Below are 57,671 nucleotides of genomic sequence, written 5' to 3' on the forward strand. Positions count from 1 at the left end.
CGTTTACTAGCAATATAGCCCTATTTATACCATTTAAAAAGCGCCTTATTCAATTTTTCTAAATATTATTCCCATAGCATTACCTGATAATCTTAAAATACTGCTATCATGTACATCTAAAGAAATTCTACCCTCTGAAATAAAGTCAATCATAACTCAGAATGAAACGGCTGTTGCCAAGCCTATTAATTTAGGTCAGTGTGAAGCCTTTATATTAAAAGAGGTTGGAAAGGAAGTTATTAGCATTGAAAATATTCAGGAAATAGCTGCAAAATCTGAAGGGCACCCTTTGTATTTGAGGTATTTGGTAAATTATATTAAAACCCTTAGCAAGGGTGAAACAGATGATATTGATAATTGGATAAAGCAGATACCTACAATAGGCGGGGACATAAGTAGATATTACGATTCAATCTGGGATAAAATATATGAAGTGCCTGACAAACTTTGGATAATCCTAATTCTTTCATGGTTAAGACAATCCTTAGAACAGGATGAATTAATAAAAATACTACCTGAACCATATAAATTAGGTTTTTTATCAAACATCAAAGTCCTAAAATATTTGCTAAAAGGCGAAAATGATTTTGAAATATACCATAATTCGTTTAAGGATTATGTAATTGTTAATACGGAGCCTTATTCTACTCAAGTCAATGATTATATTACTCAGTTTTGTTCTCTAAATGCAGACCATTATTATTCAATAAACAACCTTCTATATCATCAGTCACAAGGCAATAATAAAGAAGATGCTGTTAGTTACTGTAACCAAGAATGGGCAGATAAGTGTGCATTAAATAGTGTCTCTCCAGAATTGGTAATTGGTGATTTAAAAGAAATAATTAATATATCAATTGATTTAAAGCAAACAGTTGAAACTATAAGACTACTTCTTTTATTACAAAGAATTGAATTTAGGTATGATAGTGTATTTGCTGAAAATGCAAATCTTATTGCAAGTGCCTTAATTTCACTTGAAGAATATGACGCTGCATTGAAGTATTTGGTTCGAGAAAATACTTTATTAGTTGATAACTACGATGCATTAATGTTTCTCCAATTATTGTATGAAAGTGAAGCAAATGCTGAAGCTAAAATTTTGTTTGAAGCAATAAGTCAAAAATATAGAAGGCAGATTAATGAAGGAATAAATTCAAAAGAAGGAATTGGCTACGATACCTTTATGTTACAATTAAACTCTTTAACATTATCTATGAATGATAATTTTAAAGAAGCTTTTCATGACTTTTCAGGCTTAATGGGAGTTTTAAAAAGACAACAAAACTATGCAGCTGAACATAATCATAAAGAAATGTATAATTCTTTTTATACAATACGTGAGTATGCTGCATCATGGCAAAATGCTTATGCTTTAAGACGGTTTGATATTTTCATGGAATCTGAGGCAACAGCAAAAGCCACAGGTGTCAAGTTAGATAGAAAATGGGCTAAAATGAGAGCCACATCAATTGTTTTATTTGATGAGATAGCAACTTATAGTACAGGTGTTTTTGAAAAAACAGATAATTATTTTTCTGCTATTAAAGATATAGAAAACTTAATTGAAAAATATGGATACAGTGAAGATAAATCAGAAATTCAGGTTCTGATTAATTCATTAATTGATAATAGTAAAAAAAGTGGGTTAGTTAAATCGTTAATTTTAAAATACTTTAAATTTGACGATGATTTCAACTTCAGAAAAGACAATGGTGTCGACTTGAATTATCAAGATATACATCAGTTATATTTTAAGTTTAAGTTTAAAGGATATATCAACGACACGAAAGAATTACCAGTAATTCAAAATTCTTATGACAGATATAAAAAATGGGAAGAGTTTACACTAGCAATCTTGAAAAACATTGCTTTTTTGGACGGTAAATCTCAGTTTTATAATGCTGAGGAGTTAAAAGAAGAAATAGAATCAACAATCAAGGAATATTCAAAAGTTCTTTCAAAAATTGATTTCACTTTTGATGAGAGAAGTTTTTGGGATAGAAGTTATAGTTTACCAGAAGCAATTTATCCATTAATTTATTCTAAAGTTACAGGGTATTTAGCACAGTTCAGTCATTTAGAATTGCGTAACTTTTTACAATCATTTCAAAAGAAGTCGCAAAATCAAGCGGGCTTGTATTCAGAAGGCTTTAGAAAAAGCCTATTCGAAGTTATTTCAGGTTTAATCAAAGCAAACTATGAAACAGATGATATTAAGCAGTTGCTTGAGATATGGAGTAAATATGTTATTGACAATGTAGAAAACAGGTGGGAAAGAACATCTGACTTATTAAAGATTATTGAACAGTATGGCTTAATATCAGATAAAGAAAAAGGTATTGAGATGTTCAAAGCCATGCTTAAAACATCAATGGGACCAAGTTGGTATAAAGAAGCCCAATTTGATTTATTAAATACGACCATAGATTTATCAAATGGAGAAAAGGAACTCAATAAACATCTAAAGGAATTTGCTTCAATTTTAGATTATGCTTCTGGCGAGATGACATTCCAAAGGTATGTAAGAGTTGAAAAAGAAGTCTTTATTGCGAGTTTGATTAAAAGTGATAAAACTAATGTTGCTCTTGATTATTTTAAGTCAGAAGTTATTCCATCTCCCCAAGTAATAATAAGAAATGCAGAAAAAAGCACTTTTGATGCTCCACGTATTGGTGATGGTTATTGCCTAGGTGCAAGAAATATCAAAGAACAAAGTGGTGTTTTAAAAATCTTGAAAGTAATTAAAGTAAAATCATCCTATTTGAAATGGGCATTAGCTGAAATATTTACAATTAATGATGATGTTTTTAGATTTGTCCTTGATTTTGGCGAGATACAGGCACAACTTTTAGAACATTATGAATCAATAAATGAACCTTATATTGATGATTTATATAAGGTTATAGTTGAAATTGCTAGTGCTGAAGAATTAAAAGAAGAAAGGATTAATTATTTAAACTGTTTTAAAGGTCAAATTTCAGAAAAAGGAATTAAAACAATTCAAGGGTATCTATTGAAAAACGAAATATCGTGGGATATCGTTCCAATAGAAAAGAAATCAAAAACAACGAGTAAAGTAACAAAAGAAGATTCTTTTGTTATATTCAATAATTCCTTTCAAAACAACGATAAAGCAAGGGAAGCAATTATAAAGGAAGGTGCTCAAGCTTTTATTAAGGAGAGAGTAAACATCTGGTTGGGTAATTGGTCAACGAATAGCAACATTGCAAAAAGAAATTTAAAACAACTTTTTTCCGATGAATTTGAGGTTTTTAAATATCTAAAAGAATTTATAAATCAATATTCTAATGATACGTGGAGTATTACTTCAAAACTAATATGGTTTTTAGAGGGGAAACTTTCGTTGCAAAAAACAGAGGAAATTTATAAAACAATTGCCGAGCATTTTACTTTACTTGTTAGACCAGATGATGAATCTATTACAAAATATAAATGGATTGAGGATGAGGCTGAAAGTGCCACAAACGATGAACTATTAGCAGCATTTCTAATATGGTTATTAAACCATCCACATGAAGGGTTCTCAAAACGAGCATTTAATTCAATACAAAAGCTTGTTCTTTATGAACCAGAACTTATCATTCCTATTTTAATTAAAGAAGTTAGTTCAAATGAGCCTAAAATTTCATCAATTAAGTGTTCTTTAATTCTCAAAAATATCTCAATTGAAAAGCCTGAAGTAATTCGCAATATCTTAGAAAATGAAAATAGTTATTACCAAGCTCTCGTGAATATTGAACATTTTACGATTAAAAAGAACTTACTGGATGGTGCTATTGGTTTAAATAAGATAGGTTACAATAAGCTTTATAATGAAATATATAATAGTTTTCCAGAAACTATTGTAATAGTTGGCGATGTTGCACTGGAAGAAGATTACTTGGAAGGTATTTCGTATGAAATTGATGAGTTAAATGAAATGCAGATTTTAAATAGAAAGTTTTGCGAATCACTACTTGGGTCAATAATCGAAAAATGCAAACCTCTTTCAATTGACGATTATAGAAAATCAGACAAATACTTAACAAGAAGTTTTCCAAATGATAATTATTACAGAGGTCGATTTGACGATGTTTTAAATTATGCTCTTAATATTTCTATTACTAGTAGAGTTGATAAAAGTAATTTAAACGAAGTTTATAATATTCTAAATTACTAACTTATGTATGAACCAAGATGGAGTTTTAACGATTCAAGATATGAATTTGAAAATAAGTTTAATATTCTTCAAGTACTAATAAATGAAGGGAGAATGAACTTTTCATTTCAATCACGAAAGACTATTGAAAGTCTGACTAAAATCAGGAGACTGCCTAATGGAAGAATAGACTTGAATACAATTGATGAGCTTGCTAGAACGACAGCTAACATGGCAGGCAATTTTGAACATATGATGAAACAAAATAACGATACAAAACATGAGGAATGATAAATATGGTATGCCGCCTCCTACCAATAGGCAGGAGTTTGAGCAAAATATATTTTTATCCATTGAAGCTGCCCTCTTTAGGATAAATAATCAAATTGAAGACCCTGGTTTTATGTATAGTATTTTGCCCAAATTAGCAGAATTAAAACCTTTACCTAATGGTCGTATTAATTTTAATCAAGTGGATGAGTCTTTGAGGCTAGATGCTAACTCACGTCGCTGGATGGAGCTTATGCCTCCACCTGAACTAATAAAGAAAGATGATAAAGAAAATAAATAATATCCAGCCCACTCAGCCAAGCACATTTGCAATTCACACAAGCCAACAAACAATCAAAAATTGCAAAAGAGCTTATCTGTTTGCCAACGCTTTTTTGCCGACCCTAAAAACTAATTTTTTCGGTAACAGCAGTACTTCTATTGGGCGGTTTTTGGATTGCGATAAATTGATACCTAACTGGTAATGAATAAAGCCCAGCATACAACACGCGGTATAAAACATTGGGGTTTAAGTTGTTATTCAAACATTCTACCACGCATCAAGTTCAGTGTAACTGGACAGGAAAGTAGCCCGCAATCCCCAACGATTTCATACCGCCACCGTTGTGTGCCACGAGGTGGCATTTATCCAATTTATGTAAATCCTACCAGGGCAATTGACTGTTCACCCTGAAGAAAAACGGACCGTGATATTTGGGTGAAATTCGCTGAAGCTTCGTTTTTTTTAAATATTGAAGCCGAAATGGGTAAATGTGAATCCGTTTAGCTTCCGTAGGTGTATTTATAGGACGTGGCTTTTCCTGTATTTAACAGGATACGGTTTGATGAAGGGGGCCCTGATTCTTTGCTTTTTATTCTTATCTTTATAGGTATAAATAAGGTAGGCTATCAGGCCCTACTTAAAGAGTGCATTTAGGAACTAGCTAAATACATTAATAATGAAAAAAAATAAATGGATTACTGTATTAGTAATTTTATCAATTTTTATACTAACAAAATGCGGAGAAAAACGATCTGGAGTAGTTGACGTAAAATTCACGACGGAACTAACTCAAGTCGATCTTGACAAGATTCAGATCGATTTGAAGTCCCAAAACATAGCATTGACTTATGATCTTCTTGAATTTGATGAACGAGGTTTCTTGAAAAAGATTGACGCCTCCATAGATTATAACGATGGGCAAAAGGGAAGTTTTAAATCTAGTGAACTCCAATCAACTGATGGTCCCGGATTCTATCGAGACTTTTCAAATGAATAAGTATACTTGATTAAAATTACCTTCTACTTATTTTTCCCTACAAAATCTACTCCCATATTATAAAGCGTAAAGGCGAAAATATCGGCTTGCTCCTCAATTACCTTGCTGGTAGGCTTACCAGCACCATGGCCTGCATTGGTTTCTATGCGGATCAAAACGGGCAATTGTCCTTTATGGGCTTCCTGAAGTGCTGCAGCAAATTTAAAGGAATGAGCAGGAACCACACGGTCATCATGGTCAGCCGTAGTGACCAAAGTTGCGGGGTAGGCTGTTCCTTGCTTTAGTGCATGAACAGGTGAATAATTTTTCAGGTATCGGTACATCTCTTCACTCTCATCTGCAGTTCCATAATCATAAGCCCAGCCTGCTCCTGCAGTAAATTGATGGTACCTTAGCATGTCCATCACGCCCACAGCAGGCAAAGCCACTCTGGCAAGATCAGGTCTTTGGATCATCGTAGCGCCCACGAGTAATCCACCATTGCTACCGCCTTTGATGGCCAGGTAGTCACTTGAAGTGTATCCTTCATGAATTAAATACGCTCCTGCTGCTATGAAATCATCAAATACATTTTGCTTTTGAAGCTTGGTACCGGCCTTGTGCCAGTTTTCACCATATTCTCCACCTCCTCTGATATTAGGGACAGCATAAATGCCACCATTTTCTAACCATACGGTATTCGCTATGCTGAAAGCAGGTGTGAGGCTAATGTTAAAACCGCCATATCCGTACAATATCGTCGGGTTCTTACCATTTAAGACCAAGCCTTTTTTATGGGTGATGAGCATAGGAACCTTCGTCCCATCCTTGGAAGTGTAAAAAACCTGGTGGCTTTCATAGGCCTCCGGGTCCAAATCCAGTTGGGGTTCCCGGTAAAGTTTGCTCTTCCCTTCTCTAATTGAATAACGATAAATACTTCCGGGTTGCACATAGGAAGTGAAAGAATAATAAATGCTGTCTTGTGTTTTTTTGGAGGAGAAACCACTAACAGTTCCTGCTCCGGGTAGCTCGATTCTGCTTTCTTCATTCCCCTCATAATCAAACTGGCGAATTTCACTGATGGCGTCTTTTAAGTAAGTAGCAAATAGCTTCCCACCTCCCTTTGATACCTGCATGACTTGTGCTTTCTCAGGAATAAGGACCTGCCATTTTTCCTGTTCGGGATTGTCCAGGTCAATTTTCACCAGTTGATTGTTAGGTGCATCTCTGTTGGTTTGGACTAACAGCCAGCCTTCCTGATGATCCAATACGCCATGGTTGTTGTCCATGTTTACTACGATTGGCTTAATGGTACTGCCTGCTTTGTTTAAATCTTTGTAGTACAGTTCATTTCCAGTGGTGCTGTTAGCTGCACTAATGACAAGGACTTGACCATCCTCCGTAACAGTACCTGAAACATACCTTTTAGGTGTTTCATCATTTCCAAATACCAGTACATCTTCAGCTTGAGTAGTACCCAATTGGTGGAAATAAAGCCTGTGATCATTGGTCAATGCAGAAAGTTTGGATCCGTCAGGTTGGGCATAGGTACTGTAGTAAAAGCCTTTTTTACCTTCCCAGGATATGCCTGTAAATTTGGCATCTTTGATCTGGTCCTTTAATAGCATTTTGCTATCGGTGTCCATGACGTAGATGTCTCTCCAATCCGATCCTGCGACTGAAACAGCATAGGCAAATAGGCTTCCATCTTTAGTAAAGGCAATACTAGACAGAGAGGTACTGCCGTCTTCAGACAGCTTATTGGGATCCAAGAAAACTTCTTCATTCCCTTCATCCCGGGACCTGTAAAGTACAGACTGATTTTGCAGTCCATCATTTTTAAAGAAATAAGTCCATTCTCCGTAAAAAAATGGTGCCCCTACTTTCTCATAATTCCATACTTTTTCAAGCCTTTCTCTTATGGCCTCTCTAAAAGGGATTTTATCTAGGTAATCAAAAGTGACTTTATTTTGGGCGATCACCCATTCTTTGGTGTTTTCAGCATAATCGTCCTCTAGCCATCGGTAAGGATCCGCTACTTCTTCACCCCAATACAAGTCAACGTGATCAGTTTTTTCGGTAATTGGGTATTCCACAGGTATAGGTTTGAAATGGTTTTCATTAGTACAGGCCAAGGTCAGAATTGTCAGACACAAAAGACTGTTTTTTTTCAATTTTGGTAGTAATATAAAGCCGTTTTGCATCATTTTCCTTTTTATAGCATTGACATAAACAATGGCGATTTTAAATACATCATTCTTTAACCCGGATTATGAAATAGCATTCGTGATGAGTGTTGCAATCGCAAGAAAATCAGGCTGTTTGGAGATTTTAGCATAGCACCGCTATGGTGAAATTGAAAACAGCAACGAAGTGGCTAATTTTAAAGCGATTTCAGCACGTAATAGATTGTCTATTGCATGTTTCGGGTTTAAATTTAGGCATTTATTTTTTTGTGTTCAGGTAATTTTAGAAAAAGCAGAAACCGTAATATATAGGCTATAAATTATTAGAAAAGTAGTGAACAATAAGCTGTAAACGATATGGATAAAATCTTCACCCTATATAAGACCTCATGATTTATCATTTGGAAGGTCAAGGGATAGGAGAGGAGACAATAAAGTGCATACATTTTCTTACACATTGCCATAAAAGTATCTGCCCAATTCCAAAACAACCCACGGACGAATCTGTTATTACCTTAGAAATGACAGGAACTGAAACAGATAGAATCATCGAAATGGCATGGGAAGACAAAACCCCATTTGAAGCCATACAGGCACAATTTGGACTTTCGGAAGCCGAAGTAATTGTATGCATGCGAAGGGAGTTAAAACCAAGTTCATTCAGGAACTGGAGAAAGCGGGTAAATAGTGGGACAAGCAGAAAACATCTACACAAGAGAAATAGCGCCATAAATCGTTTTAAATCTTCTAGACAAAGGGATATTTCCAATAATAAAATTTCAAAAAGATAACTTTTCCTACAAATATAGAGGCCATCAGAGCGCGAATTACAGCCATAGACCCTGTGCGCTATGCCCAGTCCCGAAATTATGGAGATGGTGCAGTAACGCGCTTGAGTCCCTACATTTCCAGGGGAGTGATCAGTACAAGGCAGGTTTATGATCATATCCTTACCTTAGCTATACCTAGTGGAGAGGCAGAAAAATTAATTCAGGAGCTTGCCTGGAGAGATTATTGGCAGCAGGTATGGATCGCCAAAGGAGATGCAGTTCACACAGACCTGAAGCAAGCCCAAAAGCCTGTGTCAAATTACCAGGTACCTAAAGCCATCGTAGAGGCATCCACAGGGATTGAAGTGGTAGATGCAGGAATTAGGGAATTGTATGACACAGGCTATATGCACAATCACATGCGCATGTATGTGGCGGCCATTTGTTGTAACATGGGACATTCTCATTGGCTGGCTCCTGCAAGATGGATGTATGCACACCTTTTGGATGGGGATATAGCAAGTAACCAGCTGAGTTGGCAATGGGTGGCAGGAGCTTTTTCCAATAAGAAGTATTATGCCAACCAGGAAAACATCAATAGATTTTTCCACAGTGCGCAGCAGCATACTTTTCTGGATGTTTCCTACGAGCATTTTGAGAGCATGGACATCCCCAATGTATTGAAGGACAATGTTGCTTTAAATGTAGACCTTCATTTACCGAAAGTGGAAAAACCTCCTGTATTGGCAGACCAAGTTACCCTTATCTATAATTATTATAACCTGGACCCTGATTGGTATAGAGGTGAAAACTTTCAGCGGGTGCTTCTTCTGGAACCCTCCCTATTCGAGAAATTCCCAGTCCATCAAAAATGTATCGATTTTGTGATTGGCTTGTCTGAAAATATTCCGGACATCAAATTATTTGTGGGGGAATTTGATGCGCTTCTGGCTCAAATAAGCCCAGAGAAAATAACTTATAAAGAACATCCGCTCAATAGACATTATCAAGGGATTCAGGAACCCAGAGAATGGCTAAGCAACGTGACAGGATACTATCCTTCCTTTTTTTCTTTTTGGAAAAAGTGTAAGAAAGAACTTATGAAATGAAGAAAAAAGACCTTCCAAGCAAAATTTGCCTTACCTGTAAACGTCCTTATAGCTGGCGTAAAAAATGGGAAAGAGATTGGGAGCAGGTAAAATATTGCAGTGAAAAGTGCAAACGAAATAAAAGCCATGAAAGCCATTAATATTATTTTTCCGCATCAACTTTTTGAAAATAGTGAACTTCTAAAAAGTGGCAATGAGACTTACCTGATAGAAGAGCATCTTTTCTTCCGACAGTACAAATTTCACAAGCAGAAAATAACTTTTCACCGGGCTTCAATGAAGGCCTATGAAAAATACCTTGACGGTTTTAACTTTAAAATTCACTATATAGCTTCCGATAATGAACTATCGGATATTAGAAAATTTCATAAGGAAATTGAAGACAAAGGAATTGAAGCAATTCAAGTAATAGACCCTGCTGATGATTGGTTGATGCAGCGCATCCAATCCCTTTCCTCTGTCTGTGAAGTCAAGGTTTTTCCCAGTCCACAATTTTTGAACAGTGAGGAAGAGTTGGAGCATTTCTTCAGAAAGGACAAAAAATCATTTTTGCAGGCCACCTTTTACAAACAGCAACGCAAAAGACTTGGGATCCTTGTCGATGAAGAGCAAAATCCCGTGGGAGGCAAATGGTCTTACGATGCGGAAAACAGAAAGAAATTTCCCAAAGGGAAAACTCCACCGGCAATAAGTTTTCCTAAAAAATCAAAGGATTGGGAAGAGGCATGTGAATACACACTAAAATATTTCAGTGATAATCCAGGTGATGTTTCAAAGGATAGGTTTTATCCCATTAATCACTCGGAAGCAGGTGACTGGCTAGAGCAGTTTTTGACTTATCGTTTTCATGATTTCGGAAAGTACGAAGATGCCATATTAAAAGAGCCTTCTTTTATCAACCACAGCCTGCTTTCACCTTTATTGAATAGCGGCTTGATTTTACCCTCGGAAGTAGTGAAACGTGCCCTTTCCTTTGCGGAAGAAGAGGGGATACCGATTAATTCTACAGAGGGATTTATTCGCCAAATTGTTGGCTGGCGAGAATTTATTCGTGGGATGTATCTCTGTAAAGGTAGGTATTCCCGTACCCGCAACTTCTGGCAGTTTAAGCGTAAAATACCCCAGTCCTTTTATGAGGGAACAACTGGAATTGTACCTATTGACCAAACCATAAAAAAGGTGCTTCAGACCGGTTATTGCCACCATATAGAAAGGCTGATGGTGCTTGGGAATTTTATGCTCTTGTGCGAATTTGATCCCGACGCCGTTTATCGTTGGTTTATGGAACTGTTTATTGATGCGTATGACTGGGTGATGGTGCCCAATGTGTATGGCATGTGTCTCTTTGCTGATGGAGGCACTTTTGCAACCAAACCCTATATAGGAGGGTCAAACTACATTAGAAAGATGAGCAATTATTCCCGTGGAGAATGGGAAGAAATATGGGATGGTATGTTTTGGCGATTCGTCATGAAACACGAGGATTTTTTTCGTAAGAATCACCGTACCAATATGCTGGTTTATTCCCTTGATAAAATGGATAAAGACAAACAACAGACACATCTTGATAATGCCGAATCTTTTATCAAGAACAAGTTGGGAGGAGATGCTGAATAATTGATTATTAGAGAAATACAATTATAGCCAGTAGGATTTAAGGCTGTCATTTGAATGATGGAATTTTGGCATTTGATTTTTAAGGAAAATTACCGAAATTTAACACATAGAATCTTTAGACAATTTAAAAAATAGATTGATTGACAGGATCAAAGTTTCTGAAAACGAGAAATTGTTGGAAGCCTTAGAAGGTATACTGAACTCCACAGAAAACGATGGGCGATTGGCACTTAATGCCTATCCTATCGAAGTGCTTCAAATGAGCGTGAAGGATATTGAAAACGGGGATTTGATTTCGGAGACCGATCTTAGAAAAGAAGATTCCGAATGGATGGACTGATCCTACTTTGGACCTAAACTGCCAAGGAGCAACGAAATCATATTTTCGAATATTGGAACGAAAAAAACAAGAGCAATCAATATTCAAAAAAATTAAACCTGAGGATAAGAGGACACACTGATTTACTGAAACAATTTCCCGAAATGGGAAAACTTACTGATTTCAGAAAAAAGAGCAATAATAAAGGGACATTACAGTATTCTATATCAGGTTCAACTGCCTACCAGTAATTAATCACTCCATTTGTAGATAGCCTCCTGCATTTGTCGGGTGAATTTAAGGATTTAGCCAAATCAAAAAAATAAAATGGAAAAGTCACTTTCAAAAATTCGTGCGGTATTATTAATTGCTGCTTCCATAAGTTTTTTTATGGTATCAAGTGCTTTTACAGAAAGGCAATCGTCGAATAGTAAAGAAGATAAAAAAGAGCGGTACCTGAATGAGGTATTTGAGCATGTCTCTATTCAAAAAGAGGTGGTATATGGCGAGGCGGTTAATGAAAAAGGAACCAAAGAATCGCTTGCGCTTGATATTTATACGCCAGAAAACGACAATGTTAAAAATCGACCAGTGATTGTATGGATGCACGGAGGTGGTTTTAGGCATGGAAACGATAAAACACAATCTTATATCGTTGAGATGGCCAAAAGGTTTGCTAAGAAAGGGTATGTATGTATATCTATTGATTACAGATTGAGAGAAAATCCCTTTGAAGACATCACAGGAACCCTCTCAGATGCGGTTTCAGATGCTACAAAAGCACTTGAATGGGTTAGAAAGAACAAGAAATCTTTAAATATAGACACCTCAAAAATCATCGTTGGGGGCGGTTCCGCGGGAGGCATTCTTGGCTCTGATCTATTCTTCAGCGGTAATACTAGTAATAAGGACAAAGCAGGAATTATTGGATTTGTTAATTTGTGGGGAAGTCCAAGTGAGAAATGGAGTAAACTGAATATTGGCAAAAATGTTCCACCAACCATTATTGTACATGGGACAGCAGATAAGCTAGTTCCTTACAGTAATTCAGTTGAATTGGTGGATAGGTTAAATGCTAATAATGTCAAAAACGAATTGGTTACTTTTAAAGATGCTGGTCACACGCCTGTTAAACACATGGATGAATTTGAAATAAAAATAGCTACATTTCTTTATGATTTGATTTAAAGATTTTTTAAGAGCCTAATGAAGATGATTAAATCCAAAGGTATAGTATCCTGACTGTTGGTTAGCCAATAATCTAAGTTGCGCAGTGCTTTCCCCTCTTTAATTGCCTGTTACACCATGCTAGCTAATCCACTTCCAGAATCAAAAGAAAACCACCTAAAAGCCCGCTTTTCCTTAATGAATAGCCCTAGAATAAAATGAAAATTCATGGATAATTCAGTATCTTGTACTTTCAGGAAAAGGTAAAATCCTATCAATTATGAAATACAAGCAATCGCAGTTTGGGTGGGTTATAATTATACTGTTTACACTTCTGGTTGCTTTTCTCTGGCTGGCTTATGCCCTTCAGTGGGGCGACAATCCACTTCCATTTACTCCTTTTCTGGTACTGAGCTCATTCCTTGTTGTTTTGGGATTTATGCTCCACAAACTGACGGTTGAAGTTAATGGAGCTACGCTCAAATTGTCCTATGGGATAGGTCTAATAAGTTTCAAATATGATATAGATGAATTGGAAGAATTGGAGATTATCAGGGTGCCATGGTATTATGGTATAGGAATCCGGATCACGCCAAAAGGCATGCTTTACAGCATACATGGCTGGAAAGCGTTGCGGATAAAATATAAAAGCGAAGGAAAAAGTAAAAGGGTGATGGTGGGGACAGCAGAGCCGGAACAACTTAAAAAAGTTCTCGAGTACAATTGTAAAAAGCCATAGGAACCTCAGGTTTAAACCTATAAAGTAGCACAACTCAAGATTCTGTGTCTAAGCGAACCCAATTAGGGCAAATACTTATGGAATTGTCGCTGAATTAATCAGTTAATCAGAAAGTTATGTGGTTTTTGGCTAAGCAAATTCACGATTTTTTTATTAACTTAACAGGGATAAAAGTTTTTTCATTTTAGAACCAAACCCTTTAACCACTACATATTATGGATCCCTATATCAACAACCAGGCAGCTTCGGGAAACAAACCTAAGTTTACCGGTAAAAAATTGGTATTGCTTCATCCTGAGGCCAGTTTTAAAAACATCAATGAGGAAGCCAATGGGGCCTCACTTAGATTGGCGCCATCGGGAAATTACAAGAACAAAGAGGAAGACTATGAAAAAGCTTTTTCAGAAGGCGACGGGATTGTCTTTGAAAAATTCAATGTCGCAGTGATCAATGCAGACCATGATGATCAGGTAAACAGTCTGATGGCAGCGAAACAATCTTTTCAATACATGGAACCAGAGCGCTTCGTTTATGCCTTAGATAGCGCTCCCCAAACGAATATAGGAATATTACTCTGGAATTTTATTTGCCAGATTTTTGGTATAAAAAAACCTGGGACTGTACCCAAAGATCCTCCCCCGGTCGTACCTCCTGTTTTTGAGAGTGATGCGACTGCTTACTGGGCCATTCATGCCTTAGGTGCATTGCAAAGTAATAAAACGGGTAGAGGAGTTAATTTGGCCATATTGGATACAGGTATGACACTTGACCATCCTGATTTTCTAAACCGAGAGGTGTTCTCCAAATCCTTTATTTCTGGAGAGACAGTTGACGATTTTAATGGACATGGAACACATTGTGCCGGCATAGCCACTGGAGGAGTAAGTGCCAGCACCGGCATACGCTATGGTACAGCCAGTGAGGCTACCCTTTATGCTGGTAAAGTCTTGTCTAATAAAGGTGTGGGTAGCGATAGTGGAATATTGGCAGGTATGGAGTGGGCAGTGAACAACGGATGCAAAGTAATATCTATGTCGCTAGGAGCCTCCGTTGGTGAGAATGCACGGTATTCAAATATTTACAATGACCTGGCCAAAAGATCTATGGATTTGGGTACCTTGATCATTGCTGCAGCAGGAAATGACAGTCAGCGGAGCCATGACTCCATAAAACCTGTTAATCATCCTGGAAATTGTCCCAATATCATGGCGGTGGGAGCCTTAGACAAGAACTCTGCCATAGCCAATTTCTCCTGTGGAGGCCTGAATCCTGATGGTGGAAGTGTGGACATAGCTGGTCCTGGTGTGGAGATTTACAGTTCATGGAAAAAACCCCAGGACTATGCCATCATTAGTGGTACAAGCATGGCGACCCCTTATGTGGCCGGTGTGGCAGCCTTGCTCTGTGAAGCCTATCCAGATGCCAGTCCCATGGAAATTTGGGATAAGCTAACTACTGGCGCGCGAAACGTAGGTTTACCTGCCAGAGATGCCGGAACAGGTCTTGTGCAAGCACCGCAATAAATCGAGAAATCATGAAAAGAAACTTTATTGCATCGGTTGAAGAAAATGCTACTGGTAAAATTGAACAGATTGCGGGCGAATTGAGACAAAAAGGCTGTACCATCAAGCAGATTTTGAAGCTATCCGGAATCATCACTGGCTGTAGTTCTGGAAATGAAAGCAAATTGGAAGAATTGAAAATCTCAGGCATTAAATACATAGAGGAAGACAGGCAAGTGGGAGCATTGGGAGGGGATTAATTTCTGAAATCGAAATTAATCACTTCGTTGCTGTTTTCGATTTTGCCTGACTTACAGACAGGTTGATTATATTGGTGCTATGCTATGGCTCCAAACAGTCCGATTTTCTTGTGATTGCAATACTTCTTGATGGAGTCGCCAAATCTATTTTTTAAATCCATCTAATTCTTCCTTAGAGTTCAACTTTTCTAAAATGATATTGAATGATGAATAAAACGAAAACTGAGAACCCCAGAGGGGTGATAGATTTGTAGCCCACGGGTGTGAACCCGTGGGCCAGTGATAGAACGATAAATGATTTTGGCGGCATTGTTGCTTTTTTTTGCAACAATGCTGACAAAATCTCTTACATTTTTCCATGCCTTTGAGTCGGGGTTCAATCCTGTTTCGAAGCCTGGTCAGGCTGTTATAGGTGCCAATTATTATCGGTTTTTAACTTCTACGATATTTCCGGGTAAATTAAAGCCTTTCTGTTCCAAACCTGTGAGCACTTTCAGTACGGCATTGGAATGTATTTTAGCATCCGTTTGATCATAATTGTAGGTGTTTACCCAATAGGTGACTCTCACATTCAGGGTGGAAGTAGCCAACTCTTTAACCAAAACTGTAGGTTTTTTGTCTCCGCCCAGTATTCCTGGGACAGATTGAATGAGTTCGGAAATCAATTGCATTGCGGCGATATAATTGGATCCGTAATCAAGTCCTACAGTGAAACTATAACTCAGGTAGCCATCAATGGTATAATTGATCATTGGGTTTTTTATGATGGAGGCATTGGGAATAAAGACGTCCTTGCCATCTACGGTTTTTACCTGCGTATCCCGAAGGTTCAAGGCAAGCACTTTTCCGTTAATACCATTGATTTCCACCATGTCCCCAATCTTAAAAGGTCTTTTGAAGGCAAGGAGAATCCCTGCAAGAAAATTTTCACCGATGTCCTTCAGCGCAAAACCTATAATAAAGGCCGTAATACCAGCTCCTGCAAGAAGACTATTGACGACCCCAGAAAGCCCTAAAAAACGCAGTAAAAGGGCCAATCCAAAAATCATGACCAGACTCCTAATGGCCGCACTGATGAAATCAGTAAGCAAACGATCATCAGTTTTCCTACTTAGCCTGTTGCTGACCAAATTTCTAATCCATCGGGATAAATAAATAAAGAAAATAAATATTAAAGTGCCGATTATGAGTGAAACAGCCAATTGTTCCGCACTTTCAAGGTCTCCCATAAGGATTCCTTTTAATTTTTGAAAAGCTTCCTGCAAAATCATGTCATTATGGTTGGGAGTAAATTAAATAAAAAAGCTGCAAATTGATAATACTTACTCTTTTTTGGTACATAAAATTAAAAAACCATAAAAAAAGGCTTCAATTCAACCCAATTGAAGCCTTTCCTAAGTGGGGGGATTAATGTAAATTCAAGATTAATTGACCCTTAAGATGGTCCGCTTATAGCGCGTTAGCGCAGGGGATCCAGTGTCTGTAACTTCTAATATGATATGGATTGTCCCAAGCCTTTCAGCTTTTGGAATGGTTAGTTGGGCATTCACGTTGTCTGCATTTATTATTTCAATGGGTTTAGGCGCACTTCCTCCAGATTGGGTAAAACTTCCTGGCTCACGATAATGATACCAATTGTAGGTAAGGCCGTCTCCATCTGGATCGTTGCTTCCTTCAGCACTAAGTTCAATAGTATCCCCAACCTTTGCATTGATATATTCGGCTGATTTGAGGTGGGCAACAGGAGGGTGGTTGGCCTCAGCATAAGGCTTGATCGTCCAATCCATTCTGGCCTCAAAATCATTCTGAAAAGCCTCTCTCCAGCGATAAATTGTAGCTTTGTTGCTGGTGTGATACTCCCCATCGAAGCCTAGCACCTCATCTTGAGCATTTGTCCATAAAGCACGAGTCTCTGGTTCAGCAAACCATTTTTCTGTTCTCGGTAGATAGTATTCATATCGCCCTCCCCAATTGCCAAAATCAGGTCGCTCAGGATTTTCCATCCCGGTAGGAATCAAATGCATAAAACTTGGAGAATCACCTTCCATGAGGTAGTCCATATGTGGGTATTCAGCCCCCAACGGTCCCTTGCTCCGAATGTGTTCATCCAGCCAGGGATTGTCCACAATTTCAAAGTTTCCTCCTGAAAAACGCCCATGAAACTTGTCTCCGCTAATGCCTGTCCAAGTAGCGTGGTGGTACCCCCCAAGAGGATGAATTCCCGGACTGGCAATGTAAAAGAGGTTTGGAAATGTTTTTCTAATCCATGGGCCACTGTCGTCCTGGTCAGAAATGGTATATACCCTCAATTTCGACACAAACTTATCCACTTCTGTAGGCGTGCGGGTTAGGTTAACTTTCCAGAGGGCTTGGGCGAGACAATTGGGTCCACCCCAGACCAATACCCAAACGGGCCTAAGGTCGTCTGCATCAACGGACTGGATTATTAATTCTGAACCTTCAGAATCCATGCCTTCCCCAACTGCCTCCATTCCAAATTTAGGAATACCTTCCTTAAGTATAGACAAAAGATAATTCGCGGTTGTATAGCCTTTTTCATGTTTGTTTAAATTTTCTCTGACCTTATCGTAGCCAGTTAGAATTTCACGAATTCTCCAGGCTGCAATTTGATCTCTTTGGTGTCTGGAGGTGGTGGCAATTAGGCCTTCCACATCCCACTGATTGGAGTAAGTAAGGAACCTAATGAGTGACATGGCATCATCAGGTTCATTTTCTATGTCAGTGAGTACAATGATTCGCTCCTTTTCCATTGATTTCTGAGCATTTAGCTCAATGCTCCCCAAAAGCATTAAGCCCATGAGGAAAAATCTGAATAGTATGTTTTTCATTGAATGAGCCGTTTGTATTGGAAATGGTTTATGCATGATTTGTCTATTTCCTATGATAATGCCTAAAGTGATGTTCTGATTTTTCATTGTGCTCTAAGAAATGGTACTTTTTACTTTTTGCTTTTTTTAATTTTTGTCTTCAGCGATGATTAATTGGATTTCGTTTTCTTTGAAGACTTCTTTGTGTTTATTTTCGACCCCTTCGTCGGTGATAATGTAATCGATAAGGGATAAAGCTCCGAGACTGGCAAAAGCACTTTTTCCAATTTTTGAAGAATCAGCTACCAGGTAGGTAATGTCTGCGGAATCAATCATGGCTTTCTTCACTACAAGATCGCTAAGGCTTGGATAAGTAAGACCTGATTTTAAAGAAATGCCTGCAGTAGCCAGAAAGAGTTTTTGTACATTTAGTCCCTTGAAGAAATCAGCTGCCTTTTGGCCAGTAAGGGATAAGGTGGGCGCCTTGAATTCTCCACCTGTCATGATGATATCTATGTTGGGATTTGCTCCTAGCATTAATGCAATATTTAGGGCATTGGTTATAACGGTTAGCCCTTTGATGTTTATTATTTTTTTAGCGATCTCTGTAGTTGTAGAGCCAGAATCAAGAATGATGGTATCTCCAGGGTGAATGAATTCCAGACATTTTTCTGCAATAATCTCTTTTTCCTTTAGATTGTCCTGGTGTACTAAAGAGAAATTACGCACCTGATCTTCAACGTTTTTTAAATGTACACCACCATGCTCCCTTAGGACCAAGCCATTTTTCTCCAATTTCTCAAGGTCCTGACGAATGGTTACCTCTGTGACTTTAAAGATTCTGGCCAGATCGATAACTTTGGCAGATCCATCTTCTTTTAGTAAGTCAAGTATCTTTTCTTTTCTTTGTTTTGGTAACATATTATTTATTTAAAAATCGAAAATATCTTTCGAAATATAGTTCTTTTCTGATAATTTATCTGATAAAGCTGTTAAATCGGTAGTTTTGATATATAAATGAGTGTTTATCGGGTATGTAAGTTAAATGAAAATTAAAATATAAATAAATATTATTACGAAAAAAAATTTTGTTTTTATTTATTTTAGTTTCGTTTACTTTCGTTTTAAACACATTCTGCTTTGTTTTCAACTTGGTCATGGTTTTAATATACTCTAGGATAAGTGTTACCTGTTTTAAAATTGGAAAATAGAAAAAAGGATAAATGAAATTAATGTTAAGAATAAGTTTGGTTGGTATATTCGCTTTTGTGGCTATGTCTAGTTGTAAGACGGAATACAATGAAAGTGTTAAACCCAGGATTTTAATTAATTCTGATATAGGGGGTACCGACCCTGATGACTTTCAGTCAATGATACATTTATTAATGTATGCGGATAAATTTCAAATTGAAGGTTTGGTTTCTTCCCCATTCGGGGACGGTCGAAAAAGTAATTTTTTGGATATAATTGACCTATATGAAAAAGATTACCTTCAATTAAAAAAGCATGCGGCTGATTTGCCTGCTCCAAAGGTTTTAAGAGCGGTTGCTAAGCAAGGAGCTATTGCGGCAGCTCCATTCAAAGGTTATACTACTTCCACAGAGGGCTCAGAATGGATCATCAAATGCGCCAAAAGGGAAAGTGAACAGCCTCTTTGGGTACTGGTTTGGGGAGGGATAGAAGACCTCGCTCAGGCATTGCATGATGCACCTGAAATCAAAGAAAATATTAGGGTGTATTGGATCGGAGGACCCAATAAGAAATGGAGCATCAATGCCTATTTTTATCTAGCTGCTGAGCATGGAGACCTTTGGATGATAGAAGCCAATTCTACCTATCGGGGTTGGTTTATGGATGAAGATTCGCCTAAGTCCTATACTGGAGAGGCTTACTACGATAATTTTATCCAAGGCCGGGGAGCCTTAGGAAAGGATTTTATCAACTATTATCAAGGGAGGATAAAAATGGGTGATACACCATCACTGGCCTATCTTATGAAAGGTGATCCAAATGATCCTACCGGAGAAAGTTGGGGTGGCAGTTTTGAGAAAATCAGTAGAAGTCCCAGAAAAATTTTTGAAGGGGGCAGTACCACTGCAGATTCGTTAGCTGCCTATGCCACGATTGAATGGAAGTTCAAAGGGCCGGACATTATGGTTCCTGATGATTCTGTAGTCTTTAAATTTGAAGTTCAGGGTCAGGTCTGGCCAGGTTATTATTTGGGAGAGGGTATGTATGGAGTGAAATATTCCTCAAAAAAAGCAGAAAACGGTAGCTACAAAACAAGTAGTGAAATTTACGAATTGGACGGCTTAACTGGCGAATATGTCAGTATTACCCCGTGGCCTGGAAAATCCTCTTCTGATGATTACAAATTAGGAAACAATTGGTATACTGATAAACTAGGGGCCGCGCTTTTTATTAAAGACCAGCAAGGGGCAAAAACGATTTCCAGGTACAGAGAAGCATTTTTAGGTGACTGGGGAGAAAGATGGAAATGGTTAGAGAAATAAGGCTAAATTGAAAATTACCACAATAAGGAAAAACAAATCATAATGAAAAATACAACTGCAGTTTCAAAAATAATGGGATGGATTTGGGCAATGGCAATTTTAGCAATTAGTCCAGTAATGGCTCAGAATGATTCCAAAGAATTTCAGGATATGCGTTGGAAGGCTGTTGCCGTAAAAATGCCTGATGCATGGTACGCTTCCAATGAGGCAAAACACGTGGCAGAAAATGTCCTTTTGACCCAAAAGGCAATTGGTGGTTGGGAAAAAAACAAACCTTACCATCATCCAATGGATGCGGGTGAAAAAGCAAAATACTTAAAAACAAGGGAAGATATTGGTGCTACTTTCGACAATGATGCAACCATCACTGAGTTGAGATTTCTTGCTAATATTTATTCCCAATCTAGAGATCAGCGCTACAAGCAGGCTTTTGAAAAAGGAATAAATTACATCCTAAAGGCACAATACAACAATGGGGGTTGGCCTCAGTTTTATCCGGTGCGCAAAGGAAGTGTGGCCTATTCCGGACACATCACCTTCAATGACGATGCGATGGTTAACATTATGCGTTTTTTAAAAGAAATGCTCTCCAATGACCCTGCCTTTCAGTCTATTCAATTGACTGACAACAAAAAAGGAAAAATTCAAGAAGCCTATGACAAAGGAATAGCGTGTTTCCTAAATACTCAGATTGTAGTAAAAGGAGAACCTACCGCATGGTGTGCGCAACATGACTCAGTGAGCCTGGCACCGGCAAAAGCCAGGAGCTATGAATTGCCCTCATTTAGTGGTTCTGAATCTGTGGGAATAGTGCTTATGCTTATGGAAATAGAAAACCCATCCGATAAAGTAAAGGCTTCAATAAATGACGCTGTAAAATGGTTTGAAGACCATCATGTAGGACGGTTAAGAGTAGATACCCAGACGATGCCAGACGGAAGCAAGGACAGAATTGTTGTAGAAGACGAAACCGCACCTTTACATTGGGGGCGATTTTATGACCTGGAAACCGAGAAAATATTTTTCTGCGATAGAGATGGTATCAAAAAGAACGCCATAACAGAAATAGGGCACGAGCGTAGAAATGGCTATAGCTGGTATACCCGTGCTCCGAAACAACTGCTGGAAAAATATCCGGAATGGAAAAAAAGAAATGGTATTATCTAAGACGCTTGCAGATAAATCCAAAAAATCCGGATGCTAGAAAAATATTTGAACAGTATTAATTAAACGTTGACCCAGAATACTAATATATGCTTGATTTTAAATGGAATAGGAACTATTTTCTTCTCATTACAGCAATCGTTTTTGCACCACTATTGGCAGTAAATGCTCAGGAAAAAGCTTTGGTGAACACTTCCAAAAGTCCTTTTGCCAAACAAGTCTCAGTAGATATGGATGCGGTGAAATGGACCGGAGGTTTTTGGGGACATTGGGCGGATGTAAGTAAGGATACCATGGCCATGAACATGTTACACATTTATGAAAACGATACACTTAGCCATGGTTTTCTCAATTTTGAAATTGCAGCAGGCTACAAAGAAGGCAGGCATCGGGGGGCTCCTTTCCACGACGGCGATTTTTATAAAACCCTTGAAGCCTTAGTCTCTGTCTATGCAAGCACTAAAGATCAAAGGTATTATGATGAGCTGGAGCGGATCATAAAAGTGATCGCAGACGCGCAGAGAGCAGATGGTTATATTCATACCGCTACAATTATTAAGCAGCGCAATAATCCTGGAGATGCGGTAGAGTTTGAGGACCGAATGAACTTTGAGACCTATAACATGGGGCATTTGATGACTGCTGCCAGTTTGCATTATCGGATTACAGGGCAAACCAACTTTTTGGACATTGCGATCAAGGCAACCGACTTTCTTATTGCCTACCATGAAAACGCAACTGCCGAACAAGCTCAAAACGCAATTTGTCCTTCCCATTACATGGGAGTAATTGAAATGTACAGGACCACCAGAAACAAGGTTTACCTTGATCTTGCTGGTAAAATGATTGATATACGTGGAATGATAGCTGATGGAACAGATCACAATCAAGACCGTATTCCATTCCGACAACAGCGGGAGGCAGTAGGACATGCTGTTCGTGCCAATTACCTCTATGCAGGAGTGGCTGATCTTTATGCGGAGACCGGAGAAGATTCCCTGATGTTGGCATTGGAAAGTATCTGGAAAGATGTGGTCACTAAAAAACTTTACATCACTGGAGCCACCGGGGCTTTGTATGACGATGTATCCCCGAACGGGACCACCTACAAGCAGCCAACTATTCAGCAAGTCCACCAGGCTTATGGACAGGCTTTCCAGCTTCCCAATATTTCAGCTTACAATGAAACCTGTGCTAATATTGGCAATGTCTTGTGGAATCATCGCATGCTTTTGGTAACGGGCGACAGCCGTTTTGCGGATATACTAGAGCTTAGCTTATTGAATAGTGTATTGTCTGGTACAGATTTAAGAGGGACTAATTTTAATTATACCAATCCTTTGAGAGTAGATGAGGATTTGCCTTTTACATTTCGATGGAATAAGGTGAGGGAACCCTATATTTCTAAATCGAACTGCTGTCCTCCCAATGTCGTCAGAACGGTTGCGGAAACCCATAATTATGCCTATGCACTATCTGATAGTGGTTTGGTAATCAATTTGTACGGTAGTAATGAATTGAAAACCAGTTTGCCAAATGGTTCAGGTCTCGAATTAAAACAAGAGACGGATTACCCCTGGGATGGAAAAATCAAGTTAAGTATCGAAAAAACCGGGCAAAAACCCTTTGCCATAGCGCTACGAATCACTGCCTGGGCCAGTCAGGCTAACATCATGGTAAATGGAGAGAAAACAGACCGAAACCCAACAGCCGGAAGTTATTTTTCTCTTTTCCGAAATTGGAAAAAGGGAGATGTGATTGAATTAAATTTACCAATGAAGGCCCGTTTGATGGAGGCCAACCCGCTGGTGGAGGAAACCAGGAACCAGGTAGCGGTGATGCGAGGGCCAATTGTTTATTGTATTGAATCTCCGGATTTGCACAATGCACGGATTTTTGATGTTGAGCTTCCTGCTGCTATTCAATTTACCCCTGTGAAAGAAATGGTTGCTGGTGCTTCGTTAACCTTCCTTGAGGGGCAAGCCTTGCTTCAAGGAAAATCCGATTGGCAAGGAAAATTGTACCAGGCAGTAGACCAAAAAATTACCCTGCAGCCCATCAATATCAGATTGATTCCTTATTTCGCTTGGGGGAATAGAGGAGAATCAGAAATGGCGGTATGGATGCCATTGAGAAAATAAAGAAATCATGGTGCCAATTCTCATTGGCAAATAAGAGGAGGTACATTTGGTGCTTCAAATTGCTTCCTTATAAAATTCAAGTTGCTCTTTAAATGGAGTTGTTAATAATTAAGCAAACAATGAAAAAATCTATTTTAAGTATTGCATTGGTATTAATTGGTCTAAACAGCTATGCGCAACAACTGGCCTTTCCAACTGCTGAAGGTTATGGAAAATACACTGTTGGTGGACGTGGGGGGAAAGTTTACGAAGTGGTCAATCTAAATGACTCCGGAAAAGGAAGCCTGCGTGAGGCTGTTGAAGCAGAAGGGCCTAGAACTGTTGTTTTCAGGGTTTCAGGTACCATCAAATTGGAAGATGAGTTAAGGATTAGAAATCCATATATCACGATAGCAGGTCAAACTGCCCCAGGAGATGGCATAACACTTAGGGCTTACCCGTTAATGATAAATGCAGATGAAGTGATCATTCGGTACATTAGAGTGAGGCTTGGAAATGAATCAGGAGGTGAGACTGATGCAATATCCAGCCGTTATACTACCAATCTTATCTTAGATCATGTTTCAGCAAGTTGGAGTATAGACGAAACTATGTCCATTTATCACGGAAAAAATGTAACGGTTCAATGGTGTATTACATCAGAAAGCCTTTATAAATCCAATCACCAAAAAGGGAATCATGGCTTTGGAGGTATTTGGGGGGCGAACTACAGCACCTATCACCACAATTTAATCGCCAATCATTCTAACCGCAATCCACGCTTTGGATCAGGAGTAGGAAATACGGATTTCCGCAATAATGTAATTTTCAATTGGGGTTATGAATCAACCTATGGAGGGGAAGTTTCTCAAGTGGGTAATGACAAATCCAATTTCACAAATATCAATATGGTAGGAAACTATTATAAGGCAGGGCCTGCGACAGCACCCGGTCAAATAACCCACCGAATCGTTGCTCCCTGGTCCCGAAATAAAGCGGAAGACTAAGGAAAATGGTATGTTTCAGGCAATACCATAGAAGGGAATTCCTGGGTTTCAGCCAACAACTGGCTCGGTGGGGTGCAGCCAAAAGACGGCAGTGAATATTTGGAGGGTTTAAAGCTGGAACAGCCCTGGCCATCGATGGTTATTAATGAACAGTCTGCTGAAGAGGTCTTTGTTTCTGTTCTCGAAAATGCCGGAGCCGTATTTCCTAAGCGTGATGCTGTAGATATTCGGGTTATAGATGAGGTCCTCAATGGTTTCGCTACTTACGAAGGAGAAACTTACAAAAAGGATCACAAGGTCGCAGATAAAACAAAAATAACTGGCATCATAGATACTCAGGAAGATGTTGGTGGGTGGCCAGTTCTGAAAAGTGTTTCAGCCCCTATAGATACGGATCGAGATGGAATGCCTGATGAATATGAAAAGCAAAATGGTCTCAATTCCAAAAAAGCCATTGATGGAAATGAAGTTGGGGAAGACGGTTATACCATGTTGGAAAACTACCTAAATTCTATTTTGAGCAATAGGAAGCAATAATTATATTTATAATGGAGGATTGGGAAAGCAATAGATTTTTGACATTAATACTTAAAAGCAATTTATTTAAAATAGATACAGTATTCATTTTCTTGCTGAGCCCTGCAAAATCAATCTCTCGAATTCACCAATTGGTTCTTATAGAGATGAAAACTCCCAAGTTTCACTCATCTAATTGAAATATCCGGCTGATTATCAACAAAACCAGGAAAGTTTGTGGGTTTAAGTTAATTGGTATTTGTGTATAATTGGTTTATTTTTATTTCGAAATAACACTGATGAACATGAATGCTTCAAGGACTCTCCTACTAGTTGTTTTGCTTAGGTGCAGTTATTTTCAGATTATGGAAATTGCTGCACAACCCACGGTTTTTCCGTCCACATCCACGGCCACCATTTCCAAATTCACGGAAGATATGGAAAAACAGGAAGGGTTAATTGACCTCTATTGGGATAGCCAATCGGGCAAGATTTGGATGGCAATTCCTAACCATGGTAAAGAATTGTTGTATTACCCCTCATTAGCGGCTGGTTTGGGGTCCAATGATATCGGGCTGGATAGGGGTAGGGTCTATCCTGCTCAAATTGTCCGCTTTATTCCTGTAGGAGACAAATTGCTTCTTCAGGCTGAAAATTATACATTTCGCGCTTCGGCACAGAACCTTTTGGAAAAGCGTGCCGTGGAGGAATCTTTTGCTGCCTCGGTAATTTGGGGTTTTAAAATAGCTATTAAAGAAGATGATAGAATTTTGGTGGATGGGACAGATTTTTTTCTTCAGGATGTAATCGAGGCTTGTGATGTCATTAAAAGGTCAGGACAGGGAAACTATAAAACAGACCTCTCCCGTTCAGCCATTTATAAACCCAGAACCAAGAGTTTTCCCGAAAATACAGAGATAGAGGCTACCATTACCTATATTGGAGAACAACCTGGAAATTACATTCGCCAGATTGTGCCAGTCCCCAAAGCCATTAGTTTACGTATTCATCATTCATTTGTGGCATTACCTGAGGCAGGATTTGATAATCGAACTTTCGATCCGAGAGCAGGGGTGAATGCAATAACTTATTTTGATTACTCCTCTCCGATAAATCAAGACTTTGAAAAAAAGACAGTTAGAAGACACCGCTTAGTTAAGAAAGACCCCTCGGCCGCCTTGAGTGAGGTGGTAAAACCCATCATCTATTACATAGATCCCGGAACACCTGAACCCATACGCACTGCATTAATGGAGGGTACCGCTTGGTGGGCAGAAGCTTTTGAGGCTGCAGGATTTAAAAACGCTTTTCAGGTCAAATTACTTCCTGAAGATGCCGATCCCATGGACGTAAGGTATAACCTTGTCCAATGGGTACACAGGTCCAGCAGAGGTTGGTCCTATGGGGGTGGGGTAACGGATCCTAGAACAGGAGAAATATTAAAGGGCAAAGTTACCTTGGGATCTCTTCGGGTGCGGCAAGACTACCTGATCGCTCAGGCGTTGGCGGGTAATTTTGATGCGGCTAACCCAGAAAACGCAGTTCTAATGGACATGGCTTTGGCCCGAATGAGACAATTGGCGGCTCACGAAGTGGGGCATACCTTGGGATTGCCTCATAATTACATTGCCAGTGCCAAAGGCCTTACTTCGGTAATGGATTATCCTCATCCTTACCTATCCATAAAAAATGGTGCCATTGATCTTTCTAATGCCTATGAAGAGGGCATAGGAAGTTGGGACATTGTAGCCATTAAAATGGCCTATGCCTCCATTCCAGAAGGTTTGGAGGAGCAGGAAGTCATGGATCAGTGGGTAGGCGAATACCTCGCTCAGGGCTTGGATTTTCTGTCCGATAAGGATGGCCGACCAGCCGGATCCGCACATCCGAAAACCCACCTTTGGGACAATGGAACTGATCCTGTGGCGCAGTTGGCGCATGTGCTTGAAGTTCGAAAGATAGCCTTGGATGATTTTGGATTGAAAAACATTTCCAAGGGAATGCCACTTGCCAAATTGGAAGAATTACTAGTGCCGATTTACCTATTGCACCGCTACCAGGTGGAGGCTGCATCAAAAGTAATTGCCGGGGTTAATTATGGATATACAGTTAAAGGAGATGCTAGAGAAAGCCACCAGGTAGTTTCACGAAAGAGACAATTGGATGCCTTGAATCAATTGTTACAAACCCTAAAACCCGAAACACTGTCCATACCATTGTCCATACTCCAAAAGATTCCTCCCAGACCATACGGTTATGCACCGGATGAAAGAGAAGTTTTTAAAAGACATACGGGATTGGTCTTTGACCCACTCGCACCTGCTGAAATTGCTGCACATCATACCCTGACTTTTTTGTTTCATCCCGAAAGGGCCTCCAGACTGGTAGCCCAAAGTGCGCTGGATGTACAGCAACTCCGGCTGGATGAATACCTTGATGATATAATAGAAGCTACCTGGAAAGGCCGGAGCCTATCTGGATATTCTGCCGAAATTAAGCGGTCTGTAGAGAAATTAGTGCTTCAACACTTGATGGAATTGGCGACAAATCCAGCAGGAAGTGTGCAGGTTCGAGCCATTTCCATGGCAAAGGCAATGGCATTAAAAGACTGGATTGGTATGAGAAAGAATGGAGATTTTGCTCAAATAGCGCATAGAGCTTATTGCCTTCATCAACTGAAGAAATTCCAAAAGGATTCGAATGACAAATTTAAACTCCTGGAACCACTTGCTGCCCCTGCCGGATCACCTATAGGACAATCCGACGAATATGGAGGCACTCCCTGTTTTGTTTATTGAATTCAGTTTCCCGTACATTCAATGGCGTACCAAAACCAGCGGAAAAGATACGCCTGATTTTTATGATGGCCTTAATGTAAAATGCACTAATTTTTTGACTAGAATAGTGTTGCTTATTGGTTGATAATTAAATTTTTAATTTTAGCTTACGTTATGAAAAATCTTGTTGCTTTGATTATTATCTTGTTTTGCTCGATCAAATTGGAGGCTGGAAATTCCGATCAGACTCGAATTTCTAATGGTGATACCGTTCGGCTGATGTTGGTGGGAAACAGTTTTTCCAAAAATGCTACAGCATATTTGCAGCAAATAGCCTCTGAACAAGGGAAACACTTGATAATTGGCCGTGCGGAACTTGGAGGGTGCTCCTTAGAACGACACTGGAGACTTGTTGAGGAAGCAGAAGGCGATAGTACACAAGGGGCATATAAAGGGAAGTCATTGCGAACTTTACTACTTGAGGAACCTTGGGATTTTGTCTCTATTCAGCAAAATTCAATGAATTCCACCAATATTTCTAGCTACAGGCCCTATGCTCATAATATGTACGAATACATTAAAGATCTTGTACCCGATGCTGAGGTGGTTATTCATCAAACTTGGGCTTACCGCGCAGACGCTATTCGCTTTGGGAACTTGGAAGATACTTTACACACCTCTACTGAATACGAGATGTGGCAAGCTTCCCGCCAGGCATATCATACGATTGCAGCAGAATTGGGAGTCCGCATGGTTCCGGTTGGCGATGGGTTTTGGTATGCTGGGCAACATCCTAAGTACCGCTTCGAGAAAGATGATACTGTGAGCCTCAGCAATTATCTACATCCTAAATTGCCCAAACAAGACCATTCACTGCATGTCGGATACCAATGGAATAATGAAAAAGTACTTAGGTTGGATTCAAATCATGCTAATGCCTATGGATGCTACCTTGGATCACTTATTTGGTATTCATTCTTGTTTGGTGAAAATCCCACGGAGACAACTTACCAACCAGATTTGGCTGATAGTGAGTTTATTGAGCATTTACGGTTAACAGCAATGGAAGTTGTTGATGTAATACCTTCTTTTTGAAAATTCTCGTACCAAGTTACGCCACATTCCTTGCCTTTTCAAACGAACTTCAGCCCGAAAGGGGAAGGTTGATATAAGGGAAAGCACCATTTGGTTGTTTAAAAAAGGAGTGAGAGAATTTTTACCAATTACATAGAACAATAATTTTTTCTTTGCCTAATCAAAATTCTTTTAAGGGTCATTTTTTTATTAATAATGATCTAAAATGCGGTGGGATATTAGCTATTTTACTAGACGATAAATCTAATTTTATACTAGCTCATCTGAATCAAGCAACCAATTGTTTCCCTGTCCAGATGAGTTTACAATCTTGGTATTTTATACAATAAACTTAAGATAATTTTAATGGATATTTTTCTCTTGGTATTTTTAATTATTGGTGGAACATTACTTCTGGTAAGTTTTCTACCGATAGTTATGGATATTTTCAAATTCAGCTACACTATTTTTTTGCTTATTTTTGGAGCCATCCTGTATTACCTCAATGCACCATTGCCTATGCCAGACCCAGTTTGGCCTGTAGAATTGTCTTTGCGTTTTTCAGAGCTGGTCGTCATTATCAGTTTGATGATAGCAGGTCTTAAGATTGGACTTAATTATTCATGGAAAGAGTGGAAAACACCCTTAAGGCTTTTGATCTTTACAATGCCTTTGTATATGGCGGTCATCTTTTCAGTTTCATATTTTTTATTGGATTTTGGTGGCGCCATCTCGCTGTTGCTTGCAGCTGTCCTGGCACCTACAGACCCAGCACTGGCTTCGGAAATTCAACTGAATGAAAAACAGTCCGACGAAAAGAAAAGCGTGGGTGTCAAATTTAATCTTACAGTAGAAGCAGGACTGAATGATGGATTGGCTTTTCCATTTGTATATCTGGCTATTTTATGGTCCTCGAATGCAAATTTTGGTTTTGACAACTGGATGGAATGGATTGGTTATTATGTAATTTATAAAATAGTAGTAGGGACATTGATTGGAGGGGGGGTTGGTTTTCTATATAGCTGGTGTACTAAAAACTTGTCCGACAAAAAAGAAAAGAAAATCCATCATGAGTTTGTGGCCATTGCCCTTACGCTGATCGCTTATAGTATTGCTGAAATGGCAAATGGTTATGGGTTCTTGAGTGTGTTTTTTGCGGGACTTTTTGCACATTACCATATGCACATACAAAGCGTAACAATGCATAGTGAACCCGGATTAAAATTTATATCTAATCTCGAAAAAGTTTTAATTGTATTCTGGATTGTTTTTTTCGGTGGTTCAATTATGGCAGGAATACTGAATTTCACCTCAATTCCAATGATAGTATTTTCTGTATTATTAGTATTGGTTATAAGGCCTGTTTTAGGTTATGTAAGTCTATTTAAAACCTCCTTGAATCGAAAGAAAAAAATGGCCATTTCCTTTCTAGGTGTTCGAGGAATCGGTTCTGTGTTTTATTTAACCTATGCGTTTAAAAACGGGAATTTCGGAGAAAACTATCAACTTTATTCAATAGTTTCATTGGTCATTTTATTCTCAATCATCCTTCACGGTGTTACTGCCAACAGAATATTGATAAAAGTATAACTAAATAGGTATTTAATTATTTATAAACAGCCTAAGCCAATCAATTTATTATCCCTTTGTAAGTATCCATTTTTTTGATTGTGGCATGGTTTGCTTAAGAGATTCTTTAAAGCTTTCAGAAGAGCTAAACTGTGTTTCTTTTAAAACCCGCTCTTCAACAGACAATTCAATTTCTTCTTCCTGAAAAACCCAGGGGGAAATGATCAATCGATCATTTTTTGTTTTCTTTATAAAAAATGTTTTCCCATCGATAGAGGTGTTTATTTCCAGCTGCCGTTCCATTGCGGGGGTTTCATCCTTACATAGGATTAGGGATAATCGGTCACAGAAACGCAGGAATTCATGGTATTCTTTGGCTTTTTCATCTTTGATGCCAAAATGTTTGCATAATATTTTTCGTTCCGATGCTTGGTCTTGAAAAAAGTTTGAAATCCTTTTGCTCTCTTTTTTGAGTGGGCCATAAACAAATTCCAAATGATAGGATATCAGTAATTTTACCCAAAGGGATTTGTTTCCAGCAGTTCGCAAAATTCGTTGCATCCTTTCTAAAACATCATTTACCTTATAGTTTTCTTCGGTAAAATCCAATGGTACACCAAGTTCTGAAAGGTACTCTTTTTCATTTAAGTTAAGTTGCCTGTCATCGTGTTCGCAAACAGCTATTAAAGTTTCAAACCAATGAATTGGTCTGTATTCTTTTGCAATTTCGTTGGCAATCTTACCCGCCAACATACCATGTGCCTCATGAAGAATAATGTGAAGTCCTACTATAGATTTATTTACGATCATAGGATTTTTGTTTAATTAAAACGGTGGCCTTTAATATTGAAAATCAATACTATCGAGATTTTTATGATGTTTCGGAATAACTTGATAAATGGCGAACCTATTTTTAAAACCTTTTCAATGCCATCTTTCTACCAATTTTAATGCCTAATTTCTGGATGCTTTATAAATCAGGAATCAGATGAATAGGATCTTTTTGTTAAATTAGAGGCCTATTTACCTTAGTTTACAGGTTATAGAAGGCCATTCAAATCCGAAAAAGTATATCAATAAATTAAATCAATAGAATGTTAATAGTTATAAAAACGCCAAAATATCTATTTCGCTTACTTTTCCTCTTATTAGGATTACCTCAGGCTTTGATGGCTCAAAATAACAGGATTATAAAGGGAGAGAATGGGGTTAGACATCCAAATATTGTAATCATTCTTGCCGACGATATGGGATATGGCGACCTGCAGGGGTATGGTGGTGTGGCCAACACCCCAAACCTGGATGCGCTGGCAGCCGAAGGTATAAAATTTACCAATTGCTACGCTGGCGCCCCTAATTGTTCCCCTTCAAGAGTCGGCCTTTTGACAGGTAGAATTCCGGCAAGAGCGGGAATGTACAGCTATAGACCTCCAGGTTCGGCCATGCATCTTCCGGACAATGAAGTAACGATTGCCGAACTTCTTAAACCGGAGGGGTATCAGACGGCTCATTTTGGAAAATGGCACCTTAGTGTTCTACCTCAAGATGAACAACTCAATCAGCCTCAACCCCATCAACAAGGGTTTGACTATTCACTGGGCACCGAAAACAATGCGGAACCTTCTCATCTCAATCCTGTCAACTTTATTAGAAATGGGGTCCCAATAGGTGAGCAGGAAGGCTATTCTTGCCAACTAGTAGCAAATGAGGTAGAACTTTGGTTTGAGCAAAAGTATGAAAAAGAAAAGCCATTCTTTCTCTATGTGGCCTTCCATGAGCCCCATGCAAAAGTAGCTTCACCGGAAAATTTGATCGCTAATTACCCTGGTTATGACAAGAAGACAGCTGAATACTTTGCCAATATAGAAAACATGGATTTGGCAGCCGGCCGAGTATTAGAAGCTTTGAAATCAAGAGGGTTGGATAAAAATACCATGATTTTCTTCGCCTCAGACAACGGCCCATACAGAATGGGTTCCCAAGGAGAGCTTCGTGGATTAAAAGGTGAAGTGTACGATGGGGGTATCAAGGTTCCCGGTATTTTCTCCTATCCGGGTGCTTTCCCGGGGAAAAGGGAAATTGAAACGCCCATTTGGTTTCAGGACCTGCTACCAACCATTGGGGAATTGACTGGGGCGGCCATTCCTTCAGATCGGAAATACGATGGTATAAATTTATTGCCATTGCTAGAGGGAGGGGAAATAGAAAGGGATAAACCCATGCTCTGGTATTTTTATAGGAGTTCTCCGGAGCTAGCCATGCGGAAAGGGGATTATATGTTGTTGGCTCGTGCCAAGGATGAAATGCCCAGAACCCATGGGATTACGGATAAGGACATGGAATTTATAAAAACCATACAACCAGAATTTTTTGAGTTGTACAATGTGGTAAATGATGAAGGCCAACAAAAGGATCTTTCCGCTACCGAACCGGAGAAGCTTGAGGAAATGAAAAGTGCCATGGTAACCTTGCTGGAGGAGGTAAAAGAGGAAGGCCCCAACTGGGAAGGCTTACCAAAATATAAGGAGAAGAAGGCCAACCACAACAAGCCGGATGAATTCAAGCGGAATGAAAGGAGGTTTTTGATGAAGGGGAAGGAGTGAGTTTGGAGGGAGAAGTGGGGGATATTAATTTGATTTGTTCTTCAATAGGTTTACGCAAAATGTAAGCTAAATAAAAACACATAAATAAGAAAGTAGGCTCATCCCATTTACTTCAGAAACCCGATTCTTCCTTTTTCAGCGGGATTGAAATTTTTATTTCAGTAGTTGTAAATATCAGCTTCAAACTTTCTGCTCCATTTTCGGTGAAAAAGGCACAGGCATTTCTCGATAATTGGAAGCGATTTCAACACAATCTAGATAAAAATAGGGATTATTATATTGCTTTTATATTCAGATGCTAAAACATGGGTAAGTATTGTTGTTGAAACTTAATTTATAGACTGCCATGATGTATAAATTTCACAAGGCAAGCGTTATGATTTTTTAACTTTTAGTTATTCAAAATCTGTTGTACTTTTAAATTAAGTGCCAGAAAATTGAACATTAATACTGGATAATATACTTCCCCCAAAAAATAAACTGAATATGAGAACTCCGATTAATTTCTTCCTGGTTATATTGATTTTATTGTACAGTTGTTCTCAAAAACCTGCAACTCAGGATCCAACTGTTATCGTTTCAGGAAAAATAATAAATCTGGAGTCAGATGAAATCACCATTTTTAAAGATGGGGATATTGCTAGTGGAAAAATAGACGAAAAAGGTAATTTTAAACTGAAATTCGAAGGGGACGATGGATTGAGTTATAGTTTATCTTCAGGACGAACCCATCTTGAACTTTTTCTTGCCCAAGGAGATAGCATATACATCACTGCAGATGCCAAAGACCTATCTGGTACATTTTCGGTTCAGGGAGATCATGAAAAAGAAGCCAGGTATCTTAATGAAAAAGCTCAAAACGATAAAGGCTTAAATGATCTTTTTGAGTTGATGGCGAATTCAAAAGAGGAGTATTTGAAAATAAAAGACAGCCTTTTTACAATTTCCGAAACAAATTTTAGAGCCTTTAAAATGGAGGAGAAAATTGATCCCGAATTCATTCTCATAGAGGAAGGATATTACGCTTTCGCACCTCTTTATTTTGATTTAATGTACCCGAATTATTATGCGTTTTTAACCGAAACACCTCAGGATTCAGTAGATTTTCCTGAAAATGAAGTCAGGGCTAGCCTGGCTACTATTCCCCTAGACCAAAAACAGTTTCTAAATATTTGGAGCTATACAGCACTTATCGACATGCGGATTACTAATCTAACCAATGAACTTTTAAAAAGTGATAAGTCTTTGACATCAGGCGAAATAGCGAGAAACTTTGCAATTGATTCCTTATTAAAAGATAAAAGTGTCAATGACCATTTCGTATACACATCTATAAAGTCAAATATGGAATACAGAGGACCTGACCATGTGAAAGAAGCATATGATAAATTCATGCAAGAAAATGAGTCTCCTAAGTATGCTGAGAAATTAAGAAAATTAAAAGATAAATGGAAACCGATTGGCCCTGGAAAAAAGGTTCCTGATTTTACCTTCACGGATATGGAAGGGCAGGAAGTGAAATTGAGTAATTTGAAAGGGAATCTTGTATATATTGATATTTGGGCTACCTGGTGTGGACCATGTATTGCTGAACACCCTCATTGGGATGAGTTGAAATTAGAATATGCAGATAAACCAGTGGCATTTTTGACGGTGTCGATTGATGAAACCAGAGAACCTTGGGAAAAGATGGTAAAAGCCAAAAAGATGGAAGGCTATCAATGGTTTGCTGAAAATGCTTGGAAATCAGATCTTACCCAGCATTTCATGGTAAATTCCATTCCGAGATTTATCCTTTTGGATGAAAAAGGAAGAATAATTGATCCTTCTGCTGATAGGCCTTCCGGAATGATTCGTGAATCACTTGATAAATACTTGGCTAAAATAGATAGCTAATTATAGCCCATTTAGCATTTGGATAACATGAACAAAAACCTTACAACAGTTTTTTCTTATTTAGCAACTAAATTAATCGCTTGAATTTAATATTATAGCTGTGGCATTCACCAACCACTCGGAAAATCCTAAAATTGAGTATACAGCTCAATTTTTTTACTTACAAATATCACTCGAAGTGAATATTATTGTGGAGAAAAATTACAACAGCTTCTTTACTATCCAAAATATTAAAGCGATAACTAGCACAACCATAATCACCCCTGCCCACATACCAGCTTCAAAAATATCACCAATTACACTACATCCGGTGAACGTAATCATCAATAATAAAACCGCAAAAGCCTGAATAATGTATTTTTTCATGATATTTATTGTTTAAAATTTATAGTTATTTCAGTACAATTAAGAAATTGTTATTTATCAAGTTAAAGTATAAAAATCATGCCAAGAGAACATTTTTATTCTTTCAAGCGATGGAATATAATATGAAATTAGTGGCAATGATGAATAATAATTAACTCCTATTCCTATCCAATTGGCTATATTTTTCTTTGAAAAGAAGAGGACTCGAAATTTGGCATAATTAGCTGAACAGGATAGTAATTAGTCTATTATTAAATTTTTACCCGATCTTAAGTAAAGTTATTCTAAATATAATCACACATTATTTTTTTTCTAGAAAAATAATTTCTACTTTCGGTAACGTTGGTCTTTTCCCAAATTTCCTATGGATTCACTGGGCTATTATTCCTGAATAGTTTAGTGATTTGCTTTTTTAACCTTCAAAACACTTCACAATGGGATTGGATCAGCATTAAAAAATATGTCATGAAAATGTAGTTTGGAGTGCCGTTTTCCATTTTGTGGAAAATCAACCAAGCAAGAAACACTACCAATCACGACTTAAATGTGAAATTTGGATAATTATTTCAATTACAATATCCAATTGTTGATTAAAATACAAAATGCTCAACAATAGCCATGAACGAGAAATTAGACCGCAGAGACTTTATAAGTAACATGTCTATCGCTGGTGTCAGCTTGGCCATCGGCATGCCACAAATAACTTTTGGAACGACAACTGACAGTAAGCCTGCTTTATTGGGAGGGCCAAGGGCACATCCGGCAAGTTTTCCAAGTTGGCCTATCGTAGAAAGACCAGAGGAAAATGCACTTCTGGAAGCCTTGAGGAGCAAAAAATGGGGCCGTCTCAATGGCAGGGCGGTAGCCGATTTTGAGGATGCGTATAAAAACATGAGTGGAGCAAAACATTGTTTAGGCCTGTCTAGTGGTACCAGTGCATTGTTTACTGCAATGGGCGCTTTAGACATTGGGCCCGGAGATGAGGTTTTAATCCCCGTTTATACGTTCGTTGCTACTTATAATGTGGTGGTATTGAATTATGCGCTACCTAGGTTTGTGGACACGGATATAGAAAGTTTTCAAATAGATGCCAACCAAATTGAAAAAGCCATAACCCCGCAAACCAAGGTCATCATGCCGGTTCATATTGGTGGCTCTCCTGCAGATTTGGATACAATTCTTGGCTTGGGCAATAAAAACCATATACCAATTGTTGAGGATGCCTGTCAGGCACCAATGGCTGAATGGCGAGGCAAGAAAGCAGGGACTTTGGGACTTACAGGGGCCATAAGTTTTCAATCCAGCAAAAACCTTACTTCTGGTGAAGGAGGGGCTTTGTTGACCAATGACGAGGAATTTGCTGAAAGTTGCTATAATTTTCACAATCAGGGAAGGCATACCAGCGATCCAAACGACCCTTATTCTCCAACTCGGGGAACGAATCTCCGATTGACAGAATTTCAGGGGAGCCTATTGCTCGCTCAGATGAAACGTTTCCCGCAACAAGTTGAACATCGTTGGGAAAACGCAGCCTACTTAACCAGTCTCTTCAACGAAATCCCAGGGATTTATCCGGCGAAGCTTTATGAAGGAGTGACTAAAAGCGCTTATCACCTATATATGTTTAGGTATGATAAAAAGGAATTTCAGGACATGGATCGAAGTGTATTTTTGAAAGCCCTGGCGGCAGAAGGCATTCCTTGCTCGGGAGGCTATGGCATGTTGAACAAGGAGAAATATGTGACAGATCTAGCCAAAAACAAACACTACCTAAAGATCTATGGAGAAAAAACAATGAATGAATGGCTGGAGCAAAATTACTGTCCTCAGAATGACCAGCTCTGTGAAGAAGCGGTATGGTTTTCACAGACCATGTTGCTCGGGACCCGACAAGATATGGAACAGATTGCGCAAGCCATTCAAAAGATCAGGAAGTACTCTGGGGATTTAAAAAAAGCCTAGCACTTTTCCTCTTGTAGTTTCAAAAGGTAACGAAATTCCTCTCCCAAAAATAAACCAATAACCATTTGATCTCTGATATGATTTCAAAGCCCATTTACCCATTCGGGAAGTTGTTTTTAGCCACCCGTTTAATCTGTTTGCTGCTCTTTTTATTATTTGGTGCAGGAAACCCAATTTACGCTCAGAAAGGGACGATGGAAGTCGGGGTAGCAATGATAGACATAACTCCAGAAGGCCCAATTAGACTTGCAGGATATGGTGCGAGGCCAAAGTCAGAAGCAGATCAGATTATTCATCGCTTGTCTGCCAAAGCACTGGCTTTTGGAAGTGATGCTCAAGGGGCTTCCCTATTGATTACTGTAGACTTGGTAGGTATTCCCAATCATATTACCCAAAAACTAGCCAGGCAACTTTCAGAAAAGGTAGGACTTGATCCTGCTCAACTTGTGATTTGTGCCAGCCATACCCATGGAGGGCCTGAAGTTGGCAACCTATTGAACATTCTTCAATACAGGGGAGAGACTTTTAGTGATTCCTTGTTGTCGGTAGCTCAATTGGTGCATATTTCGAATTACACCGAGCAACTCAGTCAGAAACTGGAAGAAGTCGCATTGGCGGCTTTGAAAAACCGAGCGCCGTCTCTGGTTGCCTGGGGACAGGGAGAAGTAGGTTTTGCCAAGAACAGGCGCACGCAAGGGGGACCGGTAGACAAAGCGTTACCGTTGATGCGAATTACGGATCCTTCAGGTGAGCTAAAAGCCGTTTTGGTCAATTATGCCTGTCATGGCACCACCCTGGGAGGAGAGGTCAACCAACTTCATGGGGATTGGATGACCGAGGCCCAACAAATGATTGAGTCCAATCATGCAGGAGCTGTGGCCATGGTAGCGATTGGTTGCGGAGCAGACGCCAATCCGGAGCCTCGTGGCAAAATGGAGCACATAGGCTTACATGCCAAAGCGATTTCGGATGAAGTCAATCGTTTATTAAATGCTCCGCTTCAGCCCTTGACTCAAGTTCCTGTCGGTAAAATCAAATGGATCAATTTACCCTTTGCCAAGGTGCCTAGGATCCCAGAACTCATTACACAGACTGAAGACAAGACGGTAAAAGGATATTTTGCCCGTTTGGCATTGGATCGCATTGCCAGAGGTCAGGAAATTCCTGCTGCACTTTCCTATCCGGTACAAACCTGGACTTTCGGCAATGAATTGGCCATGGTCAATCTGGCTGGGGAGGTAGTCGTAGATTATTCCCTTCGACTTAAAAAAGAATTGGGAGCCGACCGACTTTGGGTCAATGCCTATTCCAATGATGTTCCCTGCTATATTGCCTCTCGTCGTGTAATCCAGGAGGGCGGATATGAAGCAGTTTCCAGCATGTACTATTATGACAAGCCTTCTGCTTTTTCGGAAGACGTGGAAGACCTTATCATAGATGCAGTGCATGAACTTCTACCAGTATCATTTTCGAAATAATAACCATTTGCTGAATGTTTCTCTTTTACAAGACCCAGATTTTTAAAGCTTAAAATTGACGTTTTATGTTTTTTAACAGTGGCTATAGTTAATTCTTGGTGAATGACAAAGATTTACCTATCAGGATTTTTGACTTATAAAATTTTACAATCAACATCAACTAGGTAATAATATTAAACTAGAAAGTGTTGGGAGGGATTTGTAGACATTGATTGTTTAAGAATAGGTAGCTAACTTGGGCTGAAGAATTTATTATGGACGAAATTAAAAATAGTAACAAATCAAGAAGGCAGTTTTTTTCTACTACTGTTAAAAGTAGTCTTTTTGCATGGACTATGGGGTTCCCTTCGAAAGAAGGATTTTCCAATCCTTTCTTTACGGATTCTTCTAAAGAAAAAGACCCGAAAAAGCCAAGTTGGATGGCTATCGAAAATGAGCTTTATGGCGCTAAACCGAATGACTTAGGACCTATTGGTGGAGGGGAGGGGTATAAAATGCCTATTGTTAAAGGGGATTATGAGGTGACAAATTTAGACGAGTTGTTGGATGCTCTTTCCAAGGTCAAGTCAGGAGAAATTGTTTTTATTCCCGATGAAATTAGAATAGATCTTACCACTAGGGTTTTTATTGAAGGGCTCGTTTTGGAAATTCCTGAAGGAGTTACCCTAGCAGGGAATCGAGGTTATCGAGGATCCAAAGGTGGGATGTTGTTAAGCAATGCCTTGGAAACCCGTATAATGATCCGGGCAAATGGTCCTAATGTTCGACTTACTGGCTTGCAGATTCAGGGACCAAATCCTGACCGGCACCTTGAACACCACAAGCGCTCTTTTGGACCTGAAGGACTGGGGCGTGAATATTATTACAAATTTCCAGTTTCAAGAGGGATAACGACGGAATACCCAGGATTAAAAGTTGACAACTGTGAAATTTCTGCCTTTTCTGGAAGCGGCGTTTATCTTAAAAAAGGAACAGGCCACCATATTCACCATAACTTCATTCACAGGTGCCAGTACAATGGATTGGGTTATGGTGTAAGTCATGCGAAAGCTTCCTCTTTGATTGAATATAACCTGTTCAATGAAAACAGGCATTCTATTGCAGGAACTGGAGTATCAGGATGCGGTTATACTGCCAGACACAATATTGAGCTAGGTATTTCATTAAGCCATTGCTTTGACATGCACGGTGGAAGGGATAGGAAAGACAATACCGACATAGCTGGGACTACCATGGAAATATATAACAATACCTTTTATGCTCCTGAAAGGGCCGTAGTGATTAGAGGAGTTCCTGAGGATAAATGTGACATACACCACAACTGGTTTGCCAAACATAAAGATGGTGATCAGGCTGTGAGGGGGATTTCTGATAGAACCATGGTAAGCAAAAACATTTTTATAAGAAAACTTAGATAAGCGGATTTATTGTTTCCAAAAAAATATAGAATCATTTGTTAAAAATTCCATACTGATGCAGGGATCTATGTTGTTCGACTTCGATTCAATGTTTCCTGAGGCCATTAATCAATTGAGTCAATGGCTTGAAATAGAGGGGCTTAAAATTCTGGAATCATAGTAGTGAACTTTGAACAGGTTTGTTTATTCGGTCAAATATTCTAAAACCACTGCAAAATGGTCATTATTCTTATTGTATACACCTAGAATGCCACTTGTTTGGTAGAATCCGGCATGTAATTTTTCTCGGGATTTATTCTGAAAAGGAATAACCAATGATTCCTGTATCTGCTTCCCTTTATCCATCAGGTCAAATATCAAAAAAGCCCCTTTGTATTTTTCTGGTATAATGATTTCATCTTGAGATAAGTCAATTTCAGACCACCCATATCCTTGTGATTCATAAAGTGATTGCGATTGAAATTTGATGTCTTTGAATTGGCTAATCCGGTAAATACGGCCTTCTTTGGGCTTTTTTATTTCATCGGAAACCAGTACACGAAGGGTTATGGTGGGGTTAGGATCCCCTAATTCGCTCAGGTAGTAGCTTAGCTTGGATAGTAATTTCGTTCCTTTTCGGGGAAACTCAACATAGACGGCATAGCGGTTGGTTGTAATGGGGGCTTGCCTCCTGCCTTCCGATTTTGAAAAGGAAAAGGGGAGGTCAAGGTGCCCAATTTCCTGCTTCTTCAGCAATTTGGATACGACGAGATGCTCCTCCATTTCCACGTACCTTGACCTAAGCAATACTAATTTTGACTTTTTTATACGGTCTAAGGATACCAAGGTGTCTCCATAGCCCATGGCTGAAATGCTGAAGGTAGCACCATCAGTAAATAGGGAGGAATCTAGCTGAAATTCACCTTGGGAATTGCTCGATGTCCATTGTAGGCTGTTCACCTCAGTTACTTTGGCATAAGGTATGGGTACATTGTTTTCCGCAGACTTTAGTAACCAGGTATCCTGACCTTGAAGCATTTTAGGAAGAATAAAGAAGGCTAAGAAAAATATACCGATTGACGTTTTCATGGTTCAGGAAATTTATTGATTCGGTATCGGATGATCAAGGGTTGAGAGACTCCTAGGGTTTTTATTTCATCTTCTGTAGCTCCTACTTCAGTCAATAATTCCTTATCATACTCACCAGGGTATAGTATCGTCATATTATAACCCTGGGAGACATCAAGAGGGTGTAAAAGATAATCGTTCAATGAACCGATATCATTTAATAATATTGCCCGGTCATTTCTCAAGTCGTAGATTCCCATCCGTATATTATTTATGTTTTTCCAGTAATAATTGAAGCTGATCAAGCTATCGTACAAATTGAAGTTATGAACGGCAAAAGCATAGTCGTTTTCATTTAAAACCTTATATAATTCCTCCGCCTCAATAAAATGTTGCGCTTTCTTCGGTAAAGATTTATTACCAAAATCAATTTGATATAAAGGAAGTAAACCCAGAGAGTCTAATAAATAAATCGTTTCCGTAAAAGGTTGGGCATAAAATGTTTTTTCCTCATTGTTTGACAGGTTCCCTTTTTCGGATGCTTCTATGATTCCAGAAGGTTTTGGAATATTATAAATATTTTTAAATTCTTCGTTTAAAAATACAATTCCCAGATACATATCACGATTAAGAAATTCATCACTTATGGCTATACTAAAATCATGCCTGTCTAAACTGAGTATATCCATCAAATAGCTTTCTGCACTAAATGTTAGTAAATGATTTAAATGGGGTAATTGGTATTTAATACCATTTAGCGATGTTCTGTCATATACTGTCAAGACATCGTTATTAATCATATAGCTATCTATAGTTGCATATTCTCCGGGGCCTGGTCCTATTCTTTGTAGGTGGTTGATGTAATTACCTTCTCTATCAAAAATGTAAAGTGCTTGTGCATAATGCTTGTCATGTAATAAAAAATAATCTGCATAATGCCGAAGTGAATGAATTTTCCCTATAAAAACTGAATCAGGAACCTTCAAGGGGATGATTTCAATATCATCGGACAATTCGTTAAAATCTACAAATCTGCTTGCTACATCGAACGTTAGTTTTTCAATATCCAGTAATTCCTCCTTAGGGGATTTACAGGCGATTAAAAGAGAAGAGAAAATAATGCAATTTAAAATTTTAACTAATTTCATCAATTGTACATATTTTTGTGCTCATACAAAAACTACATGGGGGAAAACTCTCCTATGTTAAAAATTATAGTAAATCTGGCAAATCAGGCCAGCCTGGATGAGTGTCTCTCATTGGACATGTGAAATCCACCTTTGCTTTACAATTCGAAGACAGGAATTACTTTTATTATTCGCAGAGCTCGTAGGCATCATCCCCAACGAGACCACTAGTACACCCACTATCAGGCCCTTTAGAACCACTACCGTTACTACCTGACCCACCATCCATTTTGAGGGAAACCCACATTAATCAGCTCCCATTCTTTATTAATGCTTGTTTGAATATAGGCGTAAAAGCCATCAGGAACGCCAAAGCCCCTATCGGTTTAATTGGTCGGAAAATTGGGTTTTTTTTTCATGCTACTCTTTTGTTTTTTTTATACAAATTAAGGTTAATAAATAAGTTTTAACCGTAATCCAATAAATGAATAATTGTAATGGTTTCATCTTTCTCATCTACAAGCTTTCGGAAAAGCCTGGGTTTTTTAAATACCTATTTGTCGTGGGTAACCATTTGGGAGATGAGGCCTTTGTCGAAATTGATCAGCTCACCATTGTTTCATCTCTAAAATCGTATGAATTTGTTTTTGGCATTCAAAAAAGATCTCTACTTCCAGTACCTTCCTCCTGATGTTAAATTTTGATTTTATGGTTTAAATAAATATAAATACCTGCTTTTTTTTCTTTTATTCAAATTAAAAAATATCAATCGAAAGAAAAACTATTTTTATGGTTGTTCTAAATAATTTCTTAAAAATAATGATTTATCAATAAATTAATATTAGTCATTCGGTGGAGCGATGTGCCCTTTTAAAAACTGATGCAACATTGCCATGCCCTCCAACGTTTCTAAGAAGGTTTGTCTTGAACAGCAGTGTATTGACCTGTTTATTATCATGATTCGGCCAAGGGGTTTAGTAATGCCACTTTGGCCTTTGCATGCAGCAGAGAGCCTATGTAAAAGAGCTTAGCCACTTAATTAATTACACTTGTGTAGGAGAAATGAGTAACTGGTCCTAATATATACTTGGGGCATTAGCGATGAGAATTAGTCCAGAAATAGACCCTATTAAAGTACCAAATATGTCCTTTGAACGCACACAAGAAAAATTAAAAATACTCGCAGATGCTGCAAAATATGATGTGTCCTGTTCATCCAGCGGCAGCAAGCGAAGCAATGCCAATAAGGGGATTGGTGATGCAACAGGGATGGGGATTTGCCATTCTTATACCGAAGATGGCAGGTGTGTATCTTTGTTGAAAATTTTACTGACCAACCATTGTATTTTTGACTGTGCCTATTGTGTGACAAGAAAAAGCAACGACATCAAAAGGGCGGCATTTCAAGTTCAGGAAGTAGTAGACCTGACCATTAATTTTTACCGTAGAAATTATATTGAAGGATTGTTTTTGAGTTCAGGGATCTTCAAAAGTGCAGACTATACCATGGAGCGATTGGTTGCTGTGGCAAAGAAGTTGAGAACAGAAGAAAAATTCAACGGCTATATTCACCTCAAATCTATACCCGGAGCTTCCGATGAATTGATGAAGGAGGCAGGTCTATATGCCGATAGATTGAGTGTAAACATTGAGATTCCCACCAAAGAAGGCTTGAAATTATTGGCTCCGGAAAAAAATCGTGAAGACTTTATCAAGCCTATGATAAAAGTTAAAAATGAAATCATTCAATACAAATCTGAAAAAAAGCTTATCAAAAGTACGCCTCTATATGCGCCGGGAGGGCAAAGTACTCAAATGATTATTGGAGCCAGTGGAGAAAGCGATCAGCAAATCATGTGGACCTCCAATTATTTTTATAAAAAGTTTGATCTAAAGCGGGTCTATTATTCCGGCTACATACCTATTAGTTATGATTCCCGTTTGCCACAAATTGGTACTGAAGTCCCTATGTTAAGGGAAAACAGGTTGTACCAGACAGATTGGTTGATGCGCTTTTATGGATTTGAAGTGCATGAGATTTTGAATGAGGCCCACCAAAATCTTGATTTAGATGTGGATCCCAAATTGGGGTGGGCACTGAGGAATTTGGAATGCTTTCCAGTGGATGTGAACACTGCTGACCAAGAAATGCTAGCCCGTATTCCTGGGGTAGGAATGAAATCTGTTTATAAAATAATCCAGGCAAGACGGTTTAGAAGGCTTAATTGGGAACATTTACAGCGCATTGGCATAGCTATGAATAGGGCTAAATATTTTCTTGTTTGTGCCTCCCAAGATTTTGAACGCCGGGATTTAACTGGACCTCAACTCAAAACGCTTATTCTTCAAAATTCAACAAGTAAATATCTAAAAACACTAAGCCCGCAAATGAATTTGTTTACGTAAATGTTTAATCTCAAGGAATCCATACTTATATATGACAGCAGCTTTGATGGGTTTTTAACCTGTGTATTTCAGGTTTATGAATTGAAAATGAAACAGGTCATCATCCAAAAAGACAGTGAAGTTCAGGCTTCCTTGTTTGGAAGGCGCAATGAAGTTATCACTGACCAGGCGAAAGCAGACCGGGTGTGGAAAGGACTAGGAAAGAAAACCTCAAGTTCGGGAAGGTTACGCATTTATTACGGATTTTTAAGTGAAAAAAAAGAGGTTGAGAATTTATTGTTGCGGTACATACAGTATGTATTGAATAGCTCTATTCCTGTTGATTCCGATTTTTCCAATCCAGAGGTTTTGGAGCTGAGTAAGATCGCCAAAAGCGTGGGAAGGGAAAAACATCGAATGGAAGCTTTTGTAAGGTTCAGGTTAACCAAGGATAGCTTGTATTTTGCCACAATTGAACCTGATTTTGATGTGCTCCCCTTAATTTCAAAACATTTCAAAAGTAGATATGCGGACCAAAAATGGGTTATTTATGACCTGAAACGAAATTATGGTCTTTATTATGATATGGAAAAGGTTGAAATTATCAATTTGACCTTACCTGAAGATTTTGATGCAACCAATACCTCTTCAGATTATTTTTCTATCGAAGAAATGGAATTTCAAACCTTATGGAAGGATTATTTTGATAGCACGAACATCCCCTCAAGAAAAAATATAAAGTTACATGTTCGTCACGTGCCAAAACGATACTGGAAGTATTTAAGTGAAAAAGGTTAAAGTATGTAAGTATGTAAAGTGGGAATTGCTTTACCCAAATGCGCTAAAATGAATGGCTTTTTCATAAAAGACCTTTAAAATAGGTAAAATTGAGTTTACTCTTCTGTTTTCAAGAAAAGTCTATAGAGATTTTATTTTGGAAAATTTAGCTTATTGTTAAAGGGAAAAGGGAATATTCCTCTTTAGTTATGTCGTCCTAACCAATCACCTTCACATTATGCATCAAGGGTTTGAATTCATGCGCGATAGAAGTTCTGGGAGTGCATCCTTTGCGATGGACCGTCCCATTATTACCGAAATAAATTTTGGCCACGGGGCCCATGCTGCTAACGGGTCCTCAGTAGGTGATTATGTAGGAGTATAATATGAAATTAATAGGTTAGGAGGAGGGATAAATTAATAAAAGTCCGAGCATGATTTAAATAAGGTAGGTTCCTAGATCAAACCTGCCTTCTAAAAAACTTATCGAATTAATGTATTTCACATAGACAATGAATTCGATAGCTATGAACATCACAGATGGACTTTAAAATTTTTTTTTAATCACAAGGCTTAACCCAATTTTATTGGTCTTTTCGATTCTTAATTTTTTCCATTCGCTCTGATATTTGATTAATTCTGAGTGAGTTGTATCGCTTTTTTCTCAGAAATATTGTCCCTCCACTCTATCTGAATGTTTCCGTCTAAATAACTTATAGTGAGCCTATTGGTGTCACCATCCCAGATGAATGTGTCATTGAAGATCTTTTCGGTATGAGGGCCAAATTTCTTATTAAAAAAAGTGATGATGTCTTTGAATCCACTTTCCATATTGGGTAGGTCACGTTTGTTAAATGTCCATCTACATTTATATAACAACCCAGATAAATAAATCAATCTCAAGTCATGTGCTTCTACTCCATTAATAATTCTCAAAGGATGGCCTTGATAAATTCCTTCCTGTATTCCTGCTTCTAAATTTCTTTTAAGGCTTTCTGCTAGAAATGGGTTGTTTTGATAGACTGTTTCTTTTCCAGTTATTAATTGAAGTTGACTTTGTAGGCTTTCAAGTGTAGAACCAAGTTCAAGGCCATTAATACTTTTTACCTTGTCTATTCCTTCTTGCGCCAAAAGCACAGGACTAAAAAGCAATAAGAAATGCCAAAGTATTATTTTTGAAAAGTGCATTGATAAAATATTTATGGTTTTAGCTTTGTATAAAAATTAATCCTTCGAACTTTTATTTGATACTGTCATTTTACTTTAACACAATTTAACGAATAGGGTTTCCTGAATTTTCATAGCCTGTACTGATTTTTTTTCAGGGTAATTCTATCATCTGGCAATAGCTTGTTTATTGTCATATTAGGTTCAATTTGTTAAAGTTTCAACAAGACTGGAGATTCCTTTTATTTGCATACTGTGGCATTAAGAAAAAAGTAAAAAGTTTCTTTTGTTTGGTATTGGTAAATTAAGTGTTTCGGAGAAATATCCAACCGAAATCTACTTAATTTTTTTTTAAAACATAGGTCTAATCGCAATTGACAAGTCTTATTATTACCTAATGCAATTTACTTTTTGCGCTTATTGTAGGCGAGGCACGGGCACAGGTGGAATTGCAGCAGCATAGGATTGCAACCAATTCCAGTTTTCTAATATTGATCGAAAAGGCATACGTTCCAATCAAAACGGGTTGGTATTGTTTATCTTATTAGATGGAGGCTTATCCTATTTATTGCTTACCTGAATAGGCAGGATGTTGGGCTAAAAAAGTGGTAAAGAACAATCCTATTCAAAAGTTTAGGAGGATGCACTCCAAAAGAAACAAAAGCACAATACTACACACAATCCTTCCGTTCATGAAAGCGGAGTTTTTGTCCGTTTTAAACCCCCAACCAGTATTTATTGTCTCAAATCTAATCTTACCCTTAGAATAATATAATACATAAAATTTCGCCAATCAATGACTCACCAAAGGAATGGGCTATTTTTTCACATACATCCGAGATGATTTTCAGAAGTATACCAAGGAACTACGGCATAATAGTAAGTGACCGAGAGAGATTTTTTTATTCCGTTCCTCCTTGTGCTTAGTGAAAAACTCCCCATGGCATGGGCTTATCATTCATTTAGCCCTCCAGGGCCCTCGGTAAGCTCATTATGAAACGTTTTATTCTATTATCAGAACCCACAGAGATGCTTTATAACCAGGGAAAATCTGCCATGACCGACTACCACATCATCGCAGCTATAGTGATAATCCAAGTAGACAAAGCTCGGGAGATTCTTGCCCTAGCAGAGGCTGGGAAAGGAGAGAAACAATTCAACTATAAGGCTGATAATGCGCAGGAATAAAGGATATTCTCCCTTGGACAGTATACCTCACTATAAAAAATATACAAAGGATCAAATCAAAATAGAAAACGCCCCGATGTACATAATCAATCTGAATATCAAACCACTTTTGATACAACTTTTGTAACATTTTCCCGCATAATGTGTGGCTTATCTCTTTAAAATATAATCAGTTAAATTAAATTATACACTGAAAATCAATGTGTTATAATTATGAGTTAGCTCATTAATCAATTATTAATGATTTATTCACCCCTCAAATATAAATTGTCGCAAGATGAAAATAGGTCTTCAACAATTAAAATAAACCTATTGAAATCAATTGATAAATAAACCCAAATTCTTATGAAATTCTTTCTCTTATTTCTATTGGTTTTTCCATATTGCAATTTCTCCTCCAGCGCTCAGCAACAAAGCACTTCTCATATAAGCATCAGGGAATTCAACGTTTTGCCTGAAAATTCAGCAGTTGTAAATACAAGAAACTTACAAAATGCAATTAATTGGGCTTCCGGTTTTGGAGCGGCTTTATACGTGGATCCTTCTGATGAGCCCTATTTAAAAAATTAACTGTTTCTTTGTTTGGTTCACGTATGCGTAATTATGATTCTGAGCATCCCTTTACAGTCCCCAACATTACTCAAAAAAAACTACACAGGCAAAAAGCTTGGATGAAGGGATCAGGGCAGGGGAGAGGTTAACTTGTTTAGACATATCTGATAAAAGTCGATCACAATACAGAATACTTCAGATAAACACAAAGGCTAAAACTTGAAGAGGCAACATTAAATCCTGGCTGATTTGAATGAGCGGGAAATTAAATACATTGAAATGTAGGCTCTAAAAATTAAGCCAAATAGCCCCACAAATAGCCCCCTATTTAAAAATAAAAACCCTAACTCAATGTTTTTTAAACTGTTAGATTTTGGTTCAGCAGAGGAGGAGAGGACGGAGCGTTAAAAAATGCTTCAGTGAAGCATTTTAGCGAGGGGCCAGACAGCAGGGTAGCTCCCGACGACTCAAAAAAAAACAGCCTAGCAATAGGCTAGGCTGTTTGGTGCAGAGGAGGAGGGATTCGAACCCCCGGTACCTCGCGGTACAACGGTTTTCAAGACCGCCGCATTCGACCACTCTGCCACTCCTCTAGTTGGGTCTGATGCTTTAATAAATCTTGCTAAATCATTGAATTTTTGCAAGCCTTTTGTTCTTTGATTGTTGTTCACCTCTCTTTTGATGTGAATCGGAAGGCAAATGTAGCCCTAATTTTAATGAATACAAGTGCTGACGGGTGAAATTTTTTGAGATTAGTGCTAATTTTTTGAAAGTGAAGGACTTGTTTTTTTTGATGCCTTTTTATTCAATGCTTTTTGGAGGCTTACATTGATTTCATAGCCTACCAAAACAATAATCGAAGTGATCCAAAGCCATAGCATCAATGCCAACATCGTCCCTATGGAACCATACAATTTATTGTAACTGGCAAAATTGGTTAGGTAATAGGAGAAAATGAAAAATCCTAGGGTAATTAATAATCCCGACACCACAGATCCCGTAGAGAAAAACTTCCATTTCTTGCTTACTGCAGGTGCAAATCTAAAGATATAGGCATTGGTGATGGTAAAGAGCATCAGCAAAACAAAAAACCTAAAAAAGGCCAGAAGGTAATAACTGATGTTGCTGGAGACAAACTCATACTCAGAGATTTTAAATAGTAATTCGCTTCCTAATACCATGATAAGTACAGCCCCGCAGACACTAAGGATCAATACCAAGACAATGCTTACCGAAATCAGCCGCGTTTGAAAAAAGCCCCTGTTCTCTCTTGTCCGGTAAACTGCATTGAAGGCGTTCATCATGGAAATGACCCCATTTGTGGAAAGGTACAAGGCAAAGACAAATCCCAGAGAAAGCATTCCCTGCCTTGGCTTGCTAATGATGTCCATAATGGTAGGGGCAGCTTCATTGTAAATACTTTCGGGTAAAATGTCACTGACAAAAATAAGGATGTTAGCAGTAGTTACATCATGTAAAAAAAACTGAATAAAGGGAATCATGTTCAGTAAAAAAAGTAGCATTGGAAATAGGGCAACAGTGAAACTGAAAGCCATAGCACTCGCCCTTTCAAAGACATCATCCTTTTGCAAATGATGTAAGAAGATTTTTCCTACATCGTATAGATTTTGGTCAGGATTGCCAAAATGAATAGGCTTAAGAAGGACCGCCTTATTGGTTAACCTCTCTAAAAGTATGTTGAGTCTTGCTTTCACTCTTTAGTTTGAAAATAGGGTTGCAATAGCTCCATAAACCTTGCAGGAGGCCTACAGGGTCTGTGTGATGTCGTTTTTAAAAAGGTGAGCAAAGTCTCGCCTTGATGTATCAATACCTGACTCTCATTGAATATCTCATAATGAAAACGTATACGTACACCTGGCATTTCCTTTATACTGGTTTTTATGGTCAAATTTTCATCGTACCTGCCTGGCAAAAGAAACTTGCTGTGGTTTTCCAAAACGGGCATCATAACACCACTATCTTCCATTTCTCGATACGAGTAGCCAACACTGCGAAGTGCTTCAACGCGTCCTACTTCATAATAGGCAGCATAATTGCCATAATAAACATAACCCATTTGGTCAGTTTCTGCATACCTTACCCTAATCTGATGTTCTTTAATAAACATTTATTTAAAAATTTTTGCTGCGTTTAATGCATTTTGATAACGTCTGGCATTGACCATATGGTCCCTAAGATTGGTAGCAAAAGAATGATAGCCTGAAAAATCCTCTTTGGCACAAAAATACAAATAGTTGTGGGTTTGATAATTTAAGATTGCATTTAGAGAACTTATTTCCGGTAAAGTAATTGGCCCCGGAGGCAAGCCTGCGTATTTGTAGGTATTGTAAGGGCTTTCCACCTCTTTATGTACATTAAGTACCCTTTTTATGGTGAAATCTCTCAAAGCGAATAACAATGTAGGATCAGCCTGCAAAGGGATGCCTCTCTCTAGCCTATTGATATAAACGCCGGCGACTATCGGGCGCTCGTCAGCTTTATTGGTTTCTGATTGGACGATGGATGCCAGGGTGGCCACTTCAAGCGGGGTCATCTGAATGGCCTTTGCTTTGGCCAATCGTTCGTCTGTCCAATACCTTTTATATTCCTTGTACATTCGCTCAAACAACTCAGGAGGGCTGAGTGTCCAGTAAACTTCGTAGGTATTGGGAATAAACATGGCCATAATGGTTTGGCTGTTAAAACCATATTTCGCTATTAGGCTGTCATCCTCAATTAAGGCTAGAAAAGATTCTTTATCCATCGCTAGATTGTTGGTGATTTTCTCAGCCAGTTCTTCCTTTAGCCTGATATTGTTAAAGGTGATGTTCACCGGTGTTTGTTTGCCGGAGCGCAATAGGGCAACCAGTTGCCTGTTGCTAAGGTTGGGCTGAATGATGTAATGGCCCGGCTTAACGCCACCATCGGAATAATTCATTACTTTGGCAACAAAGCTAAAGGTAACCACTTCGTTGATGATGTCTTCTTCAAGTAATTTATCACGAACTTGAGAGAAAGTGCTGCCCTTAGGTATGTTTAATACGGCAGCCTCTTCACTGTAGATCAATATATTGGGAGAGAAGAAGGCCTGGTAAAAATAAAAGCTAAGGGAAGTCAGAAGCACCGAGAAAGCGACTACCCCTACCAAAATGTATTTCTTTTTTTTGTTTGTAAGCATTGTGATTATTGACTATCCGACATTAAAAGGCCAAAAAGTGGCCTAATCTGAGGTTTATTTAACGACACAAATATACTATATAAATCAGCCACTTGTTTTTTATGGAAAATAAAATAAGCTTAAAATTGATAGTTGGCTTTTAATTTGTACTATAATTACCTTAATTTAACGATAATTATAAACAGCATATTGGCCTGTCCAAAGCTAAATTGATAAAGTAAATATGGCGGCTGTATTCATAAAGTTGTATCCGGAAAACCCTGACCCTAGAAAAATCAGTCAGGTAATAGATGTCCTGCAGAAAGGCGGTGTAATTATTTACCCAACAGATACTGTGTACGGAATGGGCTGTGATATATTTAACCAAAAAGCCATAGAAAGGATTGGTCTGATCAAAGGTGTTAAACCACAGAAGGAACATTTTTCGTTTATATGTTATGACCTCAGCAATATTTCTGAGTATACCAGGTCCTTGAGTACTCCGGTATTTAAATTAATGAAAAAGGCACTTCCCGGGCCTTTCACCTTTATTTTGGCAGCCAATAATAAAGTGCCTAAATTACTCAATAGTAAGAAGAAAACGGTAGGAATTAGAGTGCCTGATCACAGCATTCCAAGGCTACTTGTAAAAGAGCTTGGGCAGCCCATTTTAACCACCTCTATTCGGGATGAGGATGATGTAATTGAGTACAGTACTGATCCTGAGCTCATTTATGAGAAATACAAAGACCTAGTAGATGTAGTAATTGACGGCGGTTATGGAAACAATGTTGCCTCAACCGTTGTTGATTGTTCAGGTGATCAAATAGAAGTTCTAAGGGAAGGATTAGGAGAGATTTCTGAAATAATTTGATAATTTCTTCGTTTCCTTTGCCTGTAGCCTTTCTTGGGACTAACTTTCGAAAAATAGAGAAAGATGACCAAGGAAAGTAAGGTATTGACAACCGATTTGCTGTATTTGCCACAGTTGGCATACTTCACCGCAGTAAATGGTGCCGATAAAATCCAAGTATATGCCGACGCTAAACTTAGCAGGCAATCCTATGTAAATAAGGCTGATGTGCTTCTAGCAAATAAAAGGGAAACCTTAATTGTACCAGTGCATGGATTAAGAAAAAAGCTTGAAATCAAAGAGGTGAAAATAGATTACCATCAAAAATGGTTGAATGTTCACCTAAGAGGAATAAAGAGTGCTTATGGGAAATCCCCGTTTTTTGAGTATTTTTATGATGACTTAGAGCAAATCTATTTGCGCAAGCCCCAGTTTTTGATAGATTTAAATTTGGATTTACTGACACTTTGTCTTGAATTTTTACGATGGAATGTCAGTTTGGTAGTTAAGGAAAGTGAAGGCAAAGGCGACCAAGGCAATGATTTAAGAGGCTTTTTTCACCCTAAGTCATTGATGAGTAGTGATATGGTTTATAAGCCACATCCTTACATGCAAATTTTTGGCGCAGACTTTGTTCCTAACTTGTCAATCGTGGATTTGTTGTTTTGCGAGGGACCAGCAGCTAATGAAGTTTTGAACCTTTCCCGAAAGTAATTGAACAATTAGTGAAAAAGTTGTGTTTAAAAACAAATTCACTTGTATTAAATTGAGATTTGAAACATTACCATAAGAGATATATATAATGGAAGCAAAATTTTCAAACAGAGTAAAAGAGGTGATCTCTCTTAGCCGCGAAGAAGCTTTGCGCTTGGGGCATGATTACATCGGTACAGAACACCTCTTGTTAGGAATGATTCGTGAGGGTGAAGGTGTGGCTGTTTCCATTCTAAAGAAGTTGGGTGTTCCGTTGGACGAGTTGAGGAATGCAGTGGAGCGAGCGGTTAAGGGTACAGCCAACCATAATGTCAAAAATTTAGCCAATATACCCTTGACCAGGCAGTCTGAGAAGGTGTTGAAAATCACCTATTTGGAAGCTAAAATCTTCAAAAGCCAACTTATAGGAACGGAGCATTTATTGCTTTCAATTTTAAGGGATGAAGACAATATAGCAACACAGATCCTCCAGAAATTTGATGCAACATACGATACGGTTAAAGAGATGTTAGAATTTCAAACCGATCAGACCCCAAGATCAGGTACTGAGGCGGATGATCCAGACGAAGAAGGATCAAAATTATTTGGAGCATCAGGCAGCTCCTCTGGGAGCGCTAAAGGAACTACAGAGAAATCCCGAACTCCAGTTTTGGATAACTTTGGTAGAGACCTTACCCGTATGGCCGAAGAGGATAAACTTGATCCCATCATAGGTAGAGAAAAAGAAATAGAAAGGGTAGCGCAAATTCTTTCCAGAAGAAAGAAAAATAACCCTATCCTCATAGGTGAACCAGGTGTGGGTAAAACAGCCATTGCTGAAGGTTTGGCCCTTCGGATTATCCAGAAAAAAGTGTCACGGGTATTGTTCAATAAAAGGGTAGTTACACTGGATCTTGCCTCCTTAGTGGCAGGTACTAAATATAGAGGTCAATTTGAGGAACGAATGAAAGCCGTGATGAACGAGCTGGAAAAATCCCCAAGTGTCATCTTGTTTATTGATGAGTTACACACGATCGTTGGAGCTGGTGGAGCAAGTGGTTCATTGGATGCTTCTAACATGTTCAAGCCTGCGCTTGCAAGAGGAGAAATTCAATGTATAGGTGCCACTACTTTGGACGAATACAGACAGTATATCGAAAAAGATGGTGCGTTGGCTAGAAGGTTTCAAATGGTAATGGTAGATGCTACCTCCACTGAAGAAACAATACAAATTCTTGAGAACATCAAGGACAAATACGAGGACCACCACAATGTAACTTATACTCCAGAAGCCATTAATGCATGTGTTAACCTTTCGGATAGGTACATCTCTGATCGCTTTCTTCCAGATAAAGCCATCGATATTTTAGATGAAGCTGGAGCAAGGGTGCATATTAAAAATATCCACGTTCCTGAAAACATCCTGGAACTTGAAGACGAGGTTGAAAAAATCAAAGTTGAGAAAAATAGGGTGGTTAAAAGCCAAAAGTATGAGGAGGCTGCCCAGCTGAGAGATAAGGAGAAAAAACTTCTTGAACAATTGGAAAATGCAAAAGCCAAGTGGGAAGAAGAAAGCAAGACTAAGCGCTATGCTGTAGAAGAAGACAATGTGGCGGAGGTTATTGCGATGATGACAGGCATACCTGCTCGGAGAATTGCCCAGAATGAAGGAGCGAAGTTGCTTAATATGGGGGAAGAACTGAAAGGGAAAGTAGTTGGTCAGGATGACGCCATTAAAAAGCTTACCAAGGCCATTCAAAGAACCAGGGTTGGATTGAAAGATCCTAAAAAACCAATAGGCTCTTTTGTATTCCTTGGACCTACAGGTGTTGGAAAAACAGAGCTTGCCAAAATGTTGGCGACTTATTTGTTTGATAAAGACGATTCCCTTGTAAGAATTGACATGTCTGAATACATGGAGAAATTTAGTGTTTCTCGTTTAGTAGGAGCACCTCCAGGCTATGTAGGATATGAAGAGGGGGGGCAATTGACTGAAAAAGTCAGAAGAAAACCCTACTCCGTTGTTCTTTTGGATGAAATTGAAAAGGCACACCCAGATGTGTTCAATATCCTCTTGCAGGTGCTGGATGATGGCGTGTTAACGGACGGACTTGGTAGAAGAGTAGATTTTAGAAATACCATCATTATCATGACATCTAATATAGGTGTTAGAGATCTTAAAGATTTCGGTGCTGGGATAGGTTTTGCTTCGAAGGCCAAGGAAGAGAATATGGACGAAGTAATGAAGTCCACTATTCAAAATGCCCTTAAAAAGGCATTCAGTCCTGAGTTTTTGAATAGATTGGATGATGTGGTTATCTTTAATTCTTTGAATAAAGAGCATATCCACAAAATCATAGACATCAGTTTAAAGAAGCTGTTTGCTAGAATTACTGATCTGGGTTATACCATTGAACTTTCTGATAAAGCAAAAGATTTTCTTTCTGAAAAGGGCTATGACAAGCAATATGGAGCCAGACCTTTGAACAGAGCAATTCAGAAATACCTTGAAGATGCCCTGGCGGAGGAAATTCTAAAAGGAGAATTGTCTGAAGGAGACGTTATCCTTGCAGATTACTCTGGAGAGGGAGACGAGCTTGAGATTAAAGTAAATAAAAAAGAGAAAGCGGATTAAGTTCAGTTTTTGTATAGCTTAATAATTTAAGGACAGTGATTATCACTGTCCTTTTTTAGTGCGCCGTGCATGACAACCAACTAGGTGGTGAAAGTCCACTGTGGGGGTTTGTAATCGCCAACCACTAGCCAAGAGCAAGGGTGTCCACCGTGAGGTGGAATCTGAAGGAAGCTGGAGGCAAATCTCCGCCCCGAGGAACACGAACCGTATCAGGCATAATCGGTGGGATGAGACTACTAAACAAGTCGAAGTCCAAAGATTACACGGACATCGGGATGTAAATGTGGCGGGGACATGGAGTGAAAGTGGGTAGTTTTACCACGGGAGGTCTCATGGACGTGTGGAAACAGTGTAAGAAACACGGAGTAAAGCTTGCCATGAGAAGTCAGCCGAAGCCATAGTACCCGATGACGACACAGCCGGGGAAGGGCTGAACTTTAAGAAGTGAGCAGTGAATGAATGTTACTGTATGAAAGGAAGAAAGCAGAAAATCTCGGAAAAAGAGACCTGCCCACAGAAGAACAGGACGGAATCCAAAGGCTATGTGGGAGGGCAGACTTTTATGCGGATAACTGAAAACAACCTCACGGACAATAACCGATTAGAATATGGAATGTTGGAGTTCATCCTGTCGCCTTCCAACCTGAACGCAGCCTACAAGCAGGTAAAGCGTAATAAAGGTTCAGCAGGAGTGGACAAGATGGAGCTCGAATCCCTAAAGGATTATCTTGTCGAGAACAGGAAAGAACTGATAACATCCCTATTGCGGGGTAAATACCGCCCCAACCCTGTTCGCAGGGTAGAGATACCCAAGGACAATGGGCAGAAAAGGCAACTGGGAATCCCCACGGTAGTGGATAGGGTAACCCAACAGGCCATTGCCCAAATACTCATACCGCTATATGAACCCCAATTCAGTTCATACAGTTACGGGTTCAGGCCAAGGCGGAATGCTCACCAGGCACTAAAGAAATGCAGGGAGTACATCACGGAGGGCTATGATTATGCGGTCGACATGGACTTGGAAAAGTTCTTCGACAAAGTAAACCACAGCAAACTGATAGAAATACTCTCCCGCACTATCAAGGACGGAAGGGTAGTATCTTTGATAAACAAATACCTGAACGCCGGGGTGCAGGTGGGTACCAGCTATGAGGCCAGTGAAAAGGGCGTTCCCCAAGGAGGGCCGCTAAGCCCATTGTTGGGCAATATTATGCTTAACGAACTGGACAGTGAGCTGGAACATAGGGGACACAGGTTCGTTCGCTATGCCGATGACATGGTCATTCTGTGCAGGAGCAAACGAAGCGCAGAGCGGGTAATGAATTCGATTATCCTGTTTATAGAGGATAAATTGTTCCTGAAAGTAAATAGGGGAAAAAGCCAAACGGTACCGATATCCAAGGTAAAATTTCTTGGGTACTCCTTCTACAAAAGGA

The 57,671-nt window shown here is 38.7% G+C and carries 48 protein-coding genes and 1 tRNA gene (1 of these 49 running past the window's edge); 36 read left to right on the top strand and 13 right to left on the bottom strand.

The annotated features are described in order from the left end of the window. The first annotated feature begins 304 nt into the window (after positions 1-304). From AAC073_RS02400 to AAC073_RS02415, 4 genes are all read left to right on the top strand, one after another. On the top strand, positions 305-4,183 hold the full coding sequence (locus tag AAC073_RS02400) for a hypothetical protein (protein ID WP_339922240.1): 3,879 nt from the start codon (positions 305-307) through the stop codon (positions 4,181-4,183). Between the two features lie 3 nt (positions 4,184-4,186). Then, positions 4,187-4,453, top strand: coding sequence for an AVAST type 1 anti-phage system protein Avs1c (avs1c, locus tag AAC073_RS02405; RefSeq protein WP_339922241.1), 267 nt, complete (start codon positions 4,187-4,189; stop codon positions 4,451-4,453). Further along, a complete protein-coding gene (locus tag AAC073_RS02410) occupies positions 4,443-4,733 on the top strand; it encodes a hypothetical protein (protein WP_339922242.1) in 291 nt (96 codons plus the stop codon). Before avs1c ends, AAC073_RS02410 begins: the two co-directional genes overlap by 11 nt. 658 nt (positions 4,734-5,391) lie before the next feature. Continuing rightward, positions 5,392-5,712, top strand: a complete 321-nt coding sequence (locus AAC073_RS02415; RefSeq protein WP_339922243.1) for a hypothetical protein — start codon at positions 5,392-5,394, stop codon at positions 5,710-5,712. Positions 5,713-5,735: 23 nt separating this feature from the next. On the opposite strand, the gene AAC073_RS02420 is transcribed toward AAC073_RS02415, so the two are convergent. After that, on the bottom strand, positions 5,736-7,898 hold the full coding sequence (locus tag AAC073_RS02420; protein ID WP_339922244.1) for a prolyl oligopeptidase family serine peptidase: 2,163 nt from the start codon (positions 7,896-7,898) through the stop codon (positions 5,736-5,738). Positions 7,899-8,398: 500 nt separating this feature from the next. Here AAC073_RS02420 and AAC073_RS02425 point away from each other — a divergent pair, with 500 nt between their 5' ends. The 9 genes from AAC073_RS02425 to AAC073_RS02465 all read left to right on the top strand — a co-directional run bounded on the left by AAC073_RS02425 (position 8,399) and on the right by AAC073_RS02465 (position 15,360). Continuing rightward, entirely contained in the window at positions 8,399-8,668 is a 270-nt protein-coding gene (locus AAC073_RS02425) for a TIGR03643 family protein (RefSeq protein WP_339922563.1), read from the top strand. Between the two features lie 53 nt (positions 8,669-8,721). Beyond that, a complete protein-coding gene (locus AAC073_RS02430) occupies positions 8,722-9,756 on the top strand; it encodes an FAD-binding domain-containing protein (protein ID WP_339922245.1) in 1,035 nt (344 codons plus the stop codon). Next, positions 9,753-9,896: a DUF2256 domain-containing protein gene (locus AAC073_RS02435; RefSeq protein ID WP_339922246.1), complete on the top strand. Its 144-nt coding sequence runs from the start codon at positions 9,753-9,755 to the stop codon at positions 9,894-9,896. Before AAC073_RS02430 ends, AAC073_RS02435 begins: the two co-directional genes overlap by 4 nt. Then, positions 9,856-11,373, top strand: a complete 1,518-nt coding sequence (locus tag AAC073_RS02440; protein WP_339922247.1) for a cryptochrome/photolyase family protein — start codon at positions 9,856-9,858, stop codon at positions 11,371-11,373. The genes AAC073_RS02435 and AAC073_RS02440 overlap by 41 nt, the downstream gene beginning before the upstream one ends. Positions 11,374-11,509: 136 nt before the next feature. Beyond that, a complete protein-coding gene (locus AAC073_RS02445) occupies positions 11,510-11,713 on the top strand; it encodes a hypothetical protein (RefSeq protein WP_339922248.1) in 204 nt (67 codons plus the stop codon). Positions 11,714-12,019: 306 nt separating this feature from the next. Next, positions 12,020-12,880 (top strand): alpha/beta hydrolase, encoded by an 861-nt coding sequence (locus AAC073_RS02450; RefSeq protein WP_339922249.1) that lies wholly within the window; start codon positions 12,020-12,022, stop codon positions 12,878-12,880. A gap of 259 nt (positions 12,881-13,139) precedes the next feature. Beyond that, the gene (locus AAC073_RS02455) at positions 13,140-13,598 is read left to right on the top strand and encodes a hypothetical protein (RefSeq protein WP_339922250.1); all 459 of its coding nucleotides are present in this window, start codon (positions 13,140-13,142) and stop codon (positions 13,596-13,598) included. A gap of 215 nt (positions 13,599-13,813) precedes the next feature. Then, positions 13,814-15,121 (top strand): S8 family serine peptidase, encoded by a 1,308-nt coding sequence (locus tag AAC073_RS02460; protein WP_339922251.1) that lies wholly within the window; start codon positions 13,814-13,816, stop codon positions 15,119-15,121. 11 nt (positions 15,122-15,132) lie between these two features. Further along, complete coding sequence (locus AAC073_RS02465; protein WP_339922252.1) at positions 15,133-15,360, top strand: hypothetical protein; 228 nt, start codon at positions 15,133-15,135, stop codon at positions 15,358-15,360. Between the two features lie 422 nt (positions 15,361-15,782). On the opposite strand, the gene AAC073_RS02470 is transcribed toward AAC073_RS02465, so the two are convergent. The 3 genes from AAC073_RS02470 to AAC073_RS02480 form a co-directional block, all read right to left on the bottom strand. Beyond that, entirely contained in the window at positions 15,783-16,631 is an 849-nt protein-coding gene (locus AAC073_RS02470; RefSeq protein WP_339922253.1) for a mechanosensitive ion channel family protein, read from the bottom strand. A gap of 153 nt (positions 16,632-16,784) precedes the next feature. Next, the gene (locus AAC073_RS02475) at positions 16,785-18,209 is read right to left on the bottom strand and encodes a nucleoside hydrolase-like domain-containing protein (protein ID WP_339922254.1); all 1,425 of its coding nucleotides are present in this window, start codon (positions 18,207-18,209) and stop codon (positions 16,785-16,787) included. A gap of 126 nt (positions 18,210-18,335) precedes the next feature. Next, positions 18,336-19,109 (bottom strand): DeoR/GlpR family DNA-binding transcription regulator, encoded by a 774-nt coding sequence (locus AAC073_RS02480; protein ID WP_339922255.1) that lies wholly within the window; start codon positions 19,107-19,109, stop codon positions 18,336-18,338. 311 nt (positions 19,110-19,420) lie between these two features. On the opposite strand from AAC073_RS02480, the gene AAC073_RS02485 reads away from it, so the two are divergent. From AAC073_RS02485 to AAC073_RS02520, 8 genes are all read left to right on the top strand, one after another. After that, a complete protein-coding gene (locus AAC073_RS02485) occupies positions 19,421-20,701 on the top strand; it encodes a nucleoside hydrolase-like domain-containing protein (protein WP_339922256.1) in 1,281 nt (426 codons plus the stop codon). A gap of 42 nt (positions 20,702-20,743) precedes the next feature. Continuing rightward, positions 20,744-21,868 (top strand): pectate lyase, encoded by a 1,125-nt coding sequence (gene pelA, locus AAC073_RS02490; protein ID WP_339922257.1) that lies wholly within the window; start codon positions 20,744-20,746, stop codon positions 21,866-21,868. 86 nt (positions 21,869-21,954) lie between these two features. Continuing rightward, on the top strand, positions 21,955-24,006 hold the full coding sequence (locus AAC073_RS02495) for a glycoside hydrolase family 127 protein (RefSeq protein ID WP_339922258.1): 2,052 nt from the start codon (positions 21,955-21,957) through the stop codon (positions 24,004-24,006). A 119-nt stretch (positions 24,007-24,125) separates the two neighbouring features. Continuing rightward, positions 24,126-24,992 carry a hypothetical protein gene (locus tag AAC073_RS02500; protein WP_339922259.1) on the top strand — a complete coding sequence of 289 codons (867 nt, stop codon included), beginning with the start codon at positions 24,126-24,128 and terminating at the stop codon, positions 24,990-24,992. Positions 24,993-25,064: 72 nt separating this feature from the next. Further along, positions 25,065-25,529, top strand: coding sequence for a hypothetical protein (locus AAC073_RS02505; protein WP_339922260.1), 465 nt, complete (start codon positions 25,065-25,067; stop codon positions 25,527-25,529). Positions 25,530-25,873: 344 nt separating this feature from the next. After that, positions 25,874-28,306 carry a zinc-dependent metalloprotease gene (locus AAC073_RS02510; protein ID WP_339922261.1) on the top strand — a complete coding sequence of 811 codons (2,433 nt, stop codon included), beginning with the start codon at positions 25,874-25,876 and terminating at the stop codon, positions 28,304-28,306. A 183-nt stretch (positions 28,307-28,489) separates the two neighbouring features. Further along, positions 28,490-29,380: a DUF4886 domain-containing protein gene (locus AAC073_RS02515; protein WP_339922262.1), complete on the top strand. Its 891-nt coding sequence runs from the start codon at positions 28,490-28,492 to the stop codon at positions 29,378-29,380. A 345-nt stretch (positions 29,381-29,725) separates the two neighbouring features. After that, positions 29,726-30,949: a cation:proton antiporter gene (locus AAC073_RS02520; protein ID WP_339922263.1), complete on the top strand. Its 1,224-nt coding sequence runs from the start codon at positions 29,726-29,728 to the stop codon at positions 30,947-30,949. A 48-nt stretch (positions 30,950-30,997) separates the two neighbouring features. On the opposite strand, the gene AAC073_RS02525 is transcribed toward AAC073_RS02520, so the two are convergent. Then, positions 30,998-31,738 (bottom strand): DUF3891 family protein, encoded by a 741-nt coding sequence (locus AAC073_RS02525; protein ID WP_339922264.1) that lies wholly within the window; start codon positions 31,736-31,738, stop codon positions 30,998-31,000. Between the two features lie 284 nt (positions 31,739-32,022). Between AAC073_RS02525 and AAC073_RS02530 the strand changes: the two genes are divergently transcribed. Next, positions 32,023-33,531 carry a sulfatase-like hydrolase/transferase gene (locus tag AAC073_RS02530; RefSeq protein WP_339922265.1) on the top strand — a complete coding sequence of 503 codons (1,509 nt, stop codon included), beginning with the start codon at positions 32,023-32,025 and terminating at the stop codon, positions 33,529-33,531. A 486-nt stretch (positions 33,532-34,017) separates the two neighbouring features. Continuing rightward, positions 34,018-35,427 carry a TlpA disulfide reductase family protein gene (locus AAC073_RS02535; protein ID WP_339922266.1) on the top strand — a complete coding sequence of 470 codons (1,410 nt, stop codon included), beginning with the start codon at positions 34,018-34,020 and terminating at the stop codon, positions 35,425-35,427. 201 nt (positions 35,428-35,628) lie between these two features. Here the strand turns inward: AAC073_RS02535 and AAC073_RS02540 are convergent, their stop codons facing one another. Next, entirely contained in the window at positions 35,629-35,793 is a 165-nt protein-coding gene (locus tag AAC073_RS02540) for a hypothetical protein (protein WP_339922267.1), read from the bottom strand. 618 nt (positions 35,794-36,411) lie between these two features. Here AAC073_RS02540 and AAC073_RS02545 point away from each other — a divergent pair. The 3 genes from AAC073_RS02545 (at position 36,412) to AAC073_RS02555 (ending at position 40,651) form a co-directional block, all read left to right on the top strand. Continuing rightward, entirely contained in the window at positions 36,412-37,755 is a 1,344-nt protein-coding gene (locus AAC073_RS02545; RefSeq protein WP_339922268.1) for a DegT/DnrJ/EryC1/StrS family aminotransferase, read from the top strand. Between the two features lie 77 nt (positions 37,756-37,832). Then, the gene (locus AAC073_RS02550) at positions 37,833-39,233 is read left to right on the top strand and encodes a neutral/alkaline non-lysosomal ceramidase N-terminal domain-containing protein (protein ID WP_339922269.1); all 1,401 of its coding nucleotides are present in this window, start codon (positions 37,833-37,835) and stop codon (positions 39,231-39,233) included. A gap of 254 nt (positions 39,234-39,487) precedes the next feature. Beyond that, complete coding sequence (locus AAC073_RS02555; RefSeq protein WP_339922270.1) at positions 39,488-40,651, top strand: hypothetical protein; 1,164 nt, start codon at positions 39,488-39,490, stop codon at positions 40,649-40,651. Between the two features lie 183 nt (positions 40,652-40,834). Here AAC073_RS02555 and AAC073_RS02560 read toward each other — a convergent pair whose 3' ends face one another. Both AAC073_RS02560 and AAC073_RS02565 read right to left on the bottom strand, forming a co-directional pair. Continuing rightward, positions 40,835-41,719, bottom strand: coding sequence for a hypothetical protein (locus AAC073_RS02560; protein ID WP_339922271.1), 885 nt, complete (start codon positions 41,717-41,719; stop codon positions 40,835-40,837). Continuing rightward, positions 41,716-42,846, bottom strand: a complete 1,131-nt coding sequence (locus AAC073_RS02565; protein WP_339922272.1) for a 6-bladed beta-propeller — start codon at positions 42,844-42,846, stop codon at positions 41,716-41,718. Before AAC073_RS02565 ends, AAC073_RS02560 begins: the two co-directional genes overlap by 4 nt. A gap of 463 nt (positions 42,847-43,309) precedes the next feature. Here AAC073_RS02565 and AAC073_RS02570 point away from each other — a divergent pair, with 463 nt between their 5' ends. The 4 genes from AAC073_RS02570 (at position 43,310) to AAC073_RS02585 (ending at position 46,372) form a co-directional block, all read left to right on the top strand. Beyond that, positions 43,310-43,516: a hypothetical protein gene (locus AAC073_RS02570; RefSeq protein ID WP_339922273.1), complete on the top strand. Its 207-nt coding sequence runs from the start codon at positions 43,310-43,312 to the stop codon at positions 43,514-43,516. Between the two features lie 452 nt (positions 43,517-43,968). Continuing rightward, the gene (locus AAC073_RS02575) at positions 43,969-45,231 is read left to right on the top strand and encodes a putative DNA modification/repair radical SAM protein (RefSeq protein WP_339922564.1); all 1,263 of its coding nucleotides are present in this window, start codon (positions 43,969-43,971) and stop codon (positions 45,229-45,231) included. Next, positions 45,232-46,008 carry a TIGR03915 family putative DNA repair protein gene (locus AAC073_RS02580; RefSeq protein WP_339922274.1) on the top strand — a complete coding sequence of 259 codons (777 nt, stop codon included), beginning with the start codon at positions 45,232-45,234 and terminating at the stop codon, positions 46,006-46,008. A gap of 238 nt (positions 46,009-46,246) precedes the next feature. Continuing rightward, positions 46,247-46,372 (top strand): hypothetical protein, encoded by a 126-nt coding sequence (locus AAC073_RS02585; protein WP_339922275.1) that lies wholly within the window; start codon positions 46,247-46,249, stop codon positions 46,370-46,372. A 248-nt stretch (positions 46,373-46,620) separates the two neighbouring features. Here AAC073_RS02585 and AAC073_RS02590 read toward each other — a convergent pair whose 3' ends face one another. After that, entirely contained in the window at positions 46,621-47,175 is a 555-nt protein-coding gene (locus tag AAC073_RS02590; protein ID WP_339922276.1) for a hypothetical protein, read from the bottom strand. A 972-nt stretch (positions 47,176-48,147) separates the two neighbouring features. On the opposite strand from AAC073_RS02590, the gene AAC073_RS02595 reads away from it, so the two are divergent. Both AAC073_RS02595 and AAC073_RS02600 read left to right on the top strand, forming a co-directional pair. Next, a complete protein-coding gene (locus tag AAC073_RS02595) occupies positions 48,148-48,342 on the top strand; it encodes a hypothetical protein (protein WP_339922277.1) in 195 nt (64 codons plus the stop codon). A 345-nt stretch (positions 48,343-48,687) separates the two neighbouring features. Next, complete coding sequence (locus AAC073_RS02600; RefSeq protein WP_339922278.1) at positions 48,688-48,912, top strand: hypothetical protein; 225 nt, start codon at positions 48,688-48,690, stop codon at positions 48,910-48,912. A gap of 490 nt (positions 48,913-49,402) precedes the next feature. Here AAC073_RS02600 and AAC073_RS02605 read toward each other — a convergent pair. The 4 genes from AAC073_RS02605 to mltG form a co-directional block, all read right to left on the bottom strand. Continuing rightward, positions 49,403-49,487 (bottom strand) — tRNA-Ser (locus tag AAC073_RS02605). A 165-nt stretch (positions 49,488-49,652) separates the two neighbouring features. Then, a complete protein-coding gene (locus AAC073_RS02610; RefSeq protein ID WP_339922279.1) occupies positions 49,653-50,609 on the bottom strand; it encodes a YihY/virulence factor BrkB family protein in 957 nt (318 codons plus the stop codon). Then, positions 50,606-51,022, bottom strand: a complete 417-nt coding sequence (locus AAC073_RS02615) for a thioesterase family protein (RefSeq protein ID WP_339922280.1) — start codon at positions 51,020-51,022, stop codon at positions 50,606-50,608. Before AAC073_RS02615 ends, AAC073_RS02610 begins: the two co-directional genes overlap by 4 nt. Continuing rightward, complete coding sequence (mltG, locus tag AAC073_RS02620; protein WP_339922281.1) at positions 51,023-52,072, bottom strand: endolytic transglycosylase MltG; 1,050 nt, start codon at positions 52,070-52,072, stop codon at positions 51,023-51,025. Positions 52,073-52,295: 223 nt separating this feature from the next. Between mltG and AAC073_RS02625 the strand changes: the two genes are divergently transcribed. The 4 genes from AAC073_RS02625 to ltrA form a co-directional block, all read left to right on the top strand. Beyond that, positions 52,296-52,925, top strand: coding sequence for an L-threonylcarbamoyladenylate synthase (locus tag AAC073_RS02625; RefSeq protein WP_339922282.1), 630 nt, complete (start codon positions 52,296-52,298; stop codon positions 52,923-52,925). A gap of 63 nt (positions 52,926-52,988) precedes the next feature. Next, positions 52,989-53,618 (top strand): WbqC family protein, encoded by a 630-nt coding sequence (locus AAC073_RS02630; protein WP_339922283.1) that lies wholly within the window; start codon positions 52,989-52,991, stop codon positions 53,616-53,618. A gap of 88 nt (positions 53,619-53,706) precedes the next feature. Further along, the gene (locus tag AAC073_RS02635) at positions 53,707-56,232 is read left to right on the top strand and encodes an ATP-dependent Clp protease ATP-binding subunit (RefSeq protein ID WP_339922284.1); all 2,526 of its coding nucleotides are present in this window, start codon (positions 53,707-53,709) and stop codon (positions 56,230-56,232) included. A gap of 469 nt (positions 56,233-56,701) precedes the next feature. Further along, a protein-coding gene (gene ltrA / locus AAC073_RS02640) for a group II intron reverse transcriptase/maturase (protein ID WP_339922285.1) crosses the window boundary here: on the top strand, positions 56,702-57,671 show its 5' portion. 437 nt of this gene lie beyond the right edge of the window; the window shows 970 of its 1,407 coding nt (coding positions 1-970); the start codon lies at positions 56,702-56,704; the stop codon falls past the right edge of the window.

It is taken from the genome of uncultured Cyclobacterium sp., assembly GCF_963977555.1.
Taxonomy (GTDB): Bacteria; Bacteroidota; Bacteroidia; order Cytophagales; family Cyclobacteriaceae; genus Cyclobacterium.

Excerpts from the sequence above, each read along its gene's own strand:
- AAC073_RS02485 (WP_339922256.1), top strand. The coding sequence starts at position 19,421 with ATGTTAAGAATAAGTTTGGTTGGTATATTCGCTTTTGTGGCTATGTCT.
- AAC073_RS02570 (WP_339922273.1), top strand. The coding sequence starts at position 43,310 with ATGAATAATTGTAATGGTTTCATCTTTCTCATCTACAAGCTTTCGGAA.
- AAC073_RS02480 (WP_339922255.1), bottom strand. The coding sequence starts at position 19,109 with ATGTTACCAAAACAAAGAAAAGAAAAGATACTTGACTTACTAAAAGAA.
- AAC073_RS02460 (WP_339922251.1), top strand. The coding sequence starts at position 13,814 with ATGGATCCCTATATCAACAACCAGGCAGCTTCGGGAAACAAACCTAAG.
- AAC073_RS02495 (WP_339922258.1), top strand. The coding sequence starts at position 21,955 with ATGCTTGATTTTAAATGGAATAGGAACTATTTTCTTCTCATTACAGCA.
- mltG (WP_339922281.1), bottom strand. The coding sequence starts at position 52,072 with ATGCTTACAAACAAAAAAAAGAAATACATTTTGGTAGGGGTAGTCGCT.
- AAC073_RS02540 (WP_339922267.1), bottom strand. The coding sequence starts at position 35,793 with ATGAAAAAATACATTATTCAGGCTTTTGCGGTTTTATTATTGATGATT.
- AAC073_RS02500 (WP_339922259.1), top strand. The coding sequence starts at position 24,126 with ATGAAAAAATCTATTTTAAGTATTGCATTGGTATTAATTGGTCTAAAC.
- AAC073_RS02575 (WP_339922564.1), top strand. The coding sequence starts at position 43,969 with ATGTCCTTTGAACGCACACAAGAAAAATTAAAAATACTCGCAGATGCT.
- AAC073_RS02450 (WP_339922249.1), top strand. The coding sequence starts at position 12,020 with ATGGAAAAGTCACTTTCAAAAATTCGTGCGGTATTATTAATTGCTGCT.
- AAC073_RS02465 (WP_339922252.1), top strand. The coding sequence starts at position 15,133 with ATGAAAAGAAACTTTATTGCATCGGTTGAAGAAAATGCTACTGGTAAA.
- AAC073_RS02550 (WP_339922269.1), top strand. The coding sequence starts at position 37,833 with ATGATTTCAAAGCCCATTTACCCATTCGGGAAGTTGTTTTTAGCCACC.
- AAC073_RS02595 (WP_339922277.1), top strand. The coding sequence starts at position 48,148 with ATGAAACGTTTTATTCTATTATCAGAACCCACAGAGATGCTTTATAAC.
- avs1c (WP_339922241.1), top strand. The coding sequence starts at position 4,187 with ATGTATGAACCAAGATGGAGTTTTAACGATTCAAGATATGAATTTGAA.
- AAC073_RS02585 (WP_339922275.1), top strand. The coding sequence starts at position 46,247 with ATGCGCGATAGAAGTTCTGGGAGTGCATCCTTTGCGATGGACCGTCCC.
- AAC073_RS02625 (WP_339922282.1), top strand. The coding sequence starts at position 52,296 with ATGGCGGCTGTATTCATAAAGTTGTATCCGGAAAACCCTGACCCTAGA.
- AAC073_RS02420 (WP_339922244.1), bottom strand. The coding sequence starts at position 7,898 with ATGATGCAAAACGGCTTTATATTACTACCAAAATTGAAAAAAAACAGT.
- AAC073_RS02630 (WP_339922283.1), top strand. The coding sequence starts at position 52,989 with ATGACCAAGGAAAGTAAGGTATTGACAACCGATTTGCTGTATTTGCCA.
- AAC073_RS02415 (WP_339922243.1), top strand. The coding sequence starts at position 5,392 with ATGAAAAAAAATAAATGGATTACTGTATTAGTAATTTTATCAATTTTT.
- AAC073_RS02530 (WP_339922265.1), top strand. The coding sequence starts at position 32,023 with ATGTTAATAGTTATAAAAACGCCAAAATATCTATTTCGCTTACTTTTC.
- AAC073_RS02565 (WP_339922272.1), bottom strand. The coding sequence starts at position 42,846 with ATGAAATTAGTTAAAATTTTAAATTGCATTATTTTCTCTTCTCTTTTA.
- AAC073_RS02435 (WP_339922246.1), top strand. The coding sequence starts at position 9,753 with ATGAAGAAAAAAGACCTTCCAAGCAAAATTTGCCTTACCTGTAAACGT.
- AAC073_RS02600 (WP_339922278.1), top strand. The coding sequence starts at position 48,688 with ATGAAATTCTTTCTCTTATTTCTATTGGTTTTTCCATATTGCAATTTC.
- AAC073_RS02555 (WP_339922270.1), top strand. The coding sequence starts at position 39,488 with ATGGACGAAATTAAAAATAGTAACAAATCAAGAAGGCAGTTTTTTTCT.
- AAC073_RS02520 (WP_339922263.1), top strand. The coding sequence starts at position 29,726 with ATGGATATTTTTCTCTTGGTATTTTTAATTATTGGTGGAACATTACTT.
- AAC073_RS02635 (WP_339922284.1), top strand. The coding sequence starts at position 53,707 with ATGGAAGCAAAATTTTCAAACAGAGTAAAAGAGGTGATCTCTCTTAGC.
- AAC073_RS02455 (WP_339922250.1), top strand. The coding sequence starts at position 13,140 with ATGAAATACAAGCAATCGCAGTTTGGGTGGGTTATAATTATACTGTTT.
- AAC073_RS02590 (WP_339922276.1), bottom strand. The coding sequence starts at position 47,175 with ATGCACTTTTCAAAAATAATACTTTGGCATTTCTTATTGCTTTTTAGT.
- AAC073_RS02510 (WP_339922261.1), top strand. The coding sequence starts at position 25,874 with ATGGAAATTGCTGCACAACCCACGGTTTTTCCGTCCACATCCACGGCC.
- AAC073_RS02525 (WP_339922264.1), bottom strand. The coding sequence starts at position 31,738 with ATGATCGTAAATAAATCTATAGTAGGACTTCACATTATTCTTCATGAG.
- AAC073_RS02535 (WP_339922266.1), top strand. The coding sequence starts at position 34,018 with ATGAGAACTCCGATTAATTTCTTCCTGGTTATATTGATTTTATTGTAC.
- pelA (WP_339922257.1), top strand. The coding sequence starts at position 20,744 with ATGAAAAATACAACTGCAGTTTCAAAAATAATGGGATGGATTTGGGCA.
- AAC073_RS02410 (WP_339922242.1), top strand. The coding sequence starts at position 4,443 with ATGAGGAATGATAAATATGGTATGCCGCCTCCTACCAATAGGCAGGAG.
- AAC073_RS02545 (WP_339922268.1), top strand. The coding sequence starts at position 36,412 with ATGAACGAGAAATTAGACCGCAGAGACTTTATAAGTAACATGTCTATC.
- AAC073_RS02580 (WP_339922274.1), top strand. The coding sequence starts at position 45,232 with ATGTTTAATCTCAAGGAATCCATACTTATATATGACAGCAGCTTTGAT.
- AAC073_RS02615 (WP_339922280.1), bottom strand. The coding sequence starts at position 51,022 with ATGTTTATTAAAGAACATCAGATTAGGGTAAGGTATGCAGAAACTGAC.
- AAC073_RS02560 (WP_339922271.1), bottom strand. The coding sequence starts at position 41,719 with ATGAAAACGTCAATCGGTATATTTTTCTTAGCCTTCTTTATTCTTCCT.
- AAC073_RS02425 (WP_339922563.1), top strand. The coding sequence starts at position 8,399 with ATGACAGGAACTGAAACAGATAGAATCATCGAAATGGCATGGGAAGAC.
- AAC073_RS02475 (WP_339922254.1), bottom strand. The coding sequence starts at position 18,209 with ATGAAAAACATACTATTCAGATTTTTCCTCATGGGCTTAATGCTTTTG.
- AAC073_RS02470 (WP_339922253.1), bottom strand. The coding sequence starts at position 16,631 with ATGATTTTGCAGGAAGCTTTTCAAAAATTAAAAGGAATCCTTATGGGA.